A 56,430-nucleotide genomic window follows, 5' to 3' on the forward strand; every position below is an offset into this window, starting at 1 on the left:
CGCGCGTTTCTTCTCCCCGAGGGGGAGAAGGTGGCCCGAAGGGTCGGATGAGGGGCGACGTTGCCGTATCTCACCACCCTTGCCCCTCATCCCGCTGCCGCGGACTTCTCCCCCCACGGGAAGAAGAAACAAGCGGAAACCGCTCGCTCATCAAGCCCCGCAAGCCACCAGCCTGCGGGGTTTTTCTTTGCCGTCACCCACCCTGCGCAACCGGCCGACGTCTTGACGGCAAGGTCATGGCCAGCACGCCTGCGATCACGCAGACCAGCCCCACCCACATGGCTGATGTCGGCACTTCCCCCAGAAACACCATGCCGATGGCAACCCCGACCGGCACCCGGAGATAAGCCTGCGAGGTGGTGCCCACCGAGCCCAGCGTCTGCATCAGCCGGAAATAGATCATGAAGGCGAGCGCGGTGGAAAAGACGCTGAGGCACACAAGTGCCGTTAACGATGCCGCCGAAGGCGACAATGTCCAGGGCCGGTCAACGATCAGGCTGACCGGCAACAACAGTACGGCGCCGCAGATCAACGAGCCGGCGGCAGGCATGACAGGATCGAGGCCCTTGAAGTTTTTGCTGAAAATAGCAGCACAGGCATAGGAAAACGCCGCCGTCAGCACTGCAAGCTGGCTCCATATCGTCTCCCCTGCCCCACCAAGCGCTTCCATGCCGATGATGAGGCAAACACCGGTCATGCCGGCAATGGTGCCGAACAGCTTGCGGCCGCTCACCGCCTCATGGCGGATGACAAGCGCGGTGAGAAGGAAGGTGAAGATCGGTGTCGTGGCGTTGAGAATGACGGCAAGCCCGGCATCGATGCTCTGTTCCGCCCAGGCGATCAGCGTGAAGGGTAACACGCTGTTGATGCAGGCCTGAACGAAGAAAAGCCACCACGTTGCGGGATCGCGCGGCAACCGCAGCCCGCGCAGCCGGATGACCACCAGAAGCAGGAGACCGGCAATGAGGGTTCTTGCTGCAATGAAGGTCAAGGGCGGAATGGTCTCCACCCCGATCTTGATGAACGTATAGGATGCGGCCCACAGCGTGGACAGCAGGGCGAGAAACAGCAATTCACGGGCGATGGTGTTCTGAGGTGTCACGGATCAATTTTCCAGCTGCGTTTAGGATGAACCGTTCCTAGCCCGAAAACAAGCATCTATGCTTCGGTGACGACCGAAGTTTCCGCCGCATCAAAACGATGAGGCCCCGCATGGTTCCAGCCATGCGGGGCCTCAATAAAGATCGGTGATGACAGCGGGCGATCAGGCCCGGCGTTCATCCACCGAGAAAGCGCCCGCACCGGCAAACACCAGATACAGGAAGATGAAGCAGAACAGGATGGCGGCATCACCACCATTCAGGGCCGGAAAGAAGCTCTTCGGCCCGTGCGCCATGAAATAAGCGACAGCCATCTGGCCGGACAGGATGAAGGCGACCGGACGTGTGAACAGGCCGACCAGCACAAGAAGGCCGCCAACGGCTTCCAGAAGCGCCGCCACCAGCAGCATCGTCGGCAGAGAGCCGTCCATCTGCGATGCCGGGAAACCAAACAGCTTCTGCGTTCCATGCGAAATGAAAAGCAGCGCCGTCATGATGCGTAGCGCACCGAGTGCCTGCGGGCGATAGCGGGAGAGATTATCTGAAATTGCCATGGTCATGTGTCCCCGTTGAAGTGGTGCGACGCTCGATACAGCGCAATCATGCGTTTATGGATACACGTCTCGAACACCGGAAATCACGTTTCCGATATAGCAGAACTCCCTTAAATACGGCAGAGGGAGCATTCTACACATGGTTGATTTTCCATCATAAAATCCGACCTTCGTGGAAAAAATCAACCCAAGGATACAGGCATTTTCAGGCGCGGCAAAGGCGGAAAAATCCGCCTCTCCGTCAGGCCTGCAGCACCACGACCTTGGATCCGACCGGCACGCGGCTGTAAAGATCGATGATGTCGTGGTTCAGCATGCGGATGCAGCCGCTTGACATGGCGTGGCCGATGGATTGCGGCTGGTTGGTGCCATGCAGGCGGAACATGGTGTCGCTGCCACTGCGATAGAGATAAAGCGCACGCGCGCCGAGCGGGTTGTTGGGGCCACCAGGCATGCCGCCGGCGAATTTCAGATTACGCGGATCACGGCGCATCATGTTTGCGGTCGGAGTCCACGAAGGCCATTCCGACTTGCGGCCGATATAGGCATCGCCCTTCAGCGCAAGCCCCTGGCGACCGACGCCGACGCCGTAACGCATGGCGCGACCATCGCCCATAACGTAATAGAGCCGCCGCGCCGGCGTATCCACCACCACCGTTCCAGCCGGATGGCTGGTGTCATAGGTGACTTCCTGCCGGCGCAGTTCCGGCTTGACCTTATCGAGATGCATGGCGGGAAGCGGAAACTTCTCTTCCGGTTTCGCCGCATAATTGAGCCTCTGCTCGCCAATACCGGTGTGTGCGCAGCCAGCCAGAAACAGCGGCAGTCCGAACAGAACACCACGACGTGAAATAGACATGTAACCCCCGCCAAATCATGTGATTAACGAGAGGTATAATTTTATGGTTAACAAATCTCTAATATGAGGTTGCAGTAATTAACGTACCGCAACCGACGCCGCAGGTTTGCGATTGGCGAGATAAACCCCCGTCACCGCCAGAACCGTGCCGGCAATCATGGCCGGCGTCAGGGTTTCCCCGAAAAGCACGGCGGCTTCCACGGCGGCCAGCGGCGGCACCAGATAGATCAGCGAGGCGGCGCGTGAGACCTGACCGCGCCGTATCAGATAAAGAAGCAGCGCCACCGCACCGATGGAGATGGCGCCCACGGACCAGCCAAGCGTGGCGGCAAGCCCGAGGCTCCAGTCCACATGCCCATCTTCCAGCAAAAGCGCGAAGGGAACGGTGACCAGCAACGCCCCGACATATTGCAATGTCGCCACGGCCATGATGTTTCCGCCATGGACATACTTCTTCTGGTAGAGCGTGCCATAGGTGACCGACACCATGCCCAGCACATTCACCGCCACGGCGTAAAGCGGCACCGACATGCCAAGCACACCAGTCGCCATCACCTTCGGCAGCACGGCGATGGCGATGCCCGCAAAACCGAGCAGCAGACCCGCGCGCTGCAGCGGCGAAATTCTTTCCCCAATCATGAAGCGGGCGGCCACCGCCGTCATCAGCGGCTGCAGGCCGGCGATAATGCCGCCGATCGCGGCCGGCACGCCCTGCCCGATCGCCCACCAGATCATGCCGAGATAAATGCCATGCAGAAACACACCGGAGAGGATCCCCCGCAGGACATCGGCACGCTGCTTCGGCCACGAAATGCCGGAAAACCGGCAGATCGCCCATAATAGCAGACCAGCCAGCAGATAACGCAGACAGAGGAAGGTCAGCGGCCCGGTGTAATGAACGGCATATTTGGCAGTGACCCAGCCGGTCGACCAGAGAAAGACGAAGATGGCCGGAGCCAGACGGTCGAGCGACATGAGCATCTCCTGTGCCGCACGACAATGCCACGGGCGATTGCTGCCGACGGGCGCGATGCGGCGAATTGGTCTTTCTGCGGCCAGGCGCGAACCGGCAAATGATCAGGGCCGGTCAGCAAGGCGCTATCCCCCTCGCCATGAAAGGTCAAAGGTGTTTTTGTGATCACATCTTTCAGATTTTCTGATGCGAAATCCGTGATCTTTCAACCGAAAGCGAAAGAGTAAAATTTGTGCATTCGCCCACGCTGCACACAGGCCGATAGCTCGCTTCGATCCCGCTACAAAGCGCAACCAATCTACCCGTGCTGCATTTATAAGCAAACACCGAAAAAACGCTTCTTTTTTAAAACTCTAGGGCGGTAAAAAATCTTCACGGAGGCCTCCGCATAGTTCTTGCATTGCATTTCTCGTTGTATTCATATGGCAAAAAAGGGGACATCGAAGTTGGCATTTGACGAAATGATAAATGCGGACAACGCGCCGCGAAGCCCATATGAAAACTATAACGAATGGTACAGCCGGCAGGACAGGGCGCACCTGATCCAGAAGTCAAAAGACGCGGAAAACATCTTTCGAAAAACCGGCATTACTTTCGCAGTCTACGGCCATGCCGACAGTTCAGAAAAACTGATCCCCTTCGATATCATCCCGCGCATCATCTCCGGACGTGAGTGGCGCAAACTGGCTCAAGGGATCGAACAGCGCGTTCTCGCCCTCAACGCTTTCCTCGACGACATCTACCACAAGCAGGAAATCATTCGCGCCGGTCGCATCCCCCGGGAGATCATCGAGAAAAACGTCGCCTTCCTGCCGGAAATGATCGGCTTCACCCCACCAGGCGGCGTTTACACCCACATTGTCGGCACGGATATCGTCCGCACCGGCGAAGACCAGTTCTACGTTCTGGAAGACAATGCCCGCACTCCGTCAGGTGTCAGCTACATGCTGGAAAACCGCGAAACGATGATGCAGATGTTCCCGGAACTCTTCCATGAAAACAAGGTGCGGCGGGTCGAGGACTACCCCTATCAGCTGCGCCAGTCGCTCGCCTCGCTGGCACCGCCCGGCTGCACCGACAAGCCGCGTGTCGCCATCCTCACCCCCGGCATCTACAATTCCGCCTATTACGAACATTCCTTCCTCGCCGACATGATGGGCGTCGAACTGGTGGAAGGCTCCGACCTGCGCGTCATGGACGGCAAGGTCAAGATGCGCACCACGCGCGGTTACGAGGCGATCGACGTGCTCTACCGCCGCGTCGATGACGACTTCCTCGATCCCTTGACCTTCCGGTCGGATTCGGCACTTGGCGTGCCCGGCATTATGGATGTCTACCGCGCCGGCAACATCACCATCGCCAATGCCCCCGGCACCGGCATTTCCGACGATAAGGCGATCTATTCCTACATGCCTGAAATCGTCGAATTTTACACCGGTCGCAAACCGCTTCTCGAAAACGTGCCGACCTGGCGCTGTTCAGAGCCGGACAGCCTGAAATATGTGCTCGACAACCTTGCCGAACTGGTCGTCAAGGAAGTCCACGGTTCGGGCGGTTACGGCATGCTGGTCGGCCCCACCGCGTCGAAGAAGGAACGGGCGCTGTTTGCCGAAAAGCTGAAAGCCCGCCCCTCCAACTACATCGCGCAGCCGACGCTGTCGCTCTCCACCGTGCCGATCATGGTCAAGAACGGCATCGCGCCGCGCCATGTCGATCTGCGTCCCTATGTGCTGGTGTCGGACAAGGTGAAGATCATCCCCGGCGGCCTGACCCGCGTCGCCCTCAAGCAGGGTTCGCTGGTGGTCAATTCCAGCCAGGGCGGCGGCACCAAGGATACATGGGTACTGGAGGATTAAGCCATGCTGGGCAGAACGGCAAACGGGCTCTACTGGATGTTCCGGTATATCGAGCGCGCTGAAAACATCGCCCGGCTGATCGATGCGGGCCTGCGCGTTTCACTGACGCGCTCAGGCAGCGGCGATGAGGACTGGGACGGTGTGTTGCAGAGCGCCGGCGTGCACGAGGAATTCCTCGAAACGCGCGAAAAGGTGACGGCGGCCAATGCGATCGACTATCTCCTGCGGGACAAGGCCAATCCTTCCAGCGTCATGTCCTGCATCGAGGCGGGCCGCAACAATGCCCGCATGGTGCGCACGGCGCTGACGCGCGAGACATGGGAAGCCACCAACGAATTCTGGATCGAGCTGAAGAACATCCTCGGCCGCAAGCTCAGCCACGCCGAGCTGCCGCAGACCATCGATGTCATCAAACATCGCGCCGGTCTTGTCCGCGGCGCTTTCCACGGTTCCATGCTGCGCAACGATCTCTATAATTTCTCCCGCATCGGCACCTTCATCGAGCGGGCCGACAACACGGCCCGCATCCTCGACGTCAAATATTACGTGCTGCTGCCGGCCGTGGCGCATGTGGGCTCCTCGCTCGACAATGCGCAATGGGAATCCATCCTGCGCTCGGTCTCGGCGCACCGTTCCTACGGCTGGGTCTATGATGCGGAATACAAGCCGGCCAATATTGCCGACTTCCTCATTCTGAACGGCCGCATGCCGCGCTCGCTTGCCTATTGTTACGAGAAGATCGCCAGCAACCTTAATTACATCGCCGAGGATTACGGCGAGAGGCACAAGGCGCATGATACGGCGGAAAGCATCCGCGACAGCCTGCGCAAGACGACCATCGCCCGTGTCATGGATGAAGGTCTGCACGAGTTTCTGGAGAGATTCGTCAACCGGAACGGCCAACTGGGGCAGGAAATAATGGAAGGCTACCGCTTTTATCTATAAGCGCGTGGACGGGGACAGCTTATGCGTCTGAAAATCACCCATACGACCGAATATGTCTATGACGAGCCGATGCCCTATGCGTTGCAACGGCTGCGCCTGACGCCACAGACCGGCCCGTGCCAGACGGTAGAGAACTGGGATGTCTCGGTCGATGGCGCCACCGTCGAGGTGACCTATGATGACCATTTCGGCAACCGGGTCGCGCTGGTGGAAACGGAAGGCCCGCAAAAGCGAGTGAAGGTGGTGGCGAGCGGCACCGTCAGTACCGAAGACAAGGCGGGCGTGGTGGGTTATCACATCGGCAACGCGCCGCTGTGGCTTTTCCTGCGCGAGACGCCGCTGACCAAGCCGGGCAAACTGGTGCGCGAACTGGTGAAGGTCAGCACGGGCGATACCGAGCTTGAGCGCCTGCACGACCTCATGGAGAAGATCAACAGCAAGGTGGAATACGTGCCGGGTTCGACCGACACCGAAACCACGGCCGAACTGGCATTGGAAGCCGGCAAGGGCGTCTGTCAGGATCATGCCCATATCCTCATTTCCGCCGCCCGGCTGATGGGCCTGCCCGCCCGTTATGTTTCCGGTTATCTGATGATGGAAGACGTGGCGGAACAGACGGCCACCCATGCCTGGGCCGAGGTGCATCTTCAGGGGCTGGGCTGGGTCGGCTTCGACGCCGCCAACAATATCTGCCCCGATGACCGTTACGTGCGCATCTCATCCGGCCTCTGCTACCGCGATTGCGCGCCGATATCAGGCATGCGCATCGGCCCGGCCGGTGAAACCTTGAATGTATCGGTCACCGTGCAGCAGTCACAGAGCCAGAGCCAGTCGCAGAGTTGAGACATGACCGCTAGGGACGACGAGACGATCGGCTTTTATACCGGCCATGCCACCGCCTATACGTCACGGGGGCAGGACCCGGATCGCCCGCAATTGGAGACATTCCTGGCGCGACTGCGAGCCGGCGCGAGCATCCTCGAATTGGGATGCGGCGGCGGACAGGACAGCGAATACATGCTGTCTGCCGGTTTCGATGTTCACCCCACCGATGGAACGCCTGACATCGCAAAGGCAGCGCAAGTCAGGCTTGGCATTCCCGTCAGAACATTGCTGTTCGAAAATATTGAAGATGTGGCGCTTTATGACGGCGTCTGGGCCAATGCCTGCCTGCTGCATGTGCCCCGCCCTGCCCTGCCGGGCATTATCGGCCGCATCCACACGGCGCTCAAACCGGGCGGCGTTTTTTATGCGAGCTTCAAGGCGGGAGAAGCGGAAGGCCGCGACACGTTTGGCCGTTATTACAACTATCCTTCCAAAGCCTGGCTTGAGGAAACCTACGGGCAATTCGCCTGGACGGAAGTGGAGATCGAGGCCCGGCAGGGCAGCGGTTATGACAAGCTTCCCACCGACTGGCTGCATGTGACGGCCACGAAAGCCTGACCCGGCGCGGCAAGTTGGCGGTTGCGAAAGCACCTCTCGACCGTTTAAATCGCGGCATCGATTTGCATGCATGCTCCGGCCTCAACCCGCTCGTGGCAGGCTGGACGGGAGAGGGTTTTGTACAGGATTTCCGACTATCGCGACTGCCAGTCCCATGGCCCCACCATCGCGGACCGCGTCTGGACGGCATGGTGGCAGGATAGCGGCCTCAAGGTCGGGGACGTCGCCGAGCACCTGCAGGACATGACCAACCCCCATAACCTGCCCACCGGCTTCGTCGCCCATGATGGCGATGATTATGTCGGCTCCGCCTTCCTTATCCATTGCGATCTGGAGGAGCGCCCGCAATATCTGCCATGGGTCGCCGCTCTCTGGGTAGAAGAAGGCAGGCGGCGCTCGGGCGTTGCCCGCGCCCTGATGCAGGCCGCAACGCAAAGGGCCGCCGAACTCGGTCATGAGACCAGCTATCTCTGCTGCCAGTGCGATCTCGAAACCTATTACATCAATTGCGGCTGGACCGTTCTGGAACGCGGCGTCGGCAAACACGATCTGACAGTGCTGACTTTCAGCACCAAAACATAGGCCGCCCGACACATCCCGTGCCGGACAGCCCATGCACTACCGGAGGAAACCATGCGACCGCCAGCCGCCCTGATGGAAACCGCGATCTACGCGGATGATCTCGACGCCGCCGAGGCCTTTTACCGCGATGTTTTCGGACTGGAGATGGTGCGCAAACTGCCCGGGCAGTTCATCTTCTTCAAGTGCGGACAACAGATGCTGCTGATTTTCGATCCGCAGCAATCCGGCAGGGCCGCCCTCGATAATCCCATCCCGCGCCACGGGGCAGTCGGACAAGGCCACTTCTGCTTTTACGCAAAGGATAAATCGGAAGTGGACGGCTGGAAGTCCCGCTTCGAAGAACTTGGAATTCCCGTTGAACACTATCATCGCTGGCCGAATGACAGCTATTCCGTCTATATCCGCGATCCCGCGGGGAATTCGGTAGAGGTCGGGGAAGGCAGGCTGTGGGGGTTCGAGTGAAGTCCGGACCACCTGTCACACAACGGTCGAGAAAGAAACGGCGATCCCCTCCTCCGTCATCCTCGGGCTTGTCCCGGGGATCTAACCACGTCGCGTAAGATCAATCGCTTGCAGATCCTCGGGACAAGCCCGAGGATGACGTCGAGGGGGAGTGACGCAGGGCGCCCCACCCTCGACCATTGTCATACGCAGTCCGTCAGATCAGATCTGCCGAACCACGATCTCTTCTTCCGACTCCACCGCCAGCGGGTTCTTCAGTGGCAGGCCGAAACCGGCGGCCTCGATTTCGAACACGTCGCCCGCTTCCGGCTTGATGCCTTCCGCGAAGGAGAGCGTTGCCGTGCCGAACATGTGCACATGCACATCACCAGGCGCGCGGAACAGGCCATATTTGAAGTGGTGATATTCAAGGTTCGCAAAGGTATGGGACATGTTGTCCTCACCCGAAACGAACGGCTTTTCGAAGATCACCTTGTCGCCGCGACGGATGCGCGAGGTGCCGCGAATATCAGAAGGCGCCGCGCCGACGCGGATTTCCGGGCCGAAGCTGGCCGGGCGCAGCTTGGAATGGGCGAGGTAGAGGTAGTTGACCCGTTCGGTGACGTGGTCGGAAAACTCGTTCGAGACGGCAAAGCCGATACGCACAGCCTCACCCTTGTCGGAAATCACATAGATGCCGGCCATCTCAGGCTCTTCGCCACCATCGAGCGCGAAGGACGGAGAGGTGAGCGCCGCACCCGGGGCCGCCGCCACATGGCCGTTGCCCTTGTAGAACCACTCGGGCTGAACGCCCTTTTCGCCGGCCTTCGGCTTGCCGTTTTCCAGACCCATGCGGAACATTTTCATGGAATCCGTCAGGCTTTCTTCGGCGGCTTCCGTGGTCTTCTTGTGCATGCTGTCACGGGTCGCGGCAGAGCCGAGATGGGTAAGACCAGTGCCGGTCAGATGCAGATGCGCCGGATCGGGATGGGTGATCGGCGGCAGGAAACGGCCTTCGGCATAGGCCTTGTCGAGATCGACGGCATCGCCCAGACCATGGGCGGAAATGACATCGGCGAGGCTCTTGCCGCCATTGGCGGCTTCCATGGCGAGCGCATAAACCGAGGCTGCACCCTTGACGGCGCGCGCCTGCCCGCCGTCTTCGCGAACCGCGACGGTGATGTTGCCACTGGCATCTTTGATCTGTGAAATGAGCACGGGATTTCCTTCCTCAGGCGCAATGCGCCTTGTCTCTTCTACGCGGTGCATTGCACCTGCATCTTATGAAAGTGGCCGGAAACCGGCCACTTTTTTGACTGCGATAGGAGTTGGGCCGATCAGCCCTTGTTCTTGTTGTAGACGTCGAAGAACACGGCGGCGAGCAGCACGAGTCCCTTGACCATCTGCTGGAAGTCGATTCCGAGACCGACGATCGACATGCCGTTATTCATGACGCCCATGATGAACGCGCCGATAACAGCACCGGTGATCTTGCCAACGCCGCCGGAGGCCGAAGCACCGCCGATGAAGCAAGCTGCAATCACGTCAAGCTCGAAGCCCACGCCTGCCTTCGGCGTTGCCGAGTTGAGGCGGGTCGCGATGATCATGCCGGCAAGACCGGCCAGCACGCCCATGTTGACGAAGGTGAGGAAGCTCAGGCGTTCGGTGTTGATACCGGAAAGCTTGGTCGCCTTCTCATTGCCGCCCATGGCGTAGACACGGCGACCGATGGTCGTGCGGCGCGTCACGAAGCTGTAAAGCGCGATAAGAACCAGCATCACGATCAGAACGTTCGGCAGGCCACGATAGGTCGACAGCTGGTAACCCAGGAACAGGATAGCGCCAGAGATCAGCAGATTCTGCACGATGAAGAAACCGAACGGCTCCACGTCGATGCCATGCTTCACGTTCACCACGCGACGGCGCCATGCCAGATAGAACAGCGCGACCGTAATCAGCACCGTCAGGATCATCGATGTGGTGTTCAGACCTTCGATGCCGCCGATATCGGGCAGGAAGCCGGTGCTGATGACCTGGAAATCGGTCGGGAACGGGCCGATATTCTTACCGCCGAGCACGAAAAGCGTCAGGCCGCGAAACACCAGCATGCCCGCCAGCGTCACGATGAACGACGGAATGCGGTGATAGGCGATCCAGTAACCCTGGGCAGCACCGATGATGCCGCCGATGACGAGACAAATCAGCGCCGCCAGAAACGGGTTCATGCCCCACTGCACGGTCAATATAGCCGCGATCGCGCCGACGAAGGCGACGATGGAACCGACCGAAAGGTCGATATGCCCGGCCACGATGACGAGCAGCATGCCAAGCGCCATGATGACGATGAACGAGTTCTGCAGAATGAGGTTGGTCAGGTTCACAGGGCGGAACAGGATGCCGCCGGTGTAGAACTGGAAGAAAACCATGATGGCGACGAGCGCGATCAGCATGCCGTATTCGCGGATATTGGAGCGAATATACGACCCGACCGAGATGACGTTGCTTTCTTCGTTTGTGGTGTTTGCCGAACTCATGAGTTCTTCTCCCCTGAGCGCATGATAGCGCGCATGATGCTTTCCTGGCTCGCCTCTCCCTTCGGCAATTCAGCGACGATGCGGCCTTCGTTCATGACGTAGATGCGGTCGCAATTGCCGAGCAGTTCGGGCATTTCCGATGAGATCATCAGAACGCCTTTACCATCGGCAGCGAGCTGGTTGATGATGGTGTAGATTTCGTATTTTGCGCCAACGTCGATGCCGCGTGTCGGTTCATCGAGGATCAGCACATCAGGGTTGGAGAACAGCCACTTGGAGAGCACAACCTTCTGCTGGTTGCCGCCCGAAAGATTGACCGTTTCCTGGAAGATGCCCGATGACCGAATGCGAAGACGCGTGCGGAAATCGCTCGCCACCTTCATTTCCTTGATGTCGTCGATGATGCTGGCCTTCGACACGCCGGCGAGATTTGCCAGCGTGGTATTGTGCAGGATGTTGTCGTTGAGCACGAGACCGAGATGTTTGCGGTCTTCGGTCACATAAGCGAGACCGGCGTCGATCGCCTTGCGCACGGTGCTGACATCGACAGGCTTGCCATCGATCAGCACGTCGCCGGTGATCCTGTGGCCATAGGACTTGCCGAACACGCTCATCGCGAACTCGGTGCGCCCTGCCCCCATCAGCCCGGCGATGCCGACGACTTCGCCCTTGCGCACGGTGACGTTGATGTCGTGCAGGACCTGGCGGTCGCGGTGCTGCTGGTGATAGGCGTTCCAGTTCTTGACTTCGAGAATGGTCTCGCCGATCGGCACATTACGCGGCGGATAACGATCTTCGAGATCGCGTCCCACCATGTTGCGGATGATGACATCCTCGCTGATTTCTTCCTCATGACAGTCAAGCGTCTTCACCGTCATGCCGTCGCGCAGCACGGTGATCTGGTCGGCCACCTTGCGCACTTCGTTCAGCTTGTGGGTGATGATGATAGACGTCATGCCCTGATTGCGGAATTCCATCAGGAGGTTGAGCAGCGCCTCGGAATCGCTCTCGTTGAGAGAAGCCGTCGGCTCGTCGAGGATGAGCAGCTTCACGCTCTTCGACAGTGCCTTGGCGATTTCGACCAGCTGCTGCTTGCCGACGCCGATATCGGTGATCAGCGTCTCGGGCGATTCCTTCAGACCCACCTTCTTCAGGAGTTCGCGGGTACGGTTGAAGGTCTGCTGCCAGCTGATGACGCCGTTCGAAGCGACTTCGTTGCCAAGGAAGATGTTTTCCGCAATCGACAGGAGCGGCACGAGTGCAAGCTCCTGGTGAATGATGATGATACCAATATCTTCACTGTCGTTGATGGCGCGAAAATTCCGCACTGCGCCTTCATAGTGGATTTCGCCCTCATAGGTGCCGGCGGGGTAAACACCGGAAAGGACCTTCATCAAGGTCGACTTCCCCGCGCCGTTCTCACCGACGAGTGCGTGGATCTCACCCTCTTTCACCTTGAGGTTGACGTTCTCAAGCGCTTTCACGCCCGGAAACGTCTTGGTGATGTTCCGCATTTCGAGAATGGTATTGGCCATATCGCAATCCAGCGCCCGATTAATTCCGGCGTTTTTATTTTTATGGAAAAACGGGGATGACGCCAAGCCATCCCCGCATGTGTCTTCAGCTTATTTCAGCTGGTCTTCCTTGTAGTAACCGCCGTCAACGAGAACCTGCTTGTAGTTCTCCTTGGTCACTGCAACCGGCTTCAGCAGGTAGGACGGAACAACCTTGACGCCATTTTCATAGGTCTTGGTGTCGTTCACTTCCGGTTCCTTGCCTTCCATGACAGCGTTGACCATGTTCACGGTCACCTTGGCGAGTTCGCGGGTGTCCTTGAAGATGGTGGAGTACTGCTCGCCGGCAATGATCGACTTGACGGAAGGAACTTCAGCGTCCTGACCGGAAACGACCGGCAGCGGCTGGTCCTTCGTGCCATAACCAACGCCCTTCAGCGAGGAAATGATGCCGATGGAAAGACCATCGTAAGGCGACAGAACGGCGTCAACCTTGGCGTCGGTGTAATAAGCCGACAGGAGGTTGTCCATACGGGCCTGGGCCGTTGCCGGATCCCAACGCAGCGTGCCGACCTTGTCCATGCCCATCTGACCGGACTTCACGACCAGCTTGCCGCTGTCGATGTAAGGCTTCAGGACCGACATTGCGCCGTCATAGAAGAAGAAGGCGTTGTTGTCGTCAGGCGAACCGCCAAAGAGTTCGATGTTGAACGGACCCTTGCCATCCTTCAGGCCGAGCTTGTCAACTATCGAAGTTGCCTGCAGAACGCCAACCTGGAAGTTGTCGAAGGTTGCGTAGTAGCTGACGTCGCCGCTGTTGCGGATGAGGCGGTCATAAGCGATGACCTTGATGCCCTGCTCGCCGGCCTGCTTCAGAACGTCCGACAGCGTCGTGCCGTCGATCGACGCGATCACGAGGACCTTGACGCCCTTGGTGACCATGTTTTCGATCTGGGACAGCTGGTTCGGAATATCGTCGTCAGCATATTGCAGATCGGTCTTGTAACCGGCTTCCTGCAGCTGCTTCACGATGTTGTTGCCGTCGTCGATCCAGCGTGCGGACGACTTGGTCGGCATCGCGATACCGACAGAACCCTTGTCCTGTGCGAAAGCCGGCGCTGCGAAAGACGCAGCACCGATGGCACAAGCTGCCATCAGCGAAATAATGGACTTCATTAACTCTCTCCCTTGAGCCTTCTCTGGAGCCCGCATGCTGCGGTGCACCATGAAATTCATGCCGTCACAAGTAAGGAGCCGCGCTGCGCTCGCTCCATTTCGCAGTTGCGAAAAGAAACAGCTGCCGCTCCTCCCCGGCATTCCGCAAATTGTTCTGAATCCATATAACTGTCAAATAGAATAAATCAGTTTCCATATATCAATTATGATATATTAAATCGATACAAAAACCGATGAGGGGTATAAAACGACGAATGAACAACCAAAAAGTGTATGAGCAGGCGCAAACAACAGAGGCTCTTTTCGTCTTTGAAGACAACCCTCTGCTGCGGGCCGGATTAAAGATGAGCCACCTGCGCATGCTGGTCATGATCGAGGAGCACGGACAGGTCAGCGCGGCGGCGGCCGCCATGAACATGACGCAGCCCGCAGCCTCGCGCATGCTCTCGGAAATGGAAGCAATCGTCAAATCACCGCTTTGTCAGAGAGCCTCGCGCGGCGTGGTGCTGACGAAATTCGGCGAGGCGCTGGCGCGCCGGGCGCGCACCATATTGCTGGAACTGCGCGAAGCGAGCCGCGAGCTCAATCAGATGAAGTCGGGCAGCGGCGGTTCGGTCTATATCGGCGCCGTCACCGCACCAGCGATCAGCCTCGTCGTTCCCGCCATCAGGCGCGCCATGGACACCTATCCCGGCATCGAAATCAACGTACAGGTGGAGAGCAGCAATGTGCTCGCCCGCGAACTGCTGGCGGCGCGTCACGATTTCATCATCGGCCGCATTCCCGATGACTTCGATCCCGGCCTCTTTTCCATCCACGAAATCGGCATAGAGCGCGCCTGTCTGGTGGTGCGCGAAGGCCACCCGCTGCTGCGCGGCGAGCCCGTGACCCTGCAGGATCTCTCCGGTTACGACTGGGTCTTCCAGCCACCCGGCGCGCTTCTGCGCAGAACGATGGAGGATGTCTTCCTCACCCATGGCGTCGCCATGCCGCGCAACGTCATCAACACGCCATCCGTGGTTCTCACCCTTGCTCTCGTCTGCAATACCGACGCCATCGCCCCCATCGCGCAGGACATGGCCGAATTCGTTGCCGGACAGCAGGCGGATATCGGCCGAACCCGCATTTTGTCGACGGATTTCGAACTCGTGGTCAAGCCTTACAGCATCATCACCACCAAGGGCCGGGTGCTGCCGCCCAGCGCCCGCCTGCTTTACGATCTGGTGCTGGATGAAAGCCGCAAGCTGACCAACACCTGACGACGGCAAGCCCGACACCACCTTCATCCTTTATAGAAGCCCGATCATTGAGGCCGGCGCAGGGAACAGCCGCATGCTCTTCGGACAATCCGTCTTCCAGTCGGTCGTCGAAAGACTGAAACAGGAGAAAGAAGAAGAAGAAGCGGAGGCTTCACCGCCCGCCGGCCACCGCATTGCCGGTTTCAGCTCGGGTTTCGTCGTCGATACCCATATCGAAGCGCCGCAGCCGGCAAACGGCAATCTCGATGCCTATCTCGCCTTCCTGGCCGACCCCGCGCCACCGCCGGAACCTCAACCGGAGCCCGAACCGGAACCGATGCCGGCCCATCTCGAAAAAACCGCGCTTGCCGATGTGTCCGCGGAACTGGCGATCCAGGAAACTGACACGGCCGCAACCCTTGCTGAAAAACGCCGGGCTTTCGCACGGCTCAATCATCCCGATGGGGTGAAACCGCAATTCCGGCACAATGCCACTCTGCGCATGACGGCCGCGAATCTGCTGATCGACCAGGCGCTTCGCATGCTGCGGACCCGGGAGCATTTCCGCTGAAACCGGGTGGTGAGATTAATACGGGAAATGCTTCAAACCGAAAATGAGGCCGCTTCAGCCCGCATCGTTCTTATCGGCAGGCGCGCTTTCGGCGGCAGGCTCCCCCGCTCCATCCTTGGACACAGCGGCATTGCTCGCGGGTTTGAACTTCAGCAGCAATTCATAAGCCGCATAAGCGCCGATGCCACCGACGATGGTTCCCCAGAAAAACTCGCGATTGACGAATTCGATGACGGCCCATGCGGCGCAAAAGCCGACGATGAGCAACCGGACCCATAGCGGGCGATAAAGCGGGTGACTCGTATCGATATTCAGCATGGCGTTCCGGTCTCCGGCCTTTCCAGTCAATCGCATGGTAGCGGCTCTCGTGCCGCAGGGCGCGAAGATATCCATGCGTCTTGGCGGTTTCACAGGCAAATTGCAACGCAATTCAGCCCGCGGCCAATCAGACTGCCGTGAAAAACCGGAACGGGAGATTGTCACCGCAGCCGCGGTCGATGGGAAAACGGCACCATGGACGCTGCACGCGCCTCTTGCGGACGCGAGGATCTTCGATTGCCGTCAGCCTCTTCGATTTTCAGTCGCGCAGGCGTCCCAGCAGGGCCAGAAGCTGATCGCGGGCCTTCTTGCCGCCGATCCTGTCGATCAGCTTTTCCTCGCGGTCCCGCCATGTATTGGAAAGCCGGTCGAGCAGGCTGCTGCCCTCGTCCGTCATGTCGAGGAAATGAACGCGCCTGTCCTCTTCCGACTTGCGGCGGACGAGCAGCCCCTTCTCTTCCATGCTGTCGACGATCGCGACGAAATTGGCGCGCTGAATGCCGAGCGCTTCCGCCACATCGCTCTGTTTCAGCCCCGGATTACCGCCGACGATGACGAGAACGGAAAAATCAGCCGGCCGCAAACCCTGCTCGGCCAGCACATCGGCAAAACCGTTTGCCACGGCAAGTTGCGAGTGCCGCAAATGATAGCTGATCGCAGTCGTCAGCAACCCATAGTCGATTGCCGTATTATGCGCGGCTTCCGCGCTGCCGCTTTCGCTCTTTTCCGTCCGCGGCCCGTTGCTATGTGCCAGTCGCAAAGCCATCCGATCCCCCGCCTGATTCGTTCCCTTACCTTGTCGAAGTTATAACCGACAACGCTGCGAAACTGTATCCCAAATAAATGTAGATGATACTAATATTGTATAATAATTTGACAGTTAAACGCCGGAGAAGCAAGTCGGAACCCGAATTCAGCACCCGACGAACGGAAAAAGTATGACTATTTACCCGCCAATTTTCAGGGGGTAAAATCGTCTCCGGGACCGAGATTGAAGGGCATTGCCACGATCCGACCGCCCCTTCACAAAAGTGACAAAACAGCAGACGGACAGGGCAATAAGATACTACTTATAAGAGAAAATCGATTACGGTAAAAAAGCAATACGTCAAACGACGCATCACCCGCATTGCCGCGGAAAAAATCCGCGACCACTCCGCAAAAGGCCACCACACCCGCCCCCGCCCGAAAACAGGCAAGGTTTCGCAAATCTTTGATTTTTAGACATTGATGCAAAAACAAAGCTGGGGTATGAACCAACCGCTGCACGCGATTCAAGCGTGACCGCTGCACCCGTAGCTCAGCTGGATAGAGTGTTGGATTCCGATTCCAAAGGTCACAGGTTCGAATCCTGTCGGGTGCGCCATTTTACTCAACTAAATTATTGTTTTTATTGGCACATCAGGTGATTTCATGACCTATGCAGTACAAAGGAAGGTACAAATTGCAAAGAATTTCAAGGGAGCTCGCAAACCTCTACCGCAATGACACAGGAACCTACGTATTCCGAAAAGCCATCCCCGAAAAATATCGTAAGCTCGCGGGGAGACGTGAATTCAAGATGTCCCTCCGCACCAAAGAACTCACCGTTGCGGTTAGTAGGTATGAGGCTGCAAAGAAAGCCGCAGACGTTGAGCTGACACGGCTCACACAAGGCATTGCGTCGGAAAAGGTACTGAGTTTTGAAGATGCATCCAATCTTGCGAACTCTCAGGGCCGAGAACTGATTGATCTTGCGACTCTCCTGAAACATCCGCCGGCGTTTATCGAGACCGTCGCAAAATGGGACGTCGTCCCCAACAAAAACCCACGAACGTTTTCCTCACTATTCAATGCTGGCGGCAACGATATCATGCTTTCAGGCCTAGTAAGCTGTTACTGTTGATTTCCACTGAGAGCTGACCCGGCGTTTCCACCGAGAAGTGACCCGCCTTTAGGTATCGTTTGTGGTGGTCGTAGTGGTCAAGGTCCTGCGTTTCTCCTTCGTCGGTTTGGGTTCATGAGCCGAACTGTTCTTGAAGCGGAAGCTGTCGTTTCCGGTCTCGAGGATGTGGCAATGATGAGTAAGGCGATCGAGCAGCGCGGTGGTCATCTTCGCATCACCGAAGACGCTGGCCCATTCGCTGAAGCTGAGGTTGGTCGTGATGATAACGCTGGTGCGCTCGTAAAGCTTGCTCAGCAGATGGAAGAGCAGTGCACCACCTGAGGCGCTGAACGGCAGGTATCCCAGCTCGTCGAGGATGACGAGATCGGAATGGACGAGGCGATTGGCGATCTGTCCCGAACGACCTTGGGCCTTCTCCTGCTCCAGCGCATTGACCAACTCGACGGTGGAGAAGAACCGGACCCGTTTGTGATGATGCTCGATGGCCTGGACGCCGATCGCGGTTGCGATATGCGTCTTGCCCGTGCCGGGACCACCGACCAGAACGATGTTGTTTGCGTCATCGAGGAAGTCGCAGCGATGAAGCTGTTGCACGAGCGCCTCGTTGATCTCGCTGCTGGCAAAGTCGAAGCCATTCAGATCACGGTAAGCGGGGAAGCGTGCCGTCTTGAGCTGATATGCCGTCGATCGGACCTCTCGTTCGGCCGTTTCCGCCTTGAGAAGCTGGGACAGGATTGGAATGGCAGCCTCGAACGCCGGCGATCCCTGTTCGGTCAGATCACCGACGGCGTGGGCCATTCCGTGCATCTTCAGTTGCCGCAGCATGATGACGATCGCGCCGCTTGCCGGGTTATGACGCATGGCGAACCTCCGTCTTTCTCAAGGTATCGTATCGTTCGACATTGGCCTTGGGCTCGTTGGTGAGCGTCAGGGCCTGAGGTGCGTCGAGGGTCGGCGGCGTGAAGGTTTTTCCGTCGACGAGGCGATGCAGCAGGTTCAGGACATGCGTCTTCGTCGGAACACCGGACTTTAGCGCCATGTCGACGGCCGAGAGCACTGCCTGCTCGTCGTGCTGAAGAACGAGTGCCAGGATATCGACCATCTCGCGGTCGCCACCTGGCTTCTTGAGCAGATATTGTTGCAAGGTCCGGAATGCATCGGGAAGCTCGACGAATGGAGCGCCGTTGCGAAGCGCCCCTGGCTTTCGCTGCACCACCGCCAGATAATGCCGCCAGTCATAAATGGTTTGGCCCGGTCGATCATGCGAGCGATCAATGATGCGACGGTGCTCACAAACGATTTGGCCTTCCGCGGCAACAACAACACGATCCGGATAGACCCGCAGGCTCACCGGTCGATTAGCAAAGGATGCCGGAACGCTGTAGCGGTTACGCTCCAGATGCACGAGGCAGGTAGGTGTGACCCGCTTCGTGTATTCGACAAACCCGTCGAACGGCCTGGAAACGGGCATGAGGGCTGGAACTTCCTCAGCCCAGATGTCGGCGATAGTGCCACGCATCTGGCCATGTGGCGTCTTGTCCCAGAACTCCTTGCACCGAAGCTCAAGCCAATCATTCAGGGCTTCCAATGATGGAAAGCGAGGGATCGGTTGAAAGAAGCGATGACGGGCATCCTGAACGTTCTTCTCGACCTGTCCCTTTTCCCATCCGGACGCTGGATTGCAGAACTCGGGCTCGAACACGTAGTGACTGGCCATTGCCATGAAGCGCACGTTGACGTCTCGCTCTTTGCCACGGCCGACCTTGTCGATCGCTGTGCGCATGTTGTCGTAGATGCCGCGGCCAGGGATGCCACCGAAGACGCGGAACGCGTGATTATGGGCATCGAACAACATCTCATGCGTCTGCAGCAGATAGGCCCGGACGATGAAGGCGCGGCTGTAGCTCAGCTTCGTATGGGCGATCTGCAACTTGGTGCGCTCATTGCCGATGATCGCCCAGTCTTCCGACCAGTCGAACTGGAAAGCCTCTCCGGGCTCGAATGCCAGCGGCACAAATGTCCCACGGCCCGTCGTTTGCAATTCTCTCTGCCGATCATCACGCCATTCCCGAGCGAATGCCGCAACGCGGTTATAGGAGCCCTCATAGCCGATGCTCATAAGATCGGCATGCAACTGCTTCATCGTCCGCTTCTGCTTGCGGCCTTTCTTGGATTCTGTCTTCAGCCAGGCCGACAGTCGATCCGCAAACGGATCAAGCTTGCTCGGCCGCTCCGGGACGTTGAACTTCGGCTCCACGCCGTTGGCGCGCAGGTATTTGCGGATGGTATTCCGGGACAAGCCAGTCCTGCGGCAAATCTCCCGGATTGAGAGATGGTCTCGAAAATGCCAGCGTCGGATCACGCTCAGTAACGCCATGTCGATCACTCCAGAGCCCCCACTGAAAACATGCGAGGGACGGTTGAAACATGGGTCAATTCTCAATGGAAATATCGGGCTGCGCCGGGTCAGCTCTCAGTGGAAATCAACAATTTTGGTATTTCCAGCCCAGTAGAAACGCCCAGCCGTTCTTTCCGAGAAAGGCGGTCTTAACGTTGCCAAGCTCAATGATCGCTTCTTCACGGGGCTGAAGGTCCCGATCATTCCTGTTGTCAATGGCTTCGCCGTCCACAAACGAGCCGGGAATGAAGAAAACTGGGACCGGATTGCCGGTGTCATTATTGACTGCGATCGAGACACGCGTGTCAGAGAGCTTGATGTTCGACATCATGCTAATCCTCTTCAGATCGTCCTGAAGTTTCGCGTATTTCTGCGGATCGAACCGCAGTGATATAGGATCGACATTCTCATCAGGTCTTTTGCCAGCCTGAAGCTCGATCAGATATTTGATGGGCGCGTCTTCACGCTCAGGGACAGCCAGTCGTGTTGTTGCCTTGATCGACATGCGACCATTCATGCTTGCTGCGATTTTCTCGCATCCAAGCAAAGTAGCCTTCTCAAAATGAGCTGCCACGGCCTCTAGAATCTTTTGGCCGGAGGACTTTTGGCATTCCTGCTCTATGCTCGTTTCGTAGACGTCGATTTTGATTTCGACCGGTATTTCAGCCGGTGCCGCTGATGAAAGAAGCTGTTGAACGTCTCGCAAATAGACTGTGGCTGAAACCTTCTGCTCACAGCCAGCCAATGCAACTGCGACCAAGCAGAAGCTCGATAATTTTCTGATCAAATTTTATCCCCTTACCCCAATATCAAGACGCGAAATCAAGCCCGAGCTCTGAACGAACTCAGACAATTATAGATTTAGAGTCCTATATAACCACGTTTATTATAACGTGGTGCGGAGAATGCCAAGGTGGTTTTTTACGACCATGGATATTCAAGAAACCTTCGCGCTAAATCTCCGCAGAATCCGGGTTGCAAAGCAGATCTCACAGGACGAGCTCGCGCTCACGTCAGGCGTAGAGCGTTCGTACGTGGGCTATGTTGAGAGGGCCGCAAAGAACCCCACAATCAAGACCGTAGAGAAGCTCGCCATCGCGCTTGGATGCAAGGTGTCCGAGCTCTTCGAAGAGATTGCAGAAGGTGGGGAAAAATCGATCACGACGCTTCCTCGTGGCCGGAAAAGCAAATAGCCCTCAGAAGTCCTTCTTGATTCCCGACTGCCCTGCGAATTTCGAAAGATAGCTATCTACGCCAGCCGAGATGAGCGGCGTTATGCGGCTGCATCCCCCGGAAAATCGAACACGATCAGTAGGCTCAATAGGCATGGTTTTGTAGAGCTGGAAAAGCTTGTAATCGGCATCCTTTTCCATCTTTTTTGTCGCCTTATCCCATAGCGACTGGATATCGATGCCTTGGCTTCCGGCAAAGTTATCCATTTCCTTCATTCTGGTTTTGGCACTGTTAAGGCCGAAACTGCCGGAATAGCTTAGGTCGCAGATGGCCTTCGCGAGGATATAGGTTTCGTAAACCGTCGATATGTATTCGGCAGCTTCATCATGGGGCTGCTGTGACGATGACGATGCGCGCGGATCAGGTTTAACATCCGCAACCCGTTCTGTCGGCTTCGTAGGAGGCTCTACAGGCGTAGTTTCAATGCTCGCGACCTGATCCAGTCCGTAGCGGCAAATACCATTCCAAAGCGCTTGAGAACGGCTGACAAGCTCGGCAGGCACATCGCCGTTCAGTTCTTCTGCCAAATCGCTGCCAACTCCCACAAGAGCTTTCTTGTCGGTCCAATAGACTGTGCCATTATCGGCATCACAGTACAGGAGTACCCGCTCGGCATCGACTTTCGCTTCGACCAAATTCGACAGGCTTTCTTTGCGATCCAGCCGCTTCACCGGAATGCGGAACAAACTTCCATCGAAAGAAATGGAAACCTGATCAGGCAGTTTTTCAAGCGTCGGAGAAGGCGCGGCACGCTTTGATATTTTGGCGAACTCTTTCTGGCAAACGGCCTGCCACAGTTCCCATGTGAACTTTTCTGCGCTGCTTGGAGTCTGTTTAACCCGGATAGCGTGGTTGACATTCGCATCATCCAAAATCTGCGCATTTTGACGATTGCAGTTGACCACGAAATCGCGGATTTCGATCTCGCCAAAATTATTCGAGATGCGGACGGTCGCCATCACGTTTTGCTCAATAGACGTCTTTTGCGTCCCGGTCAGAAACATATCAGCATAGTGGCTCGAACGGCCTTCACTGGAAAAGTATTGAGCCTCTGCGGCCCGAGGTGTGCTCATACCGAAAAGAGCTACACCCGTCGTGAGCAAAACCTTATTTGCAGCGTTCATAGATGCCGGCTCCCTCAACATTGATCCGATCATTGCCGATGGGCGTAATTTTCAATGTATCCCGAACCGTTTCCCCTTCGGTCTCGCAGAGGATCTGAAGGACATGCGTGTCCTTCTGCTTGCTTTGACGTGTGATCTCGCAAGCGCCTTCATACCGAGCGATCTGCTTTTTGCCAATTTTGAGAAAGTCTTCAGTGCTTTCCTCTTTTACGGCAGCGCAGCTTTCAGCGTGTTTTCCACGCCATAAACCGATGATGGGCGCTTCATTTGCTTGAGTGTTGATAGGAAGGAATATGGCGAGCAGAAAAGTTGGCAGGAGATGTCTGGATAGACGATTCATGATGGCACCAGATTATTTAAAGCGAAAATAGCATTATAATATGTGGTTTTTAAAAACCATATTAAAATGCAAAATCTTATCTTCTGATTTGCTTCACCAGTTAAATAGGTCTTTATCCCGTGCGTGGAATGCCAGTTTAGGCGTACGCGTTAATCTCACGGCTCTTTTTTATATCTAGGGATATTGGATCGCTCCCAATTATCAGACCCTTGCGCCTCAGCTCGGCTAGCGAAGAGTCAAAAGTTGCAACATTGCGGCAAAAATGGTTTCGAAGAGTAGCAATGCTGATAGCCTTCTTGCCCCAATATTCACGGCGCTTCAGCGTAAACAATATTCGACGGGCTCCAACATCCAGTTCACTCCGCTTCGCCCACCCAATGATAGATGCCTCCATTGTTTCAAGTGCTTCATTGTGATGGTCGATACCGAAATAGTGGCTATGAGTCTGCGGCACGGTTGAAATATCCGAGGTGCCTATCAACACAACCTCGTAGTTCTCTTCTTCCGGAAACTGAGATTCATAACGAGTGTAAGCCGCTATTGCCTCGTCCGTATTTCTCCCAACCACGTCCCAAAGGACGAAATTCCCATCATTCCAGTCAAACACCAAGATCCAATTGTTCAGTTGCTCTCGATTATGCCCTTCACGTTCCGACATCGTACGGACAATGTCGGAATTGACATGACCACCAATGTTCTTACCTCCTGTCGTACTCGCGATGATTAGCTCGGCAGCCTGCCTTTTTTGCTGAAGCTCAATTTCCGCTATACTCTCGACAGCCTGATTTGTTTCAATTGAATGAAGAGCGTTTGAAAACGATTTGAAATAACCGATAACAACTGGATCGCCTTCTTTTTCTTTTAGTCTCTGTCCGTAGATCACTGACGTCCGCTCTATGCTTTCGGACCAATAGTGTTGGATACGGCTACGTAGCTGAAGTTCAATCTTCACCCCAGAAATTTCAAGAATAATATGGAAAGCTCGGTAGCCTGTGTCGTCCCTCCCTAAATCACGGTAATCGGTTTCTCGAACAATAGAGGCGAACGTTGAGTGATTGATTTTGTCGCGAATAAACGATCGCAGAGAGTCAACATCCGAATTCTTATCTACAATGATCCTACAGCCGCCAATGTCTTGTAACTGGGTTAGTCGGACACTCAATCTACGCAATTTTCTTAGTATCTGAGGCCGACGCTTTAGGCGTTGCGCAATGAAGTATCCTTGGTCATACGATTGGAGCCACTCTTGAATCTCCAAGGTAAATCTCGTCAAAGGCTCAAGATGTTGCTTTCTATAATCCTCAAATACATACTCCAGCTCAAGAGTTACTTCATCAAAATCCCTGCCAGAAATACTTAAGACGCTTCCCGCTTTGTCTATTTTCGACTTAGATACCATTTGATCCCCCAGCAACCTTTCGATTGCCTCTCATAAATTTAGAGGACGTCGAAACGTATTGGTCACCACTTCGTTAAGAGCAAAATTCCATCATCACAAGTTGTAGATGTCAACATATTTGGTGTTCGCGGTTGAAATTCGTATCGTCAACAAATTCGTTAATTCAGCTCGTTCACCTTCAAAAGCTCATGCCTCTTTTTGCAAATTAAAAGCCGATAGCTGCTCCCACTTAGTTGACCAGCCGGCATTTGCTCGGCATCCGTTCTCACGGACTTTCTACGGTACAAAGCTAAGTACAAAATTGGTCGCACACCAAGGGAAAGACAATTGATTTTAAAAGGTAATTTAGCTTATACTCAGCCAATCGAATGATGTCGGGTGCGCCATATTTTCTATATCACCATATAAATTGAGAACCACCGCTTCGCGCGCCGTCATATTGCCGACGGGTGAAATCGGCCCGGCTCTTATTGACCTCCGCTCATCCCCAGCAAAAACGGAAATCGGAGCTGCCCGATCTCGCTCAACACGTCTTCAGTCAGTCTTCACGCTTGGTGCGGACTGCACAGTCGCGAGTTTTTTTCGAACAATGGGCAATCCCGGATGCGGTATCTTGATCCCATCCGCCTCCTTGCCGGTTCGGGCGGGCTCCGGTTCGGCCTCATCTTCAACCAGGCTGGCATTCGCCTGCAGATGCAGGCCCATCACCGCCACCAGCAGGAAAAACCAGACGAAGCCGGAGCTGAGCAGGAACAGGGTTTCCAGAAAGCCGTAGAGCAGCACATAAAGCCAGACACCGACATAGAGGCGCGTCAGCGGGCTGTTCCGTGTGGCGCTGTCCATTTTGCCGAGATAATGGAGCGGCAATAGACATATCCACATCAGCACCAGAACAAGTCCGGGTATGCCGCCCGCAAGCAAAAGGTCGAAATAGCCACTGTGGGAAGCCGGGGCGGTCGTCGCCCAGCTATTGTTCTCGGTGAAGCTCGACATCAGGGTGTCGCTACGCCAGAAAGCCTGATATCCATATCCGAGGATCGGACTTTGGCGGATATAATCGATGGCGACGGTCCAGATATCGGTTCTGCCCGTAAAACTGGCGTCGACGCCCATCCTCGTCAGCATCTGCGCAAACACCGGATCGATCGTGGTGCCCACGGTCACGACGGTGAAGACCAATAGAAGCGAGGCCACGACTGTATATCGCCAGCTGGGCCAGCGCACGATGAACCAGCCCGCGGAAACGACGATCGGCATCAGGCCAAGCACCGTCTTGCCGCCTGACTTGACCAGAAAGATCAGCGATAGCAACAGCACCAGCAAGCCGCCGATAAACGACCAGCGACGGCAGAGATAGATCGCCAAGATGATCAGCACCGCCATGACCGAGGCGGCCTCGTTCTTGTGCTGAAAAACCCCGCGCCAGTTACCCGCCAGAAGCGGCTCCAGTGCGTCGCTCGCCTGGTGGATAGACCGCGATGGCAGCACGATGACACCGAAATAACACAGGAACAGGATAATCATCACGCAGCCGGCAAGCAGCGTGGTGAACTGCCGTTCCGTGCGCGGCAATTGAAGAAAGCCACCGGCAAGCACGCAGATGATGGCGCACATCACAAGCCGCCTGATCGAAAACATCGGCGCCTCCCCCACGATCGAGGTGAAGACAAACCAGCCGAAAATCGCTGCCATCAACAGGCGCGGCGTGAAAATCAGGGAAAACGAACGCTCCTTCGCCATGAATGCCACGAAGCTGAAAAGCAGGATGATCGCGATGAGCTGATTAAGCAGGTTGGACCCGGCCGCCATGGCGGATCCCTCATAGGTCGAGGAAAGCGAAACATAGGGCGAGAAGCCGACCGTGAAATAGAGGAACGTCACATAAAACAGTGTATTCCGCCAATATCCACGCGCCTGTTCTTCGTGCGCTGCATCCATAAGGGGGTCTTCTCTGCCTTTTTCCATGCGGCCACATCATATCCGATGCTTCATCCGGTAACATGAATATCCCGCCAAAACCCTATTTTTTAGTTATTCATAATACACGGAGGAATAGCAGATTTTCAGACACGGCGACGGATGGGCATATGGTGAGAGACATCTGGCCGGGGAGACCGGGCCCGTGCGCCGATTGCGCCAACGCTACCAAAGATGAGCTCGCCGCGGTACATAGCGCCCGTGATCAGGATGGTTACCCGATTGCGCCGACCACCGCCGCGTCAAGAAAGAATAATTCCGCTCGCAGGGTTCTTCAGATTTTAAGTATTTTTTGAACATATACACCATCAATTCTTGCAAGCATCGGATGAGTGTAATGCGGCGACTTTTTCGATGGGGTGCGAACCGCTGCCTCGTTTTTGAGGCAAGCAACGTGAACGGTTGAGATCTCAGGGGTGTCGATGCAAAAGGTTTATTCCATCCAGTTTCTGAGGGCGCTCGCGGCGTTTTCGGTGCTGCTGTTTCATATAATCGGCGAACCGTTCACGATTGGCGCCGCTGGCGTGGATGTCTTTTTTGTCATCTCCGGCCTCATCATGGGATCTTTCGCAACGACAGCCGGGCCGGGAGCATTTTTATACCACAGGCTGGTCCGCATCGTGCCTCTGTATTGGGCCGTGACCCTGTTGATGTGCGTCGGGGCGATGGCGGGCGTTTTTTCCACCTTTACCTTCACCCTCGAACATCTATGGAAATCGCTGCTCTTTATTCCCTATGCTGGCGAAAACGGTGAGGTGGTTCCGCTCTTGGTCGTGGGCTGGACCCTCAATATGGAAATGTTCTTCTATATTGTCTTCGCGCTTGGACTTGCCCTGCGCGCGCCGCTGGCGGTAACGGTCGGCATCCTGTCCGTCATGGCCTTGGCAGGGCAGGTTTTCCCTTCGCAATCCCCGTTCATGCAAACCTGGACCTCACCGCTCTTGCTGGAGTTTCTGGGCGGACTGCTGCTGTCGCGTTTCATGTTCCAGGGCGTGCAGGCGGGTATCGCCGCGCTTGTCATATCACTGACCGGTTTCGTTGCGGCGGCGATGATAAGCGAGCAATCCGGAATGTTGCGCCTGATGACCTGGGGCGTGCCTGCCTTTTTCCTTGTGGCCGGATGCGTATGGCTGGAGAATGGCGGATTATGGCCCAGACGCGTGCTGAAACCCATCGAGATTGTCGGGGATTCGTCCTACGCCCTTTATCTTCTGCACGGCCTGGTGATTTCGATCGTCCATAAGATACTGGCGCCCGGATTTCTCGCGGGTACCGTCATCATCATCGTTGCAGTGGCCGTGTCGATCTCTGCGCATTTCCTGTTCGAGAAACCGCTGATCAGGCTTTTCAGACGTGGCTATGGCGGCAGGTCGCGCCGGCAGGACCAGGCCGTATCGATGCGCTGACGAAGGATTTGTCGGGGGCCTCATGACGTCGGCACCCCATAAGGCACGGGATTCCGCGTCGAAAGCCAGCGCCGGGTTCAGGTTTCCGCCCACTATCTGGGTCGCGGCGATGATGGCTGTACCGCGTGAGAGGAAACGCAAGCCGCTGGGTCAATCTCTCAAACATGAACCTCATCCATTTTGAAGCGTAGCGGAGACAAACGATCCCGAATCGATGACGCCCATATATGCCGCGCAGGAATAAAACCTGCGCGACATGTCTCCAGGCCCGCCGGCGGACGAAACCACCGGTCTGCCGTTATCGGGCGGATGACCGCCCGAACGTCAAGAGGCGATCAGAACTCCTGCCAGTCGCCCTTCGATGTATCGAGTGCAGCATTGCCGGAGAATGCCGAAGCAAGCTTGCGCCCGAGCGCACGCGCCGGAGAGGCGACGGATCTCTCGTTGCCGGCGCTGCGAACGGGCGCAGGCTGGGCTTTCGCCTGATAGCTGCCGTCGGCCAGCTTGAACTGGGCGAGCAGCTGGTTGAGCGAAGCCACCTCCTTGGCGAGGTTATGGCTGGCGGCATTGGTCTCTTCCACCATGGCCGCATTCTTCTGCGTGTCCTGATCCATCTGGTTCACAGCCGTATTGATCTGCTGCAATCCAGAAGACTGCTCCTGCGCGGATTCCACGATGGAAACGACGTGCCGGTTGATTTCCTGCACTTCCGAGACAATCGTCGCCAGCGCCTTGCCGGTGTCACCCACCAGCTGCACGCCTTGCTGCACCTGATCGTTCGAGGTGGTGATCAGTGCCTTGATCTCCTTGGCCGCACTGGCGGACCGTTGCGCAAGCTCGCGCACTTCCTGTGCGACGACGGCAAAACCCTTGCCGGCTTCACCCGCCCTTGCTGCCTCAACACCGGCATTCAACGCCAGAAGATTGGTCTGGAAGGCGATCTCGTCGATCACGCCGATGATGTTGCTGATCTCGTTGGCGGATTTGGAGATCTGCTCCATGGCGATCACGGCGCGGCGCACCACTTCGCCGGATTGTTCGGCACCCGCCTTGGCGCGGCCGACGATCTGGCCCGCCTCCTGCGCACGCCGGGTGGAGTCCCGCACCGTCGTGGTGATTTCCTCAAGGGCCGCGGCGGTTTCTTCGACCGCAGCAGCCTGCTGTTCGGTGCGCTTGGCCAGATCATCGGCAGCCGACTTGATCTCGTTTGCTCCTGCACCGATACCGCCGGCATTCTGCGCCACCCGGGTCAGTGCCGATTGCAGCTTCTCGGCCGACATGTTGAAGTCATTGCGCACACCGTCGAGCGTTGCCGTGAACGGCTGGTCGATGCGATAGGAAACATCGCCGTCCGAAAGCTTCGAAAGACCAGCCGCCAGATTGTCGACGGCGAATTTGACGTCGGCGGCCTCTTTTGCCTTCTGCTGCTCGCGCTCGATGCGGTCTTTCTCCGACATCGACCGGTTGGCTTCGGTTTCCTGCTCGAGACGGATGCGCTCGATGGCGTTCTCGCGGAACACCTGCACCGCGACCGCCATCTGGCCAACTTCGTCCTTCCGGTCCATGCCGTCGATCTCGGCCACCGTCTCGCCACCGGCAAGCGACACCATACGCTCGCGCAGCCGGGCAATCGGCGCGGTGATACCACGCGAAGCCACGAAGAGTGCGAAAATGATGCCGACCGCAAAAGCGGCACCCACGACGACAAGCGAGGTCAGGATCGTTGAACTAGTTTCGGCACTCAGATCGTTGCTGGCTTTGATGATGCCCTTGGCAAGCTTGTCGCGTAGTACGCCCATGTCAGCAACGATTGTTCGGACTGATTTATCCGCCGTCAGCAGCAATGCGCTTGCTTCTTCGTTGCGGTCTACAAGACCAGCCTCAACAGCCTTGTCAGTGAGTGCGGTCACGTCCTTGATCTGCGCAATCAAGGCGTTCAAGACCGTGGCCTCCTGAGGGAAAGCCGATTTGCCTGCCTCTAGACGAGCCTGCAGCTGCTTCTTATTGTCCTCATAGCTTTGCTGCGCAAACTTTATATCCGACCCCTTCGGGTCGTAAGCCATAACCTGATAGGCACCATAAGCCAAAGCAGCAAGGTTGCGGTTGGCACCCGTCAGCTCCACCAGTGCGGCATTGTCATTGGTGATGAAATCAGAATAGGCGTTGTCCGCAGCCTTGTAGCGGCTGGCCATGAAGGCGGTGGCGGCAAGACCAACGACGCACAGGGGCAAAAGGATCGAAAGGATTTTTGTGCGAATACTGGCGTTTTTAAGAAAGGACACGGGAAACCTCTAAAGGTGGGAGGCCGCTCCTTTCCCGTGCCGGAGGTGTGCGGCGAAAATGACATTGCACGTCAAACGCCTTCATCATCAAGGCTTAACTGACCGCTTGCAGGTTCGCCGCGAGGTGAAGGCCAGCAGATACGCCTTCGTCAACACGGATGAGACCCGACGATGCTACTCCGCCGGACACGGCAGGCACAGCCTCAATTTTTCGGGAAAAGAACGCAAGAGCGCCGGGTAAGGCGTCAATCTATTTTCCTACAATAATATTATAATAAAAAACTTTATAATCCGTTCACAAAGAAACCCGGATTGGTCCCTGCGATGACGGATCAAGGGCCTCGACCATCAAGACTACCGGGCGAGCCGTCCTGCAAGAATAGACACTGATGATGCGAGGCCGCCATAAATTATGCCACGCAGACGATTTCCGCCTGCGTGGCATTTTGCCTTCGGTCATACCGTACAGTTAGGTCTGGGTTTAGACCTAAGAATGCGGGGCCGCTTCCGCTTTAGAACTCCTGCCAGTCGCCCTTCGATGTATCGAGCGCGGCATTGCCCGAGAATGCAGAAGCAAGCTTGCGGCCCAACGCGCGGACGGGAGACGCCACCGCTCTATCACCGCCGCCGACGCTGCGCATCGGAGCGAGTTGGCTCTTCTGCTGATAGGCACCCTCAGCCAGTCTGAACTGCGAAAGCAGCTGGTTGAGCGAAGCCACTTCCTTGGCGAGGTTATGGCTGGCGGCATTGGTCTCCTCCACCATGGCCGCATTCTTCTGCGTGTCCTGATCCATCTGGTTCACAGCCGTATTGATCTGCTGCAATCCAGAAGACTGCTCCTGCGCGGATTCCACGATGGAAACGACGTGCCGGTTGATTTCCTGCACTTCCGAGACAATCGTCGCCAGCGCCTTGCCGGTGTCACCCACCAGCTGCACGCCTTGCTGCACCTGATCGTTCGAGGTGGTGATCAGTGCCTTGATCTCCTTGGCCGCACTGGCGGACCGTTGCGCAAGCTCGCGCACTTCCTGTGCGACGACGGCAAAACCCTTGCCGGCTTCACCCGCCCTTGCTGCCTCAACACCGGCATTCAACGCCAGAAGATTGGTCTGGAAGGCGATCTCGTCGATCACGCCGATGATGTTGCTGATCTCGTTGGCGGATTTGGAGATCTGCTCCATGGCGATCACGGCGCGGCGCACCACTTCGCCGGATTGTTCGGCACCCGCCTTGGCGCGGCCGACGATCTGGCCCGCCTCCTGCGCACGCCGGGTGGAGTCCCGCACCGTCGTGGTGATTTCCTCAAGGGCCGCGGCGGTTTCTTCGACCGCAGCAGCCTGCTGTTCGGTGCGCTTGGCCAGATCATCGGCAGCCGACTTGATCTCGTTTGCTCCTGCACCGATACCGCCGGCATTCTGCGCCACCCGGGTCAGTGCCGATTGCAGCTTCTCGGCCGACATGTTGAAGTCATTGCGCACACCGTCGAGCGTTGCCGTGAACGGCTGGTCGATGCGATAGGAAACATCGCCGTCCGAAAGCTTCGAAAGACCAGCCGCCAGATTGTCGACGGCGAATTTGACGTCGGCGGCCTCTTTTGCCTTCTGCTGCTCGCGCTCGATGCGGTCTTTCTCCGACATCGACCGGTTGGCTTCGGTTTCCTGCTCGAGACGGATGCGCTCGATGGCGTTCTCGCGGAACACCTGCACCGCGACCGCCATCTGGCCAACTTCGTCCTTCCGGTCCATGCCGTCGATCTCGGCCGCCGTCTCGCCACCGGCAAGCGACACCATGCGCTCGCGCAGCCGGGCAATCGGCGCGGTGATGCCACGCGAGGCCACGAACAGCGCCAGAATGATGTTCGCCGTAAAGGCAACTCCGACAACGACCAATGAGGTGACAATGATCGAATTGGCCTCGACGGTCATTTGCTCGGCCTCCACGGCTACACCCTTTTCGAGCTTTTCCAGCTGCGCCGTAACGGCGGCAGAAGCGCTTTTCATGGCAGCGTCAGCTGTTAAAAGCTGCGCGGCGGCCTCCAGGTTACGATCCGAAAGTCCCAGCTCCACAGCCTTGTCCGTCATTGCCACGATGGCCTTTGACCGGGCAATGAAGGAATCCATTTCAGCGGCCTCCTCGGGGAAAATCGACTTTACGGTGTTCAAGCGCTCGAAAAGTCTTCTCTTGGCATTCTCATAGGCATCCTTGGCACCCTTTATCTCCGGTCCCTTGGCATCATAGGCCATGATCTGATAGGCGCTATAGCCCAGCGCGACGAGATTGCGGTTTGCCTGTGCCAGTTGGACCAGAGCAGCATTATCGCTGGTGATAAATTTCGAATTGAGCGTATCCGCCTCCTTGTAACGGGTAGCCATGAAGGCGACCGCGCCGAGGCCGACGATGCAAAGCGGCAAAATGAGCGACAGGATTTTGGTGCGGATGCTGGCATTTTTAAAAAAGGACACGGGAAGCTCCTGAAATGGACGCCGCTCCTTTCCCGTGCCGGAGGTGTTCGGCAAAAATGACATTGCACGTCGAAAGCCTTCATCATCAAGGCCTCATCAGCGGCATCATCGGCTCTGGTCGCAACCTGCATCATGCATCTGCCCGCAACGGGTATTACCTGCCCCCTGAAGTTTCGGCAGGCCCCTGTTCCGGTGGTCCGGTTTTCCCCCAACAGGCGGAAAAGCCGGACCGCGACTGAAAGAAGAATGAAAAACAGTACTTTATAATACTCTTTTATTTGCTTAACTATAAAACAATTATACTTTAAAAATTTACAATTCCTTTATATCGACTGGCTTGCGACATGAACAACTGCAGAAGCTGGGCGGAGTTCTTCACCACCAGCCCGAACGGTTTGTGGCGGTATCAGCGGCATGCCTCCGCCCCACGCTTTGCCTCACCCGTTCCGGGTGAGAGGCTGCGCTTTCCGTATCCCGGTGCGGCGCTGGAAGATCGTGGCGATGGCGGCAAGTCCGGCCATGACGGCGAAGACCACGGCGATATCACGATAGGTCGCAGCGAAACCAAACCGGGCAATCCAGGGCTGGCTTGCCAGCGGCGATATGAAATGTCCGAGAAACATCGATGCCGTGACGATGCCGGCGATACGCCCGCGCAACCGCAGCGGCGCAAGCATGATCGTCGTGGACATGATGGACGGCATCACGGCGCCAAGGCCAGCCCCCACCACGGCCAGCGCCGACAGCATGGAGACCAGACCGCCGGCCGTGGCAAGCAGCGCAAAGCCCGTGGCCATCAGCACCAGTCCAGCCGCCAGAATGACGGTCACGCCAATCCGCGCCCGCAACCGCCCGAAGCTGAGCGCCATCAGCGCGCCGGCCAGATTGAAGATGCCGATGGCGTATCCGGCGACGCTTCCGGAAAACACCCCGAGCTCGCGCAGGAAGAACGGCAATTGCGAGGGGATGGTGTAAAACAGGGCATTGACGAGAAACACCGCCATGGCCAGCACGGCCACCAGCATCCAGTTGACCGCAAGGCCCTGCTCGCCATTCTGCGTGGCGCGGCTGCTGTTCCTTGCCGGTTCCCTCAGGAAAAACAGGGCCGCCGGCAGGATGAGCAACGCCACGGCATAAACAGCAAAGGGCGCGCGCCAGTGGATATCCGCGAGCCATCCACCCGCCACCACGAAAACGACGCCACCCAGCTGGGTGAAGGCCTGTTGCAGGCCAAGATAACGCTCCCGCGTCGGCCCCTCGAAATAATCGCCCACCAGCGCCGTGCCGATAGTCATGATGCCACCAATCGCCAGACCCAGAAAGGCGCGGCCGACGAGCAGGCCAGCCAGACTGTCGGCAAAAAGGCCGGATATGCCGGACAGGCTGTAAAGCAGGATCGCGCCGAGCAGCAGCCGCTTGCGGCCAAAACGGTCCGCCAGCACGCCGGCGACTGGCGCACACAGCGCCACGAACACCGACGGCAATGTCAGCACCATGCGGCTCATGATCTCAACACCAGGTGTCAACAGGAAGCTCTGTTCGATGGCGGGCAACGAGGGCGCAACCGTGGTTCCGGCCATGATGGTGAGCGTGGCGACGAACAGCAGCGTAAGCTTCAGCGCCGGGGAATTGTCGGTCATGGAACGTCCTTCGATAAGTGTTCCATGCCCTGATAATTCCTCAACTATAGTTGAGGTCAATAGCCGCGGACAAAAAAAGCGGCAGGCCTTTCAGCCCGCCGCATTCATTTCCGATAGTGGCGTGAAAGCCGCCGGCTGCCTCAGGCGGCGTTGCGCCGCAATGCCGTCGCCACCGTGTGGATATGGGCAGCACCGATGCCGCAGCAGCCGCCGATCATGGTTGCGCCGGCATCCGCCCAGGAGCAGGCGAAACGCGAATAAACGTCGTCAGTCAGGTCGGTGCGGGTGCCGTGCAGGCCTTCATTGGCGGCGGAATCGCCCTGTTCGCCTTCAAAGGCATTGGCATAAACGCCGATTTCCAGCGATACGCCTTTTTCCGCAAAGACGGCGGAGGCGGTTTCGACGGCGGCTTTCATGATTTCCGGCTTGCTGCAATTGAACAGCAGGGCGGCCGCACCCGATTGTGCCGCCCATTCGGCGGCAGCCTTCACCGTTTCACCTGACCGTAGCGCGGGTTCGCCACCGGCGACCGCAGCCGCGTCGTCGTTCAGCGTGAAGGAGATCCAGAACGGCTTATCCGTTGCGGCAACGGCCTGGCGCACCGCTTCGCCCTCGGCGATCAGGCTCAGCGTCTCGCCGAGCCAGACGTCGACAGAGGGAGCGAGATTGTCGACCAGCACCTTGAGATAGCCCTGCACCCGCGTGGCGTCGAAATTCTGCGGCTCGTAGGAGCCGAAGATCGGCGGCAGCGAACCGGCAACCAGCACCTTGCGGCCGGAAGCATCCGCGGCCTCGCGCGCCAGTTGGCCGGAAAGAGCGATCAGCGACGCGCCATCCTTCTGAAAGCGCTCCTCGCCGATGTGGAACGGCACCAGCGCATAAGAATTGGTGGTGACGACATCGGCACCGGCCTCGATGAATTCCGCATGCACCTGCCGCACGATGTCAGGCGCATCGATGAGCGCCAGTGCCGACCATTCCGGCTGTTTCAGCTCGGCGCCGAGCCGCTGCAATTCGCGGCTCATGCCGCCGTCGAGAATACGGATAGTGCCCATGTTCATACTCCTTGAACGGTTTACCGCCGGACCGGCACCTGCCGTTCGACAAGGCCGAAACAGCGGGCGATGATGGCGGTGAGAATGAGATAAAAGACGGTGACGACGATCAGCGGCTCATAGACCAGCAGCGTATCCTGCCGCACCTTGTAGGCGACGGCGTAGAGATCCATGACAGTGACGGTGAAGGCAAGCGGCGTGGCTTTGAGCTGCATCACCACCTCGCCGGCGATGGTCGGCAGCGCGATGCGGATCGCGCGCGGCAGCCAGATGCGGCGAATGAGGGTGAAACGACCCATGCCGAAAGCCCGGCCCGCCTCCAGCTCGCCCTTCGGCACGGCCAGAAGCGCACCGCGCAGCACCTCGGCCTCATAGGCCGCGTAATTCAGCGTGAAGCTGACGGCGGCGAAGAAGAAGCCCTCGCGCAGCACCGGCCACATGAAGCTCTGGCGCAGGCCGGGGATCATCGGCAGAAACGAACCGACACCGTAATAAAGCAGCCAGAGCTGGATCAAAAGCGGCGTGCCGCGGAAGAAGGTGCAATAGGCGCGCGCCAGAATTTTCGTCACCCGCCCGCCGCTGACCTGCGCGAAGGCAAGCCCGATGGCGAGCACGAAACCGATGCTGACGGAGATGACGAGCAGCGCCAGCGTCTGCCAGGCACCGGAGAGAAGCAGCGGCCAATATTTGGCGACCCATGAAAAATCCATGCCGTTCCCCCTCAGGCCAAAGCCGGCTGGCCGCGCCGCACCCGGCGTTCCAGCAGTGAAAAGACGAGGTTAGAGACGAGCGTAATGGCAAGATAAAGAAACGCCGCAGCCAGGAAGAACAGGAAATATTGCTTGGTGCTGGCCCCCGCCAGGCGCGTCGCCAGCGCCAGTTCCTGATAACCGACGACGGCCACCAGCGCACTGTCCTTGGTCACCGCAAGCCAGAGATTGGCAAGGCCCGGCAGCGCATTCGGCAGCAGGGCGGGCAAGACCACGCGGCGGAAACGCAGGAACGGCGACATGCCGAAGGCCCGCGCCGCCTCGATCTGGCCGTTCGGCACGGCAAGGATCGCGCCGCGCAGCACCTCGGTCATATAGGCGCCCTGCACGAAACCCAGAACCGCGACGGCGGCAACGAACCCGTTCACCTCAAGCGGCGGCAGGCCCATCAGTTGCAGCAGCCGGTTCAACCCGTCGGTGCCGGCATAATAAAGCCCGACGATGAGGATCAGTTCAGGAACAGCGCGGATCGCCGTCGTGTAGAGATTGAGCAGCAGGCCGAGCGGCCTGTTGCCGGAAAGCTTGCCGAGCGCGCCGGCAAGCCCGATGACGATACCTATAAAATAAGCACCGGCGGAAATGGCAAGCGTCGACGCCGCACCCTTCAAAAGGGTGCCGCCCCATCCCGGAGGATAGGGTGACAGCAGTTGCAGCGTGGTTTCAAGGCTTGCCATTGATGTGACCGGTCAGAGCTTATTTGCCGTAAATATCGAAGCTGAAGTACTTCTTGGTGATCTCGTCATATTTCCCGCTGGCGCGGACGGCGGCGAGAGCCGCGTTCAGCTTGTTCTTCAGTTCCGTATCGTCCTTGCGCAGGCCGCCGGAAACGCCGAGACCGAGGATTTCCTTGTCGTCAGCCACATTGCCCATGTCGGCGCAGCAATCCTTGCCGGCATCGCTCTTCACGAAGGCATCGAGAACCAGCGAGTCGCCGAAGACATAGTCGATACGGCCGGCGGCCAGATCCTGAAACGCCTCGTCCAGCGTCTGGTAGGTCTTTTCGTCAGCGACATCAGCGAAATATTTCTTGTAATATTCGGACTGGATGGTCGCGACCTGAATGCCGATGGTCTTGCCCTTGACGTCTTCCGGCGCAGCACCCGGCTTGCCATCCTTGGCGCCGATCAGCTTGCTCGGCGTGTTGTAATATTTGTTGGTGAAATCGATCACCTTCTGGCGCTCTTCCGTGTTCGACATGGACGACCAGATGACATCGAACTTCTTCGTTTGCAGCGCCGGGATGAGACCATCCCAGGACAGCTCGACGATCGAGCATTTTTCCTTCATTTCCGCGCAGACGGCGTCCATGAGATCGATTTCCCAGCCCTGCCACTTGCCGCTGGCATCCTTGGCAAAGAAGGGCGGGTAGGATTCGTTCATGATGCCGAAGCGGACATCGGCGCTGGCGGTGAAGGCGGAAACCGCAAATGCCGTTCCGGCAAGCAGCGTGGCGAAGAATTTCATTTAAAGTCTCTCCTGTTAAAACGGACTGTCAGGTAAAAATGTCAATTGGCCAGCGCGCCGGTAAATTCCCGGCAGCGGGCGCTCGTGGGATTGCCGAACACCTGTGCCGGCGGCCCGGCTTCCTCCACCCGGCCCTGATGCAGAAATACGACTTCCGAGGAAACATCCCGCGCAAAGCGCATTTCGTGGGTGACGAGCAGCATGGTGCGGCCTTCCTCGGCCAGATCGCGGATGACCTTCAGCACTTCGCCCACCAGTTCCGGGTCAAGCGCCGAGGTGGGTTCGTCGAACAGCATCACTGCCGGTTCCATGCAGAGTGCGCGCGCAATGGCGGCGCGCTGCTGCTGCCCGCCGGACAGAAAGGCCGGATAGGCGTTTTTCTTGTCATAGAGACCGACCTTGTTCAGCAGGGCTTCGGCCTTTTCGATCGCTTCATGCCGCCTGACGCCCAGAACATGAACGGGCGCCTCGATGACGTTTTCGAGAACGGTGCGATGGGCCCAGAGATTGAAATTCTGGAACACCATGCCAAGCCCGGTGCGCAGTTTTTCCACCTGCCGCCAGCTTTTCGGCACGGCCTTGCCGTCCCTGCCGGCCTTCGTGGCGATCTCTTCGCCATTGACGATGACCCGGCCGCGATCCGGCGTTTCGAGAAAGTTGATGCAGCGCAGGAAGGTGCTCTTGCCGGAACCGGACGAGCCGATGATCGATATGACATCGCCCTTGCGGGCTTTCAGCGAAACGCCCTTCAAAACTTCATGCGTGCCGAAGCTCTTGTGGATGTCATCCGCCTCGAGCGCACAGGCGCCTTTATCTGTCATCTATTGACCTTGCCGATCCGTTTTTTTGTGCCGGCCACGCCAACAGCCGGGGCTTCGCGCTGAGACATGCACAATAACAAAGACTTGAGCCGCGCATGTTTAGCGAAAATTGGTGCAAACGCGCGCAACAATCGGCTCTTTTACATATTTGCCACGAAAAATCATTTCAAAATTCATCTGGAGCGGACTAACGGCGAATCCTGTTGCGCAAGGAGCGCCGGAGGACCGTCCCCGGCTCAGGGCGCGCCCCATTGCAGGAAGCCGCCGGCATGAAAACGCGTGCTTCGAATAGCCGGCAATACGGGTCTCCTGCACAATCCCATTCTTTAGTTATTCATGATGCACGGGAGATAGCACAGCGATTATTCGCCGCCGCCGTAAGCAATCAAAATCCGCAGCGAAAGACCAAGACCTTCATTTCCGAAAAATAAACTTCAAGACCCCGGAAACGTCGGTCAAATCTGCATCATATTTCACCCGTTGGTTGCTCGTTCAAACATAATTTGTTAACCTACCAACCGCAGGAAATATCCCGTAACAGACTGAGACAATGGAATTTTATGTTCTCACGGCGCTTCGCGGGCGGCTCGTTTCAAGGGTTTTATATCTATATTAATAAGTTCAAATATACGCTTCCTGTGGTTGATTTAGTCAATGCGCAAGAAGCTGGAGGCCGGCGGTGGACGTTCAGATGCACACCCATAGTGGCAATGGCAACAGCGATCAGTCGACACAACGCCCGGCTCAGCTGAGCGCAACCGGTATTCGCCCCATGCGCAGCGATGACCTTCCCGCCGTCGAGGCCGTGCTCAACAGCGCCTTCAAGAAAACCGGGCAGGACCGCAACTTCGACTTCCGCTCCTATATCGAAAGACTGTTCTTCGGCAGTCCCGTCTTCAGCCCGGAAAACGGCAGCGTCGTCTACGACACGGGCGAGAGGGTCACCAGCGTCATCCTTGCCATACCCATGCGTTTTGTCGTGCATGGAAAAACCATTACCGCGAGGCTGCTATGCGCCTTCGCATCGGACGGCAAACTCGGTGCACTCGGAGCAGCGCGCCTGTCGCGCGGCATGCGGGCATCAAAACACGACATGTTGTTCTCGGATACGGCCTCCCCCGTCAGCGCCGATCACTGGGTGGCGATCGGTGGCAATATGTTGCCGATCGAAAGCCTGCAATGGCACAAGGCGCTCAAGCCCTTCTGCACGATCGCGTTGCGCATGCCCCGCCGTTCGAAGCTGGCCAAAACCACGCTTGCCCTGACGGCGCTTGGCTTCGTGGATGGAATACTGCGACGCTGGAAGAAGGGTTTGAGGCCGCATGAGGTCGCCGGCGCCAGGGTAAGGGCCGTGGACTACGAAACCTTCCGCCGCGAAGCGCTCGCAAAGATTGAGCGTTTTTCCATTCGTCCGGAATGGTCCCCCGAGGAGTTCCATTGGCTGGTGGAGATGAGCCGGGCCAATGAAAGCCTCGGCGAACTGAAAAGCCTGGTGATCGAGAATGCCGAAGGCCATATCATGGGCGCCGCCCTGTTTTTCGGCCAGCGGGGACGGACGGCCTATGTGCTCAATCTCGTCTGCGACGAGGGTCGCGAGAACGATGTCCTCAACACCCTGTTCTGCCACTTCGATGACGAGAATTATGCCCACATCACCGGCATGTCGCAGCCCTTTCTGATCAACGCGCTTTATCGCCAGAACCATATGAGCTTTCGCCATGACGGCTATTTCTGCATGGCCACGCGCGATGACGCCCTGAGGGAAAAGGCGCTGGCCGGCGATATCTATATTGGCGGGTTGTGCTCGGAAAGCTGGAGCAAGCTCATCACCGACTATTAAGGCCCCTGCCCGGCACCGCAACGGCACATGGGCGCGGCGTCCTCAAGCCTTGGTAAAACGCCCGACATTGGCAGCGATGAGATGGCGCAATGCTTTTGCGTAGCGTTTGGAGCGCGTTTTGGCCGCGAGCGCGCTTCCCCAGTCCACCATCGATCCGTTGATATCGAAGTCGCCGAGCTGACCTTCGGGAATATCGCCCTTTTCGATGCGCTCGACGATTGAGGCGAGCGCCGCGTAGAATTCCGGCGAACGATAGGGCGGATGCAGCGAATACATGCCCTTGCCCGTACCGAGAAAATCGAGCCGGTGGACGCCGCTGCGCATCATGTTGGTGCTCAGCACTTCTTCGGCGGGCATGGAGACCGGCTGCTGGTTATAGGCAAGGGAGCGGATGCGCCGTTTGACATCCGGCCGCAGCAGTTCCAGCGAGCCGATCCGCTTGGCGAAACGCTCCATGTCGATCATGAAAAGCCGCGTGGAAACGGTGGCGAAACGCCAGGTGGGGATGCGCGACGGCAGCTTGCGCGGCGCAGGGATGCTCTTCACCCCGGGCATGCCGACATGGCGGGAAATATCGAGATCGCCGCGCACCGTCGGCGGCCCGGAAAAGGGCGTGATGCACAGCGCATCCGGATTGGCCTTCTGCAGCGCAACCGCCTCGCTGAACCAGCTCGGGCTGCCGCCGCCGAACATCATGTCGCTGTCCATATGCAGCACGTAGCGGGCATTGGCACGTTTCAGCCCGTAAAAATAGACATGGAAAGGCCCACCGTCGAAAGCCTTGGCGGGATAGGGGATTGGCGAGAGCGAAAAGAAGGTCTGCGTCACCGCGCTGCGCGCCGCATCGCTGTAATCGACGATATCCACATGCAGATGCGGATAGTTGATCTGCATCTCGTCCAGCATGTCGAAGAGACGCTGGCGCGCTGAATCGAAACCGTTGCCCTTGTACCGGCCGGCCCCCACCTGCCCCGTATCGACCGTCAGGAGAATACGGTCCACCTGCCCGCCCCAGACCCGCAGCTGATGCGGCAGGGTAAGGGCCGCATGCGGAGCATCGAAAGGATGGAGGTTGATTTGCAGCGCCTTTTTTACGGGAGGAAGCGGCATTTCAGCATTCATAGTCATGCACCACGGTTGCGGAATTCATTGATGACGGCCATCATGGGTTTTTCGTTGAAACTCCAGTCCAGCGGCAGCGGCCGGTTGGCGGTGCCGTCGCGGCGCGGATAGGCCCAGCGGATCCAGCTATATTGGTCCGAAATGCCCCATGTGGTGATTGAGGAAAGCGGGCCGCCTGCGGAAGCTGCCTCCAGAAACTCGCGGACCTGGCCTGTTATCAGCATGTCGCGCTCGGCCTCCGGTGTGGGCAGCGTCTGGTCCATCACGTCAAGCTCCGTCACCAGCACGGCAAGACCGTAACTGCGCATTTCCGTCGTGAAGGCCGCCAGCTCGTCCTTGGCGATCGGCCAGCCGCCGCGCAAATGCCCCTGCAGGCCGACGGCGTTGATCGGCGCGCCCTTTTCGAGCAGTTCGAGAATGAGATTGCGAAAGGCGGCGCGTTTGGCCGGCGATTTCTCGGCAGCAAATTCGACATCATATTCGTTGAGCACGAGCTGCGCCTTCGGATCGACCGCATGGGCAAGGTCGAAAGCCTTCTTGATGGCATCAGGCCCGGCACCGTAATACCAGGCATCACGCCGCGCACGCACATTGGCAGGCACATCGGGGATCGGCTCGTTGACCACGTCCCAGCTGTGGATCACGTCCTTATAACGCTCCATCACGGTGACGATGTGTTTCTCCATCAGCTTCTCGACCTTCACGCCGTTGCCGATGCTCGCCAGCCAGGGCGCGTTGGAGGCATACCAGATCAAGGGATGGCCATGCATGGAAAGCTTGTGCTGGCGCGCGAAGTTGGCGATTGCATCGGCGGCGGCGAAATCGAAAGCCTCTGCGGAGGGCCGCATTACCTCCCATTTCATTTCGGTGACAGGGGTAATACGCGAGCAATATTTCACCACCGCCTCGCCGATGCGGCTATCGGCGTTGAGATCAGGCAGGTAGACGGCGGCTCCATAGGGAGCGGTCTTGATCGTGGCTTTTTTCTGCGCGGCAAAAGCCGGCCCGGCCACGGCATGCAACAGGCCAGCGCTTGCCGCACCACCCAGAAAATTCCGCCGCCCGATCCGCATCAACCCACCTCCACAACCCCAGCGCATCTGCATCCGAAGGGATGCGCTGCGCTCTTATTCCCAAAACATAACATTCCAATCATAGGAAAAGGATATTAAAGATTTGCAAGGTTAACCGACGCTATACCACGTCATAATTGGTGAGCCCCGCTTAATGCGGTAGTAACTTCACTGTGAGAATGCTTGGGCCGCCCTTTATGGAGTTGAAAAGCTTGGTCTCCGTTTCGATTGTCATTCCCGTTCGCAATGGCGAGCGTTACATCGTGGAAGCGATCGAAAGCGTTTTGCTGCAGGGCGAGACCATCCGTGAAGTGCTCGTCGTCGATGACGGCTCCACCGACACCACCGCGCAAAAGGTGGAAAGGTTTTCCGATCCCCGCATCAAATTACTGGCCCGACCGCAGGGCCGTCAGGGCGTTTCCGCCGTGCGCAACTTTGGCCTGTCGCAGGCGCGCGGCGAATGGACGATGTTTCTCGATGCCGACGACCGCCTGAAACCGGGCGCCATCGCAGCTTTGTGCGCCGGCATTTCCGGGCCTGACGTCGTCGCCGTCTACGGCGATTATGAGCGCATCGATGAAAACGGCGCCAAGATCGGCCGGCGCAACCTCATCCGTCGCCTTGAAAAGCCTGACGGTTTCATTCTCCAGCCGCTGCTCGGCGGAAACTTCATCGTCAATGGCGGCATCATGTTGGTCAGAACCCGCGTCTTTCAGGACTTTGGCGGTTTCGACGAGACCCTGCGTTATGCGGAAGACTGGTACGGCTGGTGCCGGCTCGCCGCCGCCGGCCGTTTTGTCTATCTGCCGGGCTGCCATGTGCTCGATTACCGGGTGCACAGGACAAGCGTGATGATGAACAGGCTTTTGACTTTCCGCGACTGCGAACCGGCCATCGAAGCCGTGTTTTCCGATCCCGCCATCGTTGCCGCCGTCTCCCCGCCGGAATTGCAACGGCTTCGCCGCAAATCCGAAAACCACATGAATGCCTATACCGTGGCGCAGGCCTTCCGCGCCCGCCGCTACCGCGAGGCTTTTTCGGCGCTGGCCGACACCATCCTCAACCGCCCGCGCCAGAGCCTTCGGGCCGTCGTTTTTTCCGCCGCCGCGCTTGCCGGAATTTAGGAGTTTCCATGCCCGAGATCATGCCGGAAGCGGTGGTCTGCATTCCAAGTTTCCGCCGGCCGGAAGGCCTGAAAAAGACGCTCGCATCGCTCGCAGCCCAGAAGGTCGATTTTCCCTTCGCCGTCGTCGTGGTCGATAATGATGGCGCAGGCCAGCAGGGCCTCGCCGTCGCACGCGCCTTTTTCGCCGAAAACGGCATGGCCGGTCAGGCCCTGGTCGAGCCGACGCAGGGCAATTGTTACGCCATCAACACGGCCTTCCGCACCGCCCGGCAGAGCTATCCTTCGGCGGAGTGGTTCCTGATGATCGATGACGACGAGGCCGCCTCCCCCGTCTGGCTCGCCGAAATGGTGTCGACGGCGAAATCCTTCGGCGTCGATATCGTCGGCGGACCGGTCAATCGCGAATTTGACGCACCAGCTTCCAAGGCGGTTCTTTCCCATCCGCTGTTCGGCTCCATTGAAGCGCCGACCGGCCTTGTCGAGCAAATCCACGGATCGGGCAATTGCCTGATCTCGCGGCGGGTGTTCGAAACCCTGCCGAAACCGGAATTCGACGTGCAGTTCAACTTCCTCGGCGGTGGCGACATGGATTTCTTTACCCGCTGCCGCAAGGCCGGTTTCAAATTCGCCTGGAATGCGCGCGCCATCATCATCGAATATGTGCCGGAAAGCCGCATGGCGTCGCGCTGGATCATGGAGCGCTCGCTTCGCACCGGCATCATCAATTACAGCATTGACCGCGCCCGCCGCCCCGGTCTGAAGGGCGGGCTGCTGCTCGCCGCCAAAAATGCCGTCAGCCTGTGCCTGTCACTGGTGCGCGCCGTTTCCGCCGGACTGAAAACCGGCGCATTGTTGCCCGCCACCCATCCGCCGCTCATGTCCATCGGCCGGGTCATGGCGAGCCTTGGAATTACGCTCACGCCCTATAAGGCGCCGGCGAAGAAGAGCTGAACCCCAATCGCTCGCATCGGTGGTCTAGCTGAGGGTCTTTTCCCTGCCAAACGGCAGCATGTTCTGGCGTCGCTTCTGCGAACCGAGCGCCGAAAAAGCCGTCGCAATAACGAGGAGCGGCACCAACAGCGGCCAGAAGAAACAAAGGACGATGCCGGTCACCCGGTAAAAATCCCAATTCTTGTCGCGGCGGGCACCTTCAATATAGGTCATGGCGAGAGAGGTGGCGGTGCCAATTCCATATATGAAAAGAGAAATGGACGTAATCACCATGGGTGTCCCCAAAATATCTCTGATTCGAATAAATTTGTAATATTGGGACAGTGTAGCGCGGTCCTTCGCAGTTGCAACGAATTTCAGCGCCAAAGCCCGTTCGTTCAATAAGTTAGCGAAGCGTGATGTAGCTGGTGCGATGCGATATACCTGCCGTGGAAGAGGCTTACCGCTGCGTTACCGGCCCTGACCTGACGCCCCGAACCGATATTTCAGCAGCGAATATATGGCGATCGGATTGGTCAGAAGATAGCGTTTTCCGAGGCGCTTCGGCTCGAGCATCGCCCGGTAGAGCCATTCCAGCCCCATATCCTGCATCCATTGCGGCGCGCGGCTATTCCGGCCGGCAAGAAAATCGAAAAGGCCGCCGCAGGTCTTTATCACGGCGATGCCCGAAAGCCTTTCGAGATTGCGCGAGACGAAACGCTGCTCCAGCGGAATACCGAAGCCGACCCACAGGATATCCGTTTTCGAAGCGGCGATATCGGCAAGGACCGCGTCTTCCTCGGCCCGGCTGAAATAACCGTTGCGCCGTCCCGAAAATATGAGACGCGGATAAAGCCTCTGCATTTCTTCGACCGCCGCGCGGTTCACCTCTTCCGAACCGCCGAGGAAATAAAACCGGCTGCCCGTTTCTTCGGCGCGCCTGGCGACCGCGTGAACGAGGTCCGTCGTCGCGACCCGTTCCCTCAGCGCCTGCCGGCAGAATTTGCGGGAGAAGATCACCAGCGACATGCCATCGGCGTGAATCTGGTCCGCCTGCCGTAGCATGGCGTCGAATTCCCGGTCGTGATGGCAGAGCGCAATGACCTGGCCATTCGCCGAGGTCGAATAAAACGGTCTTGCACCGGCCACACGCTCTGTCGTCGCGCGCAGGATGAAATCCCGCGCCGTTTCATCGATGGTCGCGTCAGTGATGGGCAGTGCCGCAAGGGGAATAACCGGCCAGATCTGGCCCGGCCCTTCCGCATCCGGCATCTCTCTCCCTGTCATGATCTGTCCGGTGTCCAAGATAGGCATCGTTTCATTGTTATATTCACGTTTATGCTTAGGGTATAAGGCTTCAAACACTACGAAGAACTATCATTAATATTTTTATAAATCCCCACATGCCGCAGGCATTTTACACGCCTGAAAGTTGTGCGCCACTCCTGCCGCGCCTATTCCTGTTTCCCCGCCGATGCGGTAAGGGACCACGACATCAAATCACGGAAAGGTCTTCGCCATGGAAACAATCTCGATCGACAATCGCGGCGATTTCGGCCTCTGGGCGATAGAACGGGCAAAGGAAATCGTCGCCAACGAAGCCTCCGATCTGGCCATTTCGGTGCGCGACGGCGACGAGACCGGCATTCGCGATGCGGGCAATGCGCTGGGCGCAGCCATCGCCGCTGCCCTGCTCGAGGTCTATGACGGCCTTATCTCGGAAGAATAAGCGCGGAAAGCAGGCGCTCCCGGATCAGGCATAACGCGCCGCTGCTTCCGCGTGATCGTCCCTTCGCAGATAACCCCAGAGACCGAGCGCCACGGCGATCGCGAGACCGAGGAACAGGCCACCCATGCCGCCGGCAATCAGGAAGGTCAGCTTGCCCGGTGGCCAGCTTCGGGAATTGGGTGCAACCGGCTGCGAAATCACCCGCACATTGGTGGAATCGATCGATTGCTGTTCGGCAAGCTGGCGCGAGCGGGTGAGATAAGTCTCATAGATCGCCGCCGCCGAGCGGGCGTCGCGATCGAGATCGCGCAGCCGCACCTGCGCATCATTGTCGGTAAAGACATTGGCGCGCTCCGCCACAGCCTTCAATCTCAGCGCATCAAGCGAGGAACGCGCTTCAGCGACATTGATCTTTGCCGCCTGCAGGATGCGTCGCGCCTCATCCGCCATGCCCCGTTCCAGCATCGCCCGCTCCGCACCCGCGGTTGCAAGACGCGGATGACGCGCGCCATAGGTCAGCGTCATCGCGCCGATCTGCTGTTGCAGCATGCTATATTGGGCGCGGATGGTGTTCATCGTCTGGCTGTCGAAAATGGCGTCGCTTTGTGTGCGGTTCTGGGCGATTGCCGCCTCCATCTGCTTCAGGCGGGATTCCTCCTGGATCAGCCGCTGCTGGGTCGCAAGCACCTGCGCATTCAATTCGCCGGAGGCGAGATTGCTGACGAGCTGGCCATTATTTTCCTGCAGACCGTTCTCGCGCCGAAAATCGGCCACGCGCTTTTCGGCGATGGTAACATTCTCGCGCATTTCCTCGAGCCGCTTCTTGAGATCGTCGACGACGCGCTGGCTGCTGTCGGAGTTTGTCTGGAACAGCTCGCTTTCGAAGGACTTCACGATGGCCTTCGAGACCACCACCGATTTTTCGGCATCATTGGTCCAGACCGAAAGCGTGACCACGAAGGAGCGCGGATCACGCTCCGCCGTCACCCGATCGCCGAGCGAGCGAAGCGCACCGACGCGGTCGTCGCCATCATCAGGCTTTGATGAAAACATGGCCTTCAGCCGGGCAAGCGGCGGCGGGCTGACGAATTCGGGGTCCTGATCGAGCTTCAGCTCATCCACCACCCGCGCCAGCACATTGCGCGAGGTGATGGTGCGCAGCTTGCTTTCCACCTCGAGAATCTGCGTGTCGCGTTGCTGGTTGGGCGAAAACACCCCGTCATTGACGACATTCAGGTTGGAGGGATTAACGACGATATCCGTATAGGCCTTGTAGCGCGGCGGCGTCATGGAGGCATAAGTGAGCGCGCCTGCAACGCAGAGAACGATCGCCAGCACGATCCAGACAATACCCTTGCGCAGCCAGACGAGCACGTCGTCCACGCCGATCCTGTCGATATATTTGAGGCCGGGCAGCATGGAGGCAAGGCCTCCACCAGGGGAAGCCGTCCTCACTCGCGTCTCGACCGGGGCCGGCTCGGTAGCGGTCGCCGCCGGTTTCGGCTCGAGATGCTCTTTCAGCACCGTGCGCTCGAAAACCTCGTCCTCATCCACCAGATCGTCCAGCAGGGAGCCATGGGTTCTGGCGGCGGGCGCCGTTTTTTCATCGAGCGGACGTGCCTGCTTATGTCCCGCCTTTTGAAGCCTGTACATCAGCCAATCCAACTCGAACGAACCACAAAAAAGGCCGGCAACACAGTATTCCCATCGTCGCCAGAGCCGCCATTGACGGACAAGTTTAAATATGACGGGTGAATTTTAGGTTACCCGCATCATTTCCGCCATCATCGCCTATTCGCGGCCACCATGAAAGCGATGATTGACTTGAATGGATCGATACGGTTCTTTCAACCGTTATATTTTTTCATTATCCCTTTGCCCCTCAAAGATTTTATGGAAACGGAGTTTGGAATGAGCCTGAAATTCGGAACGAGCGGCCTTCGCGGCCTCTCCGTCGATCTGAAGGGAAAAGCCTCCGCCGTCTACGCCACGGCATTTGCAAGGCACCTTCTCACATCGGGCCAGGCAAAGGTGGGTGATCCCATTCTCGTCGGCCGCGATTTTCGCGACTCGAGCCCGGATGTCTCCGCCACCTGCATCGCCGCGCTGAAAAAAGCCGGCCTCAATCCGCTCGATTGCGGCACGGTGCCGACCCCGGCACTGGCACTTTACGGCCTGTCGCTGAAGGCGGGCGCGCTGATGATTACCGGCTCGCATATCCCGGCAGACCGCAACGGCATTAAATTCTACCGCCCGGACGGCGAAATCGACAAGCAGGACGAAACCGCGATCGCGACCCTTGCAGCCGAAATCGAGGCGGAAGGCATAAGCGACGAGGCGGCCACCGCCGAGGACCATTCCGCCATCGCTGCCGAACTTTTCTACGAACGCAACATCGCCCTCCTGCCGGAAAAGGCGCTTTCCGGCCTCAGGATCGGCGTCTACCAGCATAGCACGGTGGCGCGCGATCTCTTTGTCGACGTGCTGGCCCATTATGGCGCCGACGTCGTGCCGCTCGGTCGCTCCGAAAGCTTTATCCCCGTGGATACCGAGGCAGTCTCGCCGGAAACGCTGGCACTTCTCAGAAAATGGTCGCCCGAGCATGGCCTAGACGCCATCGTTTCCGCCGATGGCGATGGCGACCGCCCTCTGCTGTCCGATGAAAACGGCATACCGCTGCGCGGTGACCTGATCGGCCTCATCACCGCCAATTTCCTCGATGCCGGCGTCGTCGTCACCCCGGTCACGTCCAATTCGGGTATCGAGGCGAGCGGCTCGTTCGAGGTCATCCGCACCAAGGTCGGCTCACCCTTCGTGATCGCCGGCATGGCGCAGGCCCTTGCCGAAGGAAAAAACGGCGTCATGGGTTTCGAGGCCAATGGCGGCCTGCTGACGGCCTCGGCGTTTACGCTGAACGGCAGGCCGCTTTCGCCACTGCCGACGCGTGACAGCTTCCTGCCCATTCTCGCCGTGCTGCTTCTCTCGGCCGAGCAGAAAAAACCGCTCTCGGAGATCGCCGCCGCCTACAGGCTGCCGGTCGCCGCCGCCGACCGCCTGGAAAATTTCGCCCAGGAAAAAAGCGCCGCCCTGATGACGCATCTGCGCGCCTCCCGCGACAACCTCGAGGCCTTCCTCGCCCCTGTAGGCAAGGTCAAGGATCTGAGCGACATTGACGGCCTGCGTGTGACGCTCACCGACGGCAGCACCATCCATTTCCGCCCTTCCGGCAACGCCCCGGAAATGCGCTGCTACGTCGAGGCCGCCAACCAGGACGAAGCCGAAACGCTGTTGCACAAGGGGCTCGAGCTCATCCGGAATTTTGGCTGAGTGTGGATGCCGCCTGCGCGATGGTGTAAGCTTGCCGCATGAAGAGAGCAGAGGCCATCAGGAAACTCAAAATGCACGCCCATGCCATGAAAAGCATGGGCGCCACATCGCTGTATCTTTTTGGATCCACCGCCCGCGATGAAGCACTGACCGCAAGCGATCTGGACGTCTTCATCGATTACGATCAGGACGGTCGCTTTTCGCTGATCGATCTCGTCGGCATCAAGCAGTTTCTGGAAGACGAGCTGGCGATGGAAGTGGACGTGACCACCCGCAACAGCCTTCACCCGCTGCTCCGCGCCGACATCGAGCAATCCGCAGTGCGGATATTCTGATGATAAGGCGCAGGGTCGGGCCGGTTCTCAGCGAAATGCTGGAGGCGATCCACGGCATCGAGACGCACACCGCCGGATTGTCACTGGACGACTTCAAACAGAACTGGCTCCTCAAGCTTGCCGTACAGCGCGCTTTGGAGATCGTTTCAGAGGCATCACGGCATATCCCGGAAGACTTGCTTGATGTCGCGCCTGACATTCCCTGGAAACAGATTCATGGGATCGGCAATATTTTACGTCACGAATACCACAAGATCGCGGATGATGTGATCTGGGCAGTGGTGACCGAACATGTCGCACCGCTGAAAATCGCCGTCCAAGCTATTCAACAATCCGTCGGGCCTGAAAACTGAAGTTTTATGGGCACGATGTCCCAAATGTCGCATCCCGCCTTTCCCTGTTGCACTCCATGCCCCGGAAAGCGATAAGGACCACAGGGTCCAAGGAGGCGACGATGAGCGGCGAGACCGTTACCCTTTATCAAGCGATCGGTGGCGATGCGACCGTCAGGGCGCTCACCCAGCGCTTTTATGAATTGATGGACACCCTGCCCGAGGCCGCGCGCTGCCGCGCCATCCACCCTGCCGATCTTTCCGGCAGCGAGGCGAAGTTTTACGACTATCTGACGGGATATCTTGGCGGACCGCCCGTCTATGTCGAAAAACACGGCCACCCGATGCTGCGCCGCCGCCATTTCGTCGCCCCCATTGGCCCGGCCGAGCGGGATGAATGGCTGCTGTGCTTCCGCCGCGCCATGGATGAGACGATCGAGAATGCAAAGCTGCGGGAGATCATCTGGGCGCCGGTGGAGCGGCTGGCCTTTCACATGCAGAACCAGGAAGCGGATAATCCATGACCCACGCGAGACTGCGCGCCTTCATTCTGCTGCTGGGCGGCCTCCTGGGGGCTGCCGGCGTCATGCTTGCCGCCGCCGCCACCCATACCGGTGAAACCTATATGCTGGGCAATGCCTCGGCCATGGCGCTGGCGCATGCGCCGGTGCTGGTGGCACTCAATATCGGTGCGGACCGCATCAGAACCGCCATTCCGGGGGGCCTGATCCTCGGTCTCGGCACGGCCGTTTTTGTCGGCGATCTCGTCGTCAGGCATTTTTCCGGCCACAGCCTGTTCCCCTACGCAGCACCCATAGGCGGGCTCGGCATGATCGGCGGATGGCTGGTGCTCTGCGCCGGCGCGTTCCTGAAGCCGAAAGGCTGATCGGCCTCAACGCCGCCGCGTCCAGCGAAACGGCAGGATGTTGCGGCCCTTTTCCGCCGCCTCGCCGAGAGCAAAGGGCGGCGCTTCGCCGGGCTGGCGGGTGCGCAGATGGGGAAACATCGCCACATTGCCGCCGGCGGTCGCGGCGCGGTTGCGCCTTTGACGTTCGCCAACGATTTCATACATTTCCGTCAGGGCCGGATCGGCAGCCTGTTCGGCCATCTTGTGCAGTTCCACGCGGCAGGCTTCATCTGCCGCCGGCTCTTCAACCTTAAAATTATTGCGCTCGTCGCTCATCGTTGGGGGTCCGTTCATTCATCGTCTGCAGCGCCCGCTCCAGACTGGATTTGCTGCCATTGCGCAGCGGAATGAACGTCTTGCCGAATTTCTTGCAACCGGACTTCACCCGCAGACACGCATCGTGGCTGATACAGTCGATCGGGCAGAAAACGCAGTCGACGGAGGGAAGCACGGTATCGATGCGCGAGACCGCCTCACGCAGGCCGCCATCGTGGTGGATCAGTTCGGCACCGAAATTGCTGGCGATCTGGCGAAGATGGGCAACCTGACAGTCACGGCCGCCAACATAAAGAAAGCTCTTCGGACCGGAAAGCTGCTGTTCGGCCACGTCCTTTTCAGGTTGAGGCGCGCCCTTGCCCTGCTTGCCGCTGCGTTCGGCTTTATTCTTTTCCTTGCGTGCCATTCCCTCACCTGCCGGTTGATTTTTCATGCCCCGGACGTTCGGGATAGCGGCACCATAATAAAGATGAGTTTTGGAGTAAAGTATAAAGGTGATAATTTTCCTCATGTTTCTGCAGAAAGAATCGATCACCTGTTCGTGAGAACCCTGGCGTTCAGCCGCTGATGCGCAATCCGCCCATGAAAAGCTGCTCCAGATGCCGGGCCGCATCCTCGAAACGACCGTCGCCACCGTGTTTGTCACCCAGCACGGCGCGCACCTGCACGTCGAAATCCGCATAATGCTGGGTGGTCGACCAGATCGAGAAGATCAGATGGTAAGGATCGCATTTGGCCATCCGCCCCGCCTTGATCCAGGCGCGGATCACCTCGGCCTTTTCATCCACCAGTTGTTTGAGCGGGCCTTTCAGTTCATCCTCTATATGCGGCGCACCCTGCAGGATTTCATTGGCGAAAAGCCGGCTTTCACGCGGAAAATCCCGCGACATTTCCAGCTTGCGGCGAATATAGGAGCGGATTTCGCTTTCGGGATTGCCTTCGGCGTCAAAGGCGCGCAGCGGATCGAGCCACGTATCCAGCACCCGTTCGATCAGGGCGCGATGCATCGCTTCCTTGGTGCGGAAATAATAAAGCACGTTCGGTTTCGACATGCCGGCCGCCTCGGCAATCTGGTCGATGGTGGAACCACGGAAGCCATTGGTGGAAAACACACTGAGCGCAGCCTCGAGAATCGTTTCCTGCTTCTCTTCCTGAATGCGGGTCCGCTTCTGGGTTTTCGCTGCTCGCGGTATGGCCATACTCTGCTCTCTGTTTCTTTTCAGTGCAATTGCCGATACAGTATGCTTAAAAAATAATCTGCGCGTACAGTTTAGGCAAAATTAGTGCGATTCGTCACGAAAATCTCTTGCTGACGCCATCGCGAATTTGCAATGTTTACCAGCCGGTCAATTTATCCACCATCGCCATCATTAGGCAATGACTGTTATCTTAGCCGGCAAAAATGGGAACGGCACAAGCTTTGCTTCGATAAAAACAAACGGATGAGGACGACATTTCATGGCGGCGGGTAAAAACTTGACGGTCAATGGCGACCGTCTGTGGGACAGTCTGATGGACATGGCGAAAATCGGCCCCGGCATTGCCGGCGGCAATAATCGCCGCACGCTGACGGATGAAGATGCGGAAGGCCGCAGCCTGTTCAAGAGCTGGTGCGAAGCGGCCGGCCTGACGATGGGCGTCGACAAGATGGGCACGATGTTCGCCACCCGCCCCGGTGAGGACCCGGACGCGCTGCCGGTCTATATCGGCAGCCATCTCGACACCCAGCCGACCGGCGGCAAGTTCGATGGCGTGCTTGGTGTGCTGGCTGGACTGGAAGTCGTTCGCAGCCTGAACGATCTCAACATAAAGACGAAACACCCGATCACCATCACCAACTGGTCCAATGAGGAAGGCGCGCGCTTTGCCCCGGCCATGCTGGCCTCCGGCGTCTTCGCCGGCATTCACGATCTCGATTACGCCTATGGCCGCACCGATACCGACGGCAAGACCTATGGTGACGAGCTGGAGCGAATCGGCTGGCTGGGCGAAGAAGAAGTCGGTGCGCGCAAGATGCACGCCTATTTCGAATATCATATCGAGCAGGGGCCGATCCTCGAGGCGGAAGGCAAACAGATCGGCGTCGTTACCCATGGTCAGGGCCTGTGGTGGCTGGAAGTGACGCTGACCGGCAAGGAAGCCCATACCGGCTCGACGCCGATGGCCATGCGCGTCAATGCCGGCCTCGCCGCCGCGCGCATCCTTGAAAAGGTGCAGGAAGTGGCGATGGCCCACCAGCCGGGCGCCGTCGCTGGCGTCGGCCAGATGATCTTCACGCCCAATTCCCGCAATGTGCTGCCCGGCAAGGTGGTTTTCACCATCGATCTTCGAACCCCTTCGCAGGCGAAGCTCGACAACATGCGCGCCATCTTCGAGCGCGAGGTGCCTGTTATCGCCGAAGAACTCGGCGTCGGCTGCGCAATCGAAGCCATCGGCCATTTCGATCCCGTCACCTTCGATCCGGTGCTGGTCGGGCGCGTGCGCTCTGCCGCCGAAAGATTGGGTTACACCCACACGGACATCATCTCCGGCGCCGGCCACGATGCCTGCTGGACGGCAAGGGTCGCTCCATCAACCATGATCTTTTGCCCCTGCGTGGGTGGGCTTTCCCATAACGAGGCCGAAGAAATTTCGCCGGAATGGGCCGCCGCCGGCTGCGACGTGCTGCTGCATGCGGTGCTGGAGACTGCGGAGATCGTGCAATGACCGCCACCATCATCAAAAACGGCACCATCGTCACCGCCGACCTCACCTACAAGGCCGATGTGAAGATCGAAGATGGCAGGATCACCGAGATCGGCCCTGATCTGACCGGCGGCACGATCCTCGATGCCACGGGATGTTACGTCATGCCTGGTGGCATCGATCCGCATGTGCATCTGGAAATGCCCTTCATGGGCACCTATTCCGCCGACGATTTCGAGAGCGGCACGCGCGCCGCCCTTGCCGGCGGCACCACCATGGTGGTGGATTTTTGCCTGCCCGATCCCGGCCAGTCGCTTCTCGATGCCCTGCAGAGATGGGACAACAAGGCGACGCGCGCCAATTGCGATTATTCCTTCCACATGGCCGTTACCTGGTGGGGCGAGCAAGTCTTCGATGAGATGAAGACGGTGGTTCAGGAAAAAGGCATCAACTCGTTCAAGCACTTCATGGCCTATAAGGGCGCGCTGATGGTGAATGACGACGAGATGTTCGCCTCCTTCTCGCGCTGTGCGGAACTCGGCGCCATTCCCTTCGTGCATGCGGAAAACGGCGATATCGTCGCGCAGATGCAGGAAAAGCTGATGGCGGAAGGCAATACCGGTCCGGAGGCGCATGCCTATTCCCGGCCTCCCTCCGTGGAGGGCGAGGCCACCAACCGCGCCATCATCATCGCCGATATGGCAGGTGCCCCGCTTTATGTCGTCCACACATCCTGCGAGCAGGCCCATGAAGCCATCCGCCGCGCGCGCCAGAATGGCATGCGCGTTTATGGCGAACCGCTGATCCAGCACCTGATCCTCGATGAAAGCGAATATGGCAATGCCGACTGGGATCATGCCGCGCGCCGGGTCATGTCGCCGCCCTTCCGCAACCGGCAGCATCAGGACAGCCTCTGGGCGGGTCTCGCCTCCGGCTCGCTGCAATGTGTGGCGACCGACCATTGCGCCTTCACCACTGAGCAGAAACGCTTCGGCATCGGTGATTTCCGCAAGATACCGAACGGCACCGGCGGGCTGGAAGATCGCATGCCGCTGCTCTGGACCCATGGCGTAGCGACCGGCCGGCTGACGATGAATGAATTTGTCGCCGTCACCTCCACCAACATCGCCAAAATCCTTAACATCTATCCGAGAAAGGGCGCGATCCTCGTCGGCAGCGATGCCGATATCGTCGTCTGGGACCCGGCGCTGACGAAGACCATCAGCGCCGCAAGCCAGCAATCGGCCATCGATTACAACCTGTTCGAAGGGCAGAAAGTGAAGGGCCTGCCGCGCTACACCCTGTCACGTGGCCTTGTCAGTGTCGAGGAAGGCACCATCGAAACACAGGAAGGCCATGGCCAATTCGTGGCCCGCGATCCCTATCCCGCCGTCAGCCGGGCGCTTTCCACCTGGAAGGAACTCGTTTCGCCGCGCAAGGTGGAACGCACAGGCATTCCGGCATCGGGCGTGTGACCATGAGCAGCGAGCCGAAACGCGAAATCCTCATCGCCGCCGCCATTCTCCTCAACGAACGACGGCAGATGCTTGTGGTGCGCAAGCGCGGCACCACGCAGTTCATGCAGCCGGGCGGCAAGATCGATCCAGGCGAAACGCCGGAGCAGGCGCTGCACCGCGAACTGGCCGAGGAAATCGGCCTGACGCTGCCGAAAAATGCCGTTCGTTATGAGGGCATCTTTCGCGAGGAAGCCGCCAATGAGCCCGGCGCCGATGTCGTCGCCCATGCCTTTACCGCCAGACTTCATGCCGAGGTCGTGCCGCAGGCGGAAATCGAGGAAGTGCGCTGGCTCGACCTCGACCGCCGCCCCGGCGTGATGATTGCCAAACTGACGGAAACCCAGATGCTGCCGCTGGCGCGCGCGGCCCTTACGGAAAGCGACAATCAGCCAAGATGAACCAGGCCTCTTCCTATTCCGTCGTTTCCGCCAGAAAACTGGGCCTGACCTTCGAAACGGGGGATGGTCCGGTCCACGCCTTGTCGGATGTCGATCTGGACGTAAAAAAGGGCGATTTCGTCTCCTTCATCGGCCCTTCCGGCTGCGGCAAGACCACCTTCCTGCGGGTCATAGCCGATCTTGAAAAACACACGTCAGGCGAGATCACCGTCAACGGCACGACGCCGGAAAACGCCCGGCGAGACCGGTCCTACGGTTACGTCTTTCAGGCCGCCGCACTTTACCCGTGGCGCAGCATCGAGAAGAACATCGCCCTCCCGCTTGAAATCATGGGGTATAGCAAGGCCGAACAACGCGAGCGCATCGACCGCACGATGGACCTCGTCAACCTCACCGGTTTCGGCAAGAAATATCCCTGGCAGCTTTCCGGCGGCATGCAGCAGCGCGCCTCCATCGCCCGCGCGCTCGCCTTC

The 56,430-nt window shown here is 58.2% G+C and carries 57 protein-coding genes, 1 tRNA gene and 1 pseudogene (1 of these 59 running past the window's edge); 26 read left to right on the forward strand and 33 right to left on the reverse strand.

Annotated elements, in window-relative coordinates; all coding sequences use genetic code 11:
• Positions 1-193 precede the first annotated feature (193 nt).
• The 4 genes from NYR50_RS10125 to NYR50_RS10140 all read right to left on the reverse strand — a co-directional run bounded on the left by NYR50_RS10125 (position 194) and on the right by NYR50_RS10140 (position 3,488).
• Entirely contained in the window at positions 194-1,102 is a 909-nt protein-coding gene (locus NYR50_RS10125; protein WP_418135841.1) for a DMT family transporter, read from the reverse strand.
• A gap of 162 nt (positions 1,103-1,264) precedes the next feature.
• Complete coding sequence (locus NYR50_RS10130) at positions 1,265-1,660, reverse strand: DoxX family protein (RefSeq protein WP_418135842.1); 396 nt, start codon at positions 1,658-1,660, stop codon at positions 1,265-1,267.
• Positions 1,661-1,895: 235 nt separating this feature from the next.
• Positions 1,896-2,513, reverse strand: a complete 618-nt coding sequence (locus NYR50_RS10135; protein ID WP_418135843.1) for a L,D-transpeptidase — start codon at positions 2,511-2,513, stop codon at positions 1,896-1,898.
• 78 nt (positions 2,514-2,591) lie between these two features.
• A complete protein-coding gene (locus tag NYR50_RS10140; protein WP_418135844.1) occupies positions 2,592-3,488 on the reverse strand; it encodes a DMT family transporter in 897 nt (298 codons plus the stop codon).
• 444 nt (positions 3,489-3,932) lie between these two features.
• On the opposite strand from NYR50_RS10140, the gene NYR50_RS10145 reads away from it, so the two are divergent.
• From NYR50_RS10145 to NYR50_RS10170, 6 genes are all read left to right on the forward strand, one after another.
• Positions 3,933-5,342: a circularly permuted type 2 ATP-grasp protein gene (locus NYR50_RS10145; RefSeq protein ID WP_035214895.1), complete on the forward strand. Its 1,410-nt coding sequence runs from the start codon at positions 3,933-3,935 to the stop codon at positions 5,340-5,342.
• A gap of 3 nt (positions 5,343-5,345) precedes the next feature.
• The gene (locus NYR50_RS10150; protein ID WP_418135845.1) at positions 5,346-6,287 is read left to right on the forward strand and encodes an alpha-E domain-containing protein; all 942 of its coding nucleotides are present in this window, start codon (positions 5,346-5,348) and stop codon (positions 6,285-6,287) included.
• Between the two features lie 21 nt (positions 6,288-6,308).
• A complete protein-coding gene (locus NYR50_RS10155; protein WP_230060707.1) occupies positions 6,309-7,130 on the forward strand; it encodes a transglutaminase family protein in 822 nt (273 codons plus the stop codon).
• Positions 7,131-7,133: 3 nt separating this feature from the next.
• Positions 7,134-7,730, forward strand: a complete 597-nt coding sequence (locus NYR50_RS10160; RefSeq protein ID WP_418135846.1) for a methyltransferase domain-containing protein — start codon at positions 7,134-7,136, stop codon at positions 7,728-7,730.
• Between the two features lie 117 nt (positions 7,731-7,847).
• Positions 7,848-8,312, forward strand: coding sequence for a GNAT family N-acetyltransferase (locus tag NYR50_RS10165; protein WP_418135847.1), 465 nt, complete (start codon positions 7,848-7,850; stop codon positions 8,310-8,312).
• A 51-nt stretch (positions 8,313-8,363) separates the two neighbouring features.
• Positions 8,364-8,774, forward strand: a complete 411-nt coding sequence (locus NYR50_RS10170) for a VOC family protein (protein WP_418135848.1) — start codon at positions 8,364-8,366, stop codon at positions 8,772-8,774.
• Positions 8,775-8,975: 201 nt separating this feature from the next.
• On the opposite strand, the gene araD1 is transcribed toward NYR50_RS10170, so the two are convergent.
• The 4 genes from araD1 to chvE all read right to left on the reverse strand — a co-directional run bounded on the left by araD1 (position 8,976) and on the right by chvE (position 13,977).
• Positions 8,976-9,971 (reverse strand): 2-keto-3-deoxy-L-arabinonate dehydratase AraD1, encoded by a 996-nt coding sequence (gene araD1, locus NYR50_RS10175; RefSeq protein WP_418135849.1) that lies wholly within the window; start codon positions 9,969-9,971, stop codon positions 8,976-8,978.
• A 119-nt stretch (positions 9,972-10,090) separates the two neighbouring features.
• Entirely contained in the window at positions 10,091-11,287 is a 1,197-nt protein-coding gene (gene gguB, locus NYR50_RS10180; RefSeq protein WP_006311699.1) for a sugar ABC transporter permease GguB, read from the reverse strand.
• Positions 11,284-12,822: a sugar ABC transporter ATP-binding protein GguA gene (gguA, locus tag NYR50_RS10185; RefSeq protein WP_418135850.1), complete on the reverse strand. Its 1,539-nt coding sequence runs from the start codon at positions 12,820-12,822 to the stop codon at positions 11,284-11,286. Before gguA ends, gguB begins: the two co-directional genes overlap by 4 nt.
• Positions 12,823-12,912: 90 nt before the next feature.
• Positions 12,913-13,977, reverse strand: a complete 1,065-nt coding sequence (gene chvE, locus NYR50_RS10190) for a sugar ABC transporter substrate-binding protein ChvE (protein WP_269712384.1) — start codon at positions 13,975-13,977, stop codon at positions 12,913-12,915.
• 254 nt (positions 13,978-14,231) lie between these two features.
• Between chvE and NYR50_RS10195 the strand changes: the two genes are divergently transcribed.
• On the forward strand, positions 14,232-15,236 hold the full coding sequence (locus tag NYR50_RS10195) for a LysR family transcriptional regulator (RefSeq protein ID WP_174009046.1): 1,005 nt from the start codon (positions 14,232-14,234) through the stop codon (positions 15,234-15,236).
• A gap of 73 nt (positions 15,237-15,309) precedes the next feature.
• Complete coding sequence (locus tag NYR50_RS10200; RefSeq protein ID WP_418135851.1) at positions 15,310-15,786, forward strand: hypothetical protein; 477 nt, start codon at positions 15,310-15,312, stop codon at positions 15,784-15,786.
• A 54-nt stretch (positions 15,787-15,840) separates the two neighbouring features.
• On the opposite strand, the gene NYR50_RS10205 is transcribed toward NYR50_RS10200, so the two are convergent.
• Positions 15,841-16,104, reverse strand: coding sequence for a hypothetical protein (locus NYR50_RS10205; RefSeq protein ID WP_418135852.1), 264 nt, complete (start codon positions 16,102-16,104; stop codon positions 15,841-15,843).
• Positions 16,105-16,363: 259 nt separating this feature from the next.
• Complete coding sequence (locus tag NYR50_RS10210) at positions 16,364-16,870, reverse strand: MarR family winged helix-turn-helix transcriptional regulator (RefSeq protein WP_418135853.1); 507 nt, start codon at positions 16,868-16,870, stop codon at positions 16,364-16,366.
• A gap of 523 nt (positions 16,871-17,393) precedes the next feature.
• Here NYR50_RS10210 and NYR50_RS10215 point away from each other — a divergent pair.
• A tRNA-Arg gene (locus NYR50_RS10215) sits at positions 17,394-17,470 on the forward strand.
• A gap of 78 nt (positions 17,471-17,548) precedes the next feature.
• Positions 17,549-17,989: a DUF6538 domain-containing protein gene (locus NYR50_RS10220; RefSeq protein ID WP_418135854.1), complete on the forward strand. Its 441-nt coding sequence runs from the start codon at positions 17,549-17,551 to the stop codon at positions 17,987-17,989.
• 48 nt (positions 17,990-18,037) lie between these two features.
• Here NYR50_RS10220 and istB read toward each other — a convergent pair whose 3' ends face one another.
• From istB to NYR50_RS10235, 3 genes are all read right to left on the reverse strand, one after another.
• Positions 18,038-18,850 carry an IS21-like element helper ATPase IstB gene (gene istB / locus NYR50_RS10225; RefSeq protein ID WP_418135855.1) on the reverse strand — a complete coding sequence of 271 codons (813 nt, stop codon included), beginning with the start codon at positions 18,848-18,850 and terminating at the stop codon, positions 18,038-18,040.
• Positions 18,840-20,366, reverse strand: a complete 1,527-nt coding sequence (gene istA, locus NYR50_RS10230) for an IS21 family transposase (protein WP_418137260.1) — start codon at positions 20,364-20,366, stop codon at positions 18,840-18,842. The genes istB and istA overlap by 11 nt, the downstream gene beginning before the upstream one ends.
• 106 nt (positions 20,367-20,472) lie before the next feature.
• A complete protein-coding gene (locus NYR50_RS10235; protein WP_418135856.1) occupies positions 20,473-21,147 on the reverse strand; it encodes a DUF7424 family protein in 675 nt (224 codons plus the stop codon).
• 169 nt (positions 21,148-21,316) lie between these two features.
• Here NYR50_RS10235 and NYR50_RS10240 point away from each other — a divergent pair, with 169 nt between their 5' ends.
• Positions 21,317-21,580, forward strand: coding sequence for a helix-turn-helix domain-containing protein (locus tag NYR50_RS10240; protein ID WP_418135857.1), 264 nt, complete (start codon positions 21,317-21,319; stop codon positions 21,578-21,580).
• A 3-nt stretch (positions 21,581-21,583) separates the two neighbouring features.
• On the opposite strand, the gene NYR50_RS10245 is transcribed toward NYR50_RS10240, so the two are convergent.
• From NYR50_RS10245 to uppW, 4 genes are all read right to left on the reverse strand, one after another.
• A complete protein-coding gene (locus NYR50_RS10245) occupies positions 21,584-22,744 on the reverse strand; it encodes a hypothetical protein (protein WP_418135858.1) in 1,161 nt (386 codons plus the stop codon).
• Positions 22,728-23,084 (reverse strand): hypothetical protein, encoded by a 357-nt coding sequence (locus tag NYR50_RS10250; RefSeq protein ID WP_418135859.1) that lies wholly within the window; start codon positions 23,082-23,084, stop codon positions 22,728-22,730. Before NYR50_RS10250 ends, NYR50_RS10245 begins: the two co-directional genes overlap by 17 nt.
• 136 nt (positions 23,085-23,220) lie before the next feature.
• On the reverse strand, positions 23,221-24,483 hold the full coding sequence (locus NYR50_RS10255; RefSeq protein WP_418135860.1) for a RelA/SpoT domain-containing protein: 1,263 nt from the start codon (positions 24,481-24,483) through the stop codon (positions 23,221-23,223).
• Between the two features lie 534 nt (positions 24,484-25,017).
• Positions 25,018-26,421, reverse strand: a complete 1,404-nt coding sequence (uppW, locus tag NYR50_RS10260; RefSeq protein WP_418135861.1) for a Wzy-type polysaccharide biosynthesis protein UppW — start codon at positions 26,419-26,421, stop codon at positions 25,018-25,020.
• Between the two features lie 461 nt (positions 26,422-26,882).
• Between uppW and uppZ the strand changes: the two genes are divergently transcribed.
• Entirely contained in the window at positions 26,883-27,866 is a 984-nt protein-coding gene (gene uppZ, locus NYR50_RS10265; RefSeq protein ID WP_418135862.1) for a polysaccharide biosynthesis acyltransferase UppZ, read from the forward strand.
• Positions 27,867-28,201: 335 nt separating this feature from the next.
• On the opposite strand, the gene NYR50_RS10270 is transcribed toward uppZ, so the two are convergent.
• Together NYR50_RS10270 and NYR50_RS10275 are read right to left on the reverse strand one after the other, a co-directional pair.
• Positions 28,202-30,148 carry a methyl-accepting chemotaxis protein gene (locus tag NYR50_RS10270; protein WP_418135863.1) on the reverse strand — a complete coding sequence of 649 codons (1,947 nt, stop codon included), beginning with the start codon at positions 30,146-30,148 and terminating at the stop codon, positions 28,202-28,204.
• A gap of 512 nt (positions 30,149-30,660) precedes the next feature.
• Positions 30,661-32,610 carry a methyl-accepting chemotaxis protein gene (locus NYR50_RS10275; protein WP_418135864.1) on the reverse strand — a complete coding sequence of 650 codons (1,950 nt, stop codon included), beginning with the start codon at positions 32,608-32,610 and terminating at the stop codon, positions 30,661-30,663.
• A 56-nt stretch (positions 32,611-32,666) separates the two neighbouring features.
• Between NYR50_RS10275 and NYR50_RS10280 the strand changes: the two genes are divergently transcribed.
• A complete protein-coding gene (locus NYR50_RS10280; RefSeq protein WP_418135865.1) occupies positions 32,667-32,849 on the forward strand; it encodes a hypothetical protein in 183 nt (60 codons plus the stop codon).
• A gap of 198 nt (positions 32,850-33,047) precedes the next feature.
• Here the strand turns inward: NYR50_RS10280 and NYR50_RS10285 are convergent, their stop codons facing one another.
• The 6 genes from NYR50_RS10285 to NYR50_RS10310 form a co-directional block, all read right to left on the reverse strand.
• The gene (locus tag NYR50_RS10285; protein ID WP_418135866.1) at positions 33,048-34,250 is read right to left on the reverse strand and encodes an MFS transporter; all 1,203 of its coding nucleotides are present in this window, start codon (positions 34,248-34,250) and stop codon (positions 33,048-33,050) included.
• 140 nt (positions 34,251-34,390) lie between these two features.
• Positions 34,391-35,305, reverse strand: coding sequence for a homocysteine S-methyltransferase family protein (locus NYR50_RS10290; protein WP_418135867.1), 915 nt, complete (start codon positions 35,303-35,305; stop codon positions 34,391-34,393).
• Between the two features lie 20 nt (positions 35,306-35,325).
• Entirely contained in the window at positions 35,326-36,015 is a 690-nt protein-coding gene (locus NYR50_RS10295) for an ABC transporter permease (protein WP_006311750.1), read from the reverse strand.
• 11 nt (positions 36,016-36,026) lie between these two features.
• Positions 36,027-36,749 (reverse strand): ABC transporter permease, encoded by a 723-nt coding sequence (locus NYR50_RS10300; RefSeq protein WP_418135868.1) that lies wholly within the window; start codon positions 36,747-36,749, stop codon positions 36,027-36,029.
• 19 nt (positions 36,750-36,768) lie between these two features.
• Positions 36,769-37,539: a transporter substrate-binding domain-containing protein gene (locus NYR50_RS10305; RefSeq protein WP_230060812.1), complete on the reverse strand. Its 771-nt coding sequence runs from the start codon at positions 37,537-37,539 to the stop codon at positions 36,769-36,771.
• Positions 37,540-37,580: 41 nt separating this feature from the next.
• Positions 37,581-38,360, reverse strand: a complete 780-nt coding sequence (locus NYR50_RS10310; protein WP_418135869.1) for an ABC transporter ATP-binding protein — start codon at positions 38,358-38,360, stop codon at positions 37,581-37,583.
• 772 nt (positions 38,361-39,132) lie between these two features.
• Between NYR50_RS10310 and NYR50_RS10315 the strand changes: the two genes are divergently transcribed.
• Positions 39,133-40,200 (forward strand): GNAT family N-acetyltransferase, encoded by a 1,068-nt coding sequence (locus NYR50_RS10315; protein ID WP_418137287.1) that lies wholly within the window; start codon positions 39,133-39,135, stop codon positions 40,198-40,200.
• Positions 40,201-40,242: 42 nt separating this feature from the next.
• On the opposite strand, the gene uppG is transcribed toward NYR50_RS10315, so the two are convergent.
• Positions 40,243-41,322: a polysaccharide biosynthesis glycosyltransferase UppG gene (gene uppG, locus NYR50_RS10320; RefSeq protein WP_418137288.1), complete on the reverse strand. Its 1,080-nt coding sequence runs from the start codon at positions 41,320-41,322 to the stop codon at positions 40,243-40,245.
• Positions 41,323-41,324: 2 nt separating this feature from the next.
• A complete protein-coding gene (gene uppI / locus NYR50_RS10325) occupies positions 41,325-42,395 on the reverse strand; it encodes a polysaccharide biosynthesis UDP-hexose transferase UppI (RefSeq protein ID WP_418135870.1) in 1,071 nt (356 codons plus the stop codon).
• 212 nt (positions 42,396-42,607) lie between these two features.
• On the opposite strand from uppI, the gene uppH reads away from it, so the two are divergent.
• Entirely contained in the window at positions 42,608-43,519 is a 912-nt protein-coding gene (gene uppH / locus NYR50_RS10330; protein WP_418135871.1) for a polysaccharide biosynthesis endo-1,4-beta-xylanase UppH, read from the forward strand.
• 8 nt (positions 43,520-43,527) lie between these two features.
• Positions 43,528-44,472, forward strand: a complete 945-nt coding sequence (gene uppJ / locus NYR50_RS10335) for a polysaccharide biosynthesis UDP-hexose transferase UppJ (protein WP_418135872.1) — start codon at positions 43,528-43,530, stop codon at positions 44,470-44,472.
• A 24-nt stretch (positions 44,473-44,496) separates the two neighbouring features.
• On the opposite strand, the gene NYR50_RS10340 is transcribed toward uppJ, so the two are convergent.
• Together NYR50_RS10340 and uppL are read right to left on the reverse strand one after the other, a co-directional pair.
• Positions 44,497-44,838 carry a hypothetical protein gene (locus NYR50_RS10340; RefSeq protein WP_418135873.1) on the reverse strand — a complete coding sequence of 114 codons (342 nt, stop codon included), beginning with the start codon at positions 44,836-44,838 and terminating at the stop codon, positions 44,497-44,499.
• 84 nt (positions 44,839-44,922) lie between these two features.
• Positions 44,923-45,723 carry a polysaccharide biosynthesis UDP-hexose transferase UppL gene (uppL, locus tag NYR50_RS10345; RefSeq protein WP_418137289.1) on the reverse strand — a complete coding sequence of 267 codons (801 nt, stop codon included), beginning with the start codon at positions 45,721-45,723 and terminating at the stop codon, positions 44,923-44,925.
• A gap of 247 nt (positions 45,724-45,970) precedes the next feature.
• Here uppL and NYR50_RS10350 point away from each other — a divergent pair, with 247 nt between their 5' ends.
• Positions 45,971-46,180: a hypothetical protein gene (locus tag NYR50_RS10350; RefSeq protein ID WP_006311763.1), complete on the forward strand. Its 210-nt coding sequence runs from the start codon at positions 45,971-45,973 to the stop codon at positions 46,178-46,180.
• 24 nt (positions 46,181-46,204) lie between these two features.
• Here NYR50_RS10350 and uppM read toward each other — a convergent pair whose 3' ends face one another.
• Positions 46,205-47,833, reverse strand: coding sequence for a polysaccharide biosynthesis protein UppM (gene uppM, locus NYR50_RS10355; RefSeq protein ID WP_418135874.1), 1,629 nt, complete (start codon positions 47,831-47,833; stop codon positions 46,205-46,207).
• A 258-nt stretch (positions 47,834-48,091) separates the two neighbouring features.
• Here uppM and uppO point away from each other — a divergent pair, with 258 nt between their 5' ends.
• From uppO to NYR50_RS10380, 5 genes are all read left to right on the forward strand, one after another.
• Positions 48,092-49,507: a polysaccharide biosynthesis phosphomannomutase UppO gene (uppO, locus tag NYR50_RS10360; protein WP_418135875.1), complete on the forward strand. Its 1,416-nt coding sequence runs from the start codon at positions 48,092-48,094 to the stop codon at positions 49,505-49,507.
• Between the two features lie 38 nt (positions 49,508-49,545).
• Entirely contained in the window at positions 49,546-49,842 is a 297-nt protein-coding gene (locus NYR50_RS10365; RefSeq protein ID WP_418135876.1) for a nucleotidyltransferase family protein, read from the forward strand.
• A 35-nt stretch (positions 49,843-49,877) separates the two neighbouring features.
• The gene (locus NYR50_RS10370) at positions 49,878-50,195 is read left to right on the forward strand and encodes a DUF86 domain-containing protein (RefSeq protein WP_418135877.1); all 318 of its coding nucleotides are present in this window, start codon (positions 49,878-49,880) and stop codon (positions 50,193-50,195) included.
• Positions 50,196-50,296: 101 nt separating this feature from the next.
• A complete protein-coding gene (locus NYR50_RS10375; RefSeq protein WP_418135878.1) occupies positions 50,297-50,698 on the forward strand; it encodes a group II truncated hemoglobin in 402 nt (133 codons plus the stop codon).
• Positions 50,695-51,060, forward strand: coding sequence for a DUF423 domain-containing protein (locus NYR50_RS10380; protein ID WP_418135879.1), 366 nt, complete (start codon positions 50,695-50,697; stop codon positions 51,058-51,060). The genes NYR50_RS10375 and NYR50_RS10380 overlap by 4 nt, the downstream gene beginning before the upstream one ends.
• A gap of 6 nt (positions 51,061-51,066) precedes the next feature.
• On the opposite strand, the gene NYR50_RS10385 is transcribed toward NYR50_RS10380, so the two are convergent.
• The 3 genes and pseudogenes from NYR50_RS10385 to NYR50_RS10395 all read right to left on the reverse strand — a co-directional run bounded on the left by NYR50_RS10385 (position 51,067) and on the right by NYR50_RS10395 (position 52,556).
• A complete protein-coding gene (locus NYR50_RS10385) occupies positions 51,067-51,357 on the reverse strand; it encodes a hypothetical protein (RefSeq protein WP_418137290.1) in 291 nt (96 codons plus the stop codon).
• Positions 51,338-51,661: pseudogene (locus tag NYR50_RS10390) on the reverse strand (DUF2325 domain-containing protein); the annotation flags it as partial. The pseudogene NYR50_RS10390 and the gene NYR50_RS10385, both read right to left, overlap by 20 nt.
• A 253-nt stretch (positions 51,662-51,914) precedes the next feature.
• On the reverse strand, positions 51,915-52,556 hold the full coding sequence (locus tag NYR50_RS10395; RefSeq protein ID WP_010972280.1) for a TetR family transcriptional regulator C-terminal domain-containing protein: 642 nt from the start codon (positions 52,554-52,556) through the stop codon (positions 51,915-51,917).
• A gap of 259 nt (positions 52,557-52,815) precedes the next feature.
• Here NYR50_RS10395 and NYR50_RS10400 point away from each other — a divergent pair, with 259 nt between their 5' ends.
• The 4 genes in view from NYR50_RS10400 to NYR50_RS10415 are tightly spaced (each overlapping or abutting the next) and all read left to right on the forward strand, a layout consistent with a single transcriptional unit that may run on beyond the window.
• Positions 52,816-54,063 (forward strand): Zn-dependent hydrolase, encoded by a 1,248-nt coding sequence (locus NYR50_RS10400; RefSeq protein WP_418135880.1) that lies wholly within the window; start codon positions 52,816-52,818, stop codon positions 54,061-54,063.
• Positions 54,060-55,517 (forward strand): dihydropyrimidinase, encoded by a 1,458-nt coding sequence (gene hydA, locus NYR50_RS10405; protein WP_418135881.1) that lies wholly within the window; start codon positions 54,060-54,062, stop codon positions 55,515-55,517. Before NYR50_RS10400 ends, hydA begins: the two co-directional genes overlap by 4 nt.
• Positions 55,514-55,957: an NUDIX hydrolase gene (locus NYR50_RS10410; protein ID WP_418135882.1), complete on the forward strand. Its 444-nt coding sequence runs from the start codon at positions 55,514-55,516 to the stop codon at positions 55,955-55,957. Before hydA ends, NYR50_RS10410 begins: the two co-directional genes overlap by 4 nt.
• Positions 55,954-56,430, forward strand: the 5' portion of a protein-coding gene (locus NYR50_RS10415) for an ABC transporter ATP-binding protein (protein ID WP_174009187.1). The gene runs 318 nt beyond the window's last position; 477 of the gene's 795 nt are visible here — the first part of the coding sequence; the start codon lies at positions 55,954-55,956; its stop codon lies beyond the right edge, outside the window. The genes NYR50_RS10410 and NYR50_RS10415 overlap by 4 nt, the downstream gene beginning before the upstream one ends.

It is taken from the genome of Agrobacterium sp. El2ro-1b, from assembly GCF_048298475.1.
In the GTDB taxonomy this organism is placed as follows: domain Bacteria; phylum Pseudomonadota; class Alphaproteobacteria; order Rhizobiales; family Rhizobiaceae; genus Agrobacterium; species Agrobacterium fabrum.

What these genes read in the sequence shown, in the direction of transcription:
- NYR50_RS10130 (WP_418135842.1), bottom strand. Translation starts at nt 1,660, where the DNA reads ATGACCATGGCAATTTCAGATAATCTCTCCCGCTATCGCCCGCAGGCA.
- NYR50_RS10135 (WP_418135843.1), bottom strand. Translation starts at nt 2,513, where the DNA reads ATGTCTATTTCACGTCGTGGTGTTCTGTTCGGACTGCCGCTGTTTCTG.
- NYR50_RS10140 (WP_418135844.1), bottom strand. Translation starts at nt 3,488, where the DNA reads ATGTCGCTCGACCGTCTGGCTCCGGCCATCTTCGTCTTTCTCTGGTCG.
- NYR50_RS10150 (WP_418135845.1), top strand. Translation starts at nt 5,346, where the DNA reads ATGCTGGGCAGAACGGCAAACGGGCTCTACTGGATGTTCCGGTATATC.
- NYR50_RS10155 (WP_230060707.1), top strand. Translation starts at nt 6,309, where the DNA reads ATGCGTCTGAAAATCACCCATACGACCGAATATGTCTATGACGAGCCG.
- NYR50_RS10160 (WP_418135846.1), top strand. Translation starts at nt 7,134, where the DNA reads ATGACCGCTAGGGACGACGAGACGATCGGCTTTTATACCGGCCATGCC.
- NYR50_RS10170 (WP_418135848.1), top strand. Translation starts at nt 8,364, where the DNA reads ATGCGACCGCCAGCCGCCCTGATGGAAACCGCGATCTACGCGGATGAT.
- gguB (WP_006311699.1), bottom strand. Translation starts at nt 11,287, where the DNA reads ATGAGTTCGGCAAACACCACAAACGAAGAAAGCAACGTCATCTCGGTC.
- gguA (WP_418135850.1), bottom strand. Translation starts at nt 12,822, where the DNA reads ATGGCCAATACCATTCTCGAAATGCGGAACATCACCAAGACGTTTCCG.
- chvE (WP_269712384.1), bottom strand. Translation starts at nt 13,977, where the DNA reads ATGAAGTCCATTATTTCGCTGATGGCAGCTTGTGCCATCGGTGCTGCG.
- NYR50_RS10195 (WP_174009046.1), top strand. Translation starts at nt 14,232, where the DNA reads ATGAACAACCAAAAAGTGTATGAGCAGGCGCAAACAACAGAGGCTCTT.
- NYR50_RS10200 (WP_418135851.1), top strand. Translation starts at nt 15,310, where the DNA reads ATGCTCTTCGGACAATCCGTCTTCCAGTCGGTCGTCGAAAGACTGAAA.
- NYR50_RS10205 (WP_418135852.1), bottom strand. Translation starts at nt 16,104, where the DNA reads ATGCTGAATATCGATACGAGTCACCCGCTTTATCGCCCGCTATGGGTC.
- NYR50_RS10210 (WP_418135853.1), bottom strand. Translation starts at nt 16,870, where the DNA reads ATGGCTTTGCGACTGGCACATAGCAACGGGCCGCGGACGGAAAAGAGC.
- istB (WP_418135855.1), bottom strand. Translation starts at nt 18,850, where the DNA reads ATGCGTCATAACCCGGCAAGCGGCGCGATCGTCATCATGCTGCGGCAA.
- istA (WP_418137260.1), bottom strand. Translation starts at nt 20,366, where the DNA reads ATGGCGTTACTGAGCGTGATCCGACGCTGGCATTTTCGAGACCATCTC.
- NYR50_RS10240 (WP_418135857.1), top strand. Translation starts at nt 21,317, where the DNA reads ATGGATATTCAAGAAACCTTCGCGCTAAATCTCCGCAGAATCCGGGTT.
- NYR50_RS10245 (WP_418135858.1), bottom strand. Translation starts at nt 22,744, where the DNA reads ATGAACGCTGCAAATAAGGTTTTGCTCACGACGGGTGTAGCTCTTTTC.
- NYR50_RS10250 (WP_418135859.1), bottom strand. Translation starts at nt 23,084, where the DNA reads ATGAATCGTCTATCCAGACATCTCCTGCCAACTTTTCTGCTCGCCATA.
- NYR50_RS10255 (WP_418135860.1), bottom strand. Translation starts at nt 24,483, where the DNA reads ATGGTATCTAAGTCGAAAATAGACAAAGCGGGAAGCGTCTTAAGTATT.
- uppW (WP_418135861.1), bottom strand. Translation starts at nt 26,421, where the DNA reads ATGGATGCAGCGCACGAAGAACAGGCGCGTGGATATTGGCGGAATACA.
- uppZ (WP_418135862.1), top strand. Translation starts at nt 26,883, where the DNA reads ATGCAAAAGGTTTATTCCATCCAGTTTCTGAGGGCGCTCGCGGCGTTT.
- NYR50_RS10280 (WP_418135865.1), top strand. Translation starts at nt 32,667, where the DNA reads ATGACATTGCACGTCGAAAGCCTTCATCATCAAGGCCTCATCAGCGGC.
- NYR50_RS10285 (WP_418135866.1), bottom strand. Translation starts at nt 34,250, where the DNA reads ATGACCGACAATTCCCCGGCGCTGAAGCTTACGCTGCTGTTCGTCGCC.
- NYR50_RS10290 (WP_418135867.1), bottom strand. Translation starts at nt 35,305, where the DNA reads ATGGGCACTATCCGTATTCTCGACGGCGGCATGAGCCGCGAATTGCAG.
- NYR50_RS10295 (WP_006311750.1), bottom strand. Translation starts at nt 36,015, where the DNA reads ATGGATTTTTCATGGGTCGCCAAATATTGGCCGCTGCTTCTCTCCGGT.
- NYR50_RS10300 (WP_418135868.1), bottom strand. Translation starts at nt 36,749, where the DNA reads ATGGCAAGCCTTGAAACCACGCTGCAACTGCTGTCACCCTATCCTCCG.
- NYR50_RS10305 (WP_230060812.1), bottom strand. Translation starts at nt 37,539, where the DNA reads ATGAAATTCTTCGCCACGCTGCTTGCCGGAACGGCATTTGCGGTTTCC.
- NYR50_RS10310 (WP_418135869.1), bottom strand. Translation starts at nt 38,360, where the DNA reads ATGACAGATAAAGGCGCCTGTGCGCTCGAGGCGGATGACATCCACAAG.
- NYR50_RS10315 (WP_418137287.1), top strand. Translation starts at nt 39,133, where the DNA reads ATGCGCAGCGATGACCTTCCCGCCGTCGAGGCCGTGCTCAACAGCGCC.
- uppG (WP_418137288.1), bottom strand. Translation starts at nt 41,322, where the DNA reads ATGAATGCTGAAATGCCGCTTCCTCCCGTAAAAAAGGCGCTGCAAATC.
- uppI (WP_418135870.1), bottom strand. Translation starts at nt 42,395, where the DNA reads ATGCGGATCGGGCGGCGGAATTTTCTGGGTGGTGCGGCAAGCGCTGGC.
- uppJ (WP_418135872.1), top strand. Translation starts at nt 43,528, where the DNA reads ATGCCCGAGATCATGCCGGAAGCGGTGGTCTGCATTCCAAGTTTCCGC.
- uppL (WP_418137289.1), bottom strand. Translation starts at nt 45,723, where the DNA reads ATGCCGGATGCGGAAGGGCCGGGCCAGATCTGGCCGGTTATTCCCCTT.
- NYR50_RS10350 (WP_006311763.1), top strand. Translation starts at nt 45,971, where the DNA reads ATGGAAACAATCTCGATCGACAATCGCGGCGATTTCGGCCTCTGGGCG.
- uppM (WP_418135874.1), bottom strand. Translation starts at nt 47,833, where the DNA reads ATGTACAGGCTTCAAAAGGCGGGACATAAGCAGGCACGTCCGCTCGAT.
- uppO (WP_418135875.1), top strand. Translation starts at nt 48,092, where the DNA reads ATGAGCCTGAAATTCGGAACGAGCGGCCTTCGCGGCCTCTCCGTCGAT.
- NYR50_RS10365 (WP_418135876.1), top strand. Translation starts at nt 49,546, where the DNA reads ATGAAGAGAGCAGAGGCCATCAGGAAACTCAAAATGCACGCCCATGCC.
- NYR50_RS10370 (WP_418135877.1), top strand. Translation starts at nt 49,878, where the DNA reads ATGCTGGAGGCGATCCACGGCATCGAGACGCACACCGCCGGATTGTCA.
- NYR50_RS10375 (WP_418135878.1), top strand. Translation starts at nt 50,297, where the DNA reads ATGAGCGGCGAGACCGTTACCCTTTATCAAGCGATCGGTGGCGATGCG.
- NYR50_RS10380 (WP_418135879.1), top strand. Translation starts at nt 50,695, where the DNA reads ATGACCCACGCGAGACTGCGCGCCTTCATTCTGCTGCTGGGCGGCCTC.
- NYR50_RS10385 (WP_418137290.1), bottom strand. Translation starts at nt 51,357, where the DNA reads ATGAGCGACGAGCGCAATAATTTTAAGGTTGAAGAGCCGGCGGCAGAT.
- NYR50_RS10395 (WP_010972280.1), bottom strand. Translation starts at nt 52,556, where the DNA reads ATGGCCATACCGCGAGCAGCGAAAACCCAGAAGCGGACCCGCATTCAG.
- NYR50_RS10400 (WP_418135880.1), top strand. Translation starts at nt 52,816, where the DNA reads ATGGCGGCGGGTAAAAACTTGACGGTCAATGGCGACCGTCTGTGGGAC.
- hydA (WP_418135881.1), top strand. Translation starts at nt 54,060, where the DNA reads ATGACCGCCACCATCATCAAAAACGGCACCATCGTCACCGCCGACCTC.